Below are 50,435 nucleotides of genomic sequence, written 5' to 3'. Positions count from 1 at the left end.
GCGGCCAGCGCGACGAGGGAGACGGCGGCGACGCGACGCCCCCGCCCCGGAACCGAGGCCGGGGCGAGTACCGGAGCCGGCGCCGGAGCCCGCCCCGGTATCGCTTCCGCCGCCCGTGCCCCGCCCGTTCCTCTCGTTCCCCGGCCGTCCCACCCGCTGTTCGTGCCCGCCATGATCGGTCCCCCCTGCCTCACCCGTCGGCCCGTGCCTCCTGTACGGATTCCCGTCCGGCCCGGACCCCGAATCCTCCGTCGGGCGAACGCCGCGCGTCCAGCCTCCCGAGGGGCGCCCGGTGGATCATGGCCGGGCCCTGCCCACCGGGCGCCCTCTCTCCCTTACGGCGCCGGACGCCCGGTATCGCCTGGTCAAACCCCCTGGACGGCGACCCGTACGGACGTGCGAGACTCCGTCCATGCTGGGTGTCACCGATCTTCCGACGTATCTCGCCGGTCTGGCGCTGATCGTTCTTCTGCCGGGGCCGAACTCGCTGTACGTGCTCTCCGTCGCCGCCCGGCGCGGCGTGCGCACCGGCTATACGGCCGCCGCGGGCGTCTGGACCGGGGACGCCGTCCTGATGACGCTCTCCGCGCTCGGTGCCGCTTCCCTGCTCCAGACCACGCCCCTGCTCTTCGCGATCGTCAAGTACGCGGGCGCGGCCTATCTGACCTGGATGGCCATCGGGATGCTGCGGGCGGCCGTGTCCCTGTGGCGCGAGCGGCACCGGCGTACCGCCGAGATGGTGGAGACGGTCGAGGCGGCTGAGATGGCTGGGGCTCCTGGGGTGACGGCCTCCGCGGAGAGGCCGTACCGCCGGGCGCTGGTGGTCAGTCTGATCAACCCGAAGGCGATCCTGTTCCTGATCTCCTTCTTCGTCCAGTTCGTCGATCCGGGCTACGCCTACCCGGCGCTGTCGTTCCTGGTGCTGGGCACGCTGCTCCAGCTCGCCAGCTTCACCTATCTCTCGGTGCTGATCTTCGGCGGCACCCGGCTGGCCGCCGTCTTCCGTCGCCGTAAGCGGCTGTCGGCGGGGGCCACCTCGGCGGCCGGCGTACTGTTCCTCGGGTTCGCGGCCAAGCTCTCGCTCAGCAGCGTGTAGCAGCACGACAGGAGCAGAGCCGGGCGCGCCCTCAGTGGTGCCAGGCCTTTCCCCCGACGTTGCGGATCATCCGCTGCAGCACCTTCAGCGCGGCGACGAACTCCGCCTCGGGAATGCCCTCGTGGATCTCCGCGCTCGCCCGTGAGACCCGGGCGTACGCCTTCTCGCGCAGCGCCCGACCCTCGGGGGTCATCCGCAGCCGGGCCCCGGGGTCCTCGGTGACCAGCCCCCGTTCGAGAAGGCTCTCGACGGCTTCCTCCATGCCGTCGGCCCCGGCGTCGAGGTAGCCGCTGAGCATGGCGACCAGCTCGGCCCGGCCCCGCCCCTCCCCGTCCGCCCCGTCCAGTTGGCCCAGCACCCACCAGGGAGGCTGGGTGAGTCCGTGCTCGGCCAGCGCGGACCGGATGTGGGTGACCGTCGCCTCGTGCGCGGCCCAGCTCCAGTAGCCGATCGGCTGGCGTGCGAGTCCCGCGTCGTCGTGTGAGTAGTCCATGCCCCCGAACGTAGAACCTCAGGCGAAGTTGAGGTCAAGCCCCTCCGTCGTGGGGCGCTCTCCGGCGCGCGTGCCCGGTCATCCGGCGGACGCGCAGAGTTCACCCGCTGTCGTGGCGGGCGTCACCCGATCCTTCCGCCGTCTCACTACGTTGTCGGGACCATGATCGAAGGCGAGGGCTCGCGTGCCGAAACTGTCCGTTGTCGTACCGCTCCACAACGTCGCGGCCTACGCTCCGACCACGCTGGGCAGCCTGGCCCGCAACGCGGACCCGGACATCGAGTTCCTGCTGGTCGATGACGCGTCCACCGACGGCACGCAGGACATCGTCGACCACTGGGCCGAGCGGCTGCCGAACGCCCGGGTGATCAGACACGGCACGAACGTCGGCATCGCGGCCGCCCGCAACAGCGGCATCGACGCCGCCGAGGGCGACTACCTCACCTTCCTCGACGGTGACGACTGGTACGCCCCCGGCCATCTGGACCGGCTGGTGCGCGCCGCCCAGGACCTCGACTGCGACTTCGCCCGCACCGACCACGTCCAGTCCACCGGCACCACCCGCGTCGTGCGGCGCGCCCCCGCGCCCCTCCGGGACACCCTGCTGGACCCCCGCGACGGGATCGGGGCGCCCGAGCGCGAGACCATGGTCGACTACCCGTTCGTCTGGGCCGGGATCTACCACCGGCGGCTCTTCGCGGACGGCGCCCAGCGCTTCGCCACCGAACTGCGCACCGCGGAGGACCGGCTGTGGATCTGGCAGCTCCATCTGCGCGCCCGCACCTACGCGGCGCTCGGGCTGTACGGCATCTTCTACCGGCGCGGGGTCACATCCTCCCTGACCCAGATCAAGGACGCCCGCCAGCTCGACTTCTTCCCCTCCTACGACACGCTGCTCGACCAGCTGAGCGCGGACCGGGATGCGAAGACCCTGCTGCCCAAGGCCGTCCGCACCTACTGCGCGATGATCGCCTTCCACAACGAGAAGGCCGACGACTACGAGCCCGCCACCGCCCGGCGGCTGCGCTCCGAATCGGCCGCCGCGCTGGGCCGGATGCCGCAGGACGTGCTCGACCGCACCCTGACGATGATCGACGACAAGCGCGGCACGCTGCTCAGCCGTCTGCGCACCAAGCAGAAGGCCGCCTGACCCATGCCCGTACTCCCCGTGCGCACCCAGATCTTCCAGGTATCCACCCTGTACGGGGCGGCCACCCTCGCCGCCGCGCTCGACGCCGGACAGTTCGGCCGGGCCCTCGACAGCCACCGCGTCCTGCTGGTCTCCAACAACGCCGCCGTCCCCGAAACCGCCCTGCGGCTTGAGGAGATGCGCGGCTACGGCTCCCTCGCCGCCCGCTTCGACGCCGTCGTCGACTGGAACGAGGCGATCAGCCCGCACCATCCCAGCGGCTGGGGCCCCCGCTCCGAGGAGACCGTCCTGTGGCAGCGGGCCTTCCGCCTCGCCTGGGGCATCGCGCCCGAGGCCCCTGTCGACCTGGCCGTGGAGTCCATCCAGGTCAACCCGGCCCGCGCGCTCGCCGCGATCTTCTCCGAGAGCGCCGTGCACGTCTACGCCGACGGCCTGATGAGCTACGGCCCCACCCGCAACCGGCTGCCCCAGTCCATCGCCTGCCGCATCCGGCGCGTCCTCCACCTCGACCTCGTCACCGGACTGCGACCGCTGCTCCTCGCCGAGGCCGGCGTCGAACCCGAACTCGTCCCCGACGACGCCTTCCGCGCCGTCCTCTCCGAGATCGCCGCCGCGGCCGAGGGAGACCGGGGCCTCGCCGCCGCCGAAGCGGCCGCCCCCACCGCGATGCTGCTCGGCCAGTACCTCGCCGCCCTCAACATCCTCAGCCCCGAGGAGGAAGAGGACCTGCACATCCGGATGCTGCGCGGAGCCGCCCGCGCCGGGCACACCTCCATCCTCTTCAAGCCCCACCCCACCGCCCCGGCCCGCTACTCCCGCGCCCTGGACGAGGCCGCCGCCGAGGCCGGCGTACGGCTCGCCACCCTGGACGGCCCGCTGCTCGCCGAGACGCTGTACGAGCGCTGCGCGCCCACCCTGGTCGTCGGCTGCTTCTCCACCGCGATGTTCACCGCCGCCGCCTACTACGGCATCCCCGTAGCCCGCGTCGGCACCCGCCTGGTCCTCGACCGCCTCACCCCGTACGAGAACAGCAACCGCATCCCGCTGACGATCACCGACCACCTCGTGCCCGACCTGGACGCGCAAGGTCCCGGGGCCGTCCCCCTCCTGCCGCGCACCGCACCGGACACCCTCGCCCCGCTGGTACGGACCGTCGGCTACTGCATGCAGGCCAAGCTCCACCCCGGGCTGCGCCCCGACGCCGAGGCATGGCTGCGGGAGCGGCTCGACGCCACCACCCAGCACTACTTCAAACGCCGCCGCCTGCAGAGCCTCACCCTGCCCGGCGGCGGCCCCCGGGGAGCGGCGGTCCGGCTGCGCCGCACCGTACGGCGCACCCGCAGCACCCTGGGCCTCTGACCCGGGGCCGGGGCGCGAACCCCGGTCGGCGTCCGACTCACAGAACGGCGGAACGAGCATGGGCCAGACCCTCACCGGGCTGCTCACGTCAGTACGTGCGATAGCGGGACGGCCGGGGGCGCCGGCCCCGGGACGCCCCGGCGGCGGACCCGCCCCGGAGCTCCTGGCCGCCCTGCGGCTCTGCGGCGACCACCTCGCCGCCCTCGCAGCCTCCGGCCCCCTCACCGACGCCCGCCGCACCCGGCTCATCGCGTCGATCGGCGCCCTGACCACCGCGTGCTCCACCCCGGGCGCCGACGCGTTCGACGCGCTGCTGCGGACCGGGCAACAGGCCCTGGACAGCGGGGGCGAAGCCGGGGCCCGCCTCGCCCTGGCCCTCGCCGACGAGGCGACCGCCCTGCGCACCCGCTCCAAGGGCGCCTGGCGGCTGCGCGGCAACGCCCTGGACGCGCTCGGCCGGGGCGAGGAGGCGATCACGGCGTACGAACACCACCTCGCGCTCCAGCAGAACGCCGCCGCCTCCCGCGACGTCGAACGCCGGATCGCCACCCTCCGCGCCGCGGGGGACCGCATCGACGAGGCGTTGGCGCTGTTCGGGCCGGAGAGGAGCGAGGAGGGCGGCACCGGTGCGCGGGCTTCCGGCGCACCCGCCGCCGTCCGTCTGTCGCGCCACCTGCCCGCCGCCGAGGCCCGCGCCGCCTTCACCGATCTCGTCCGCCGCCGCACCGCCGAACTCGGGGCCGCCGACCCGGCCGTGCGCCGGCTCGCCGCGCTCTACACCGAGCACCGCCGGTTCTCGGACCGCGACCCGATGGCCGACCCGCTGCTCGGCGGGGCCGAGCCCATCGGCGTACCCGGTCTGCGCCGGCTCGTCGCGGGCCGGACCGTGTGCCTCGTCGCCGACACGCCGCGCACCGCCGAGCAGGAGCAGCGCCCCGGCAGCGCGTCGGCCGCCCTGATCGAGGGCTACGACCTCGTCGTACGCTGCGACGCCGTACACCATGCCGCACCCACCGCCCGCACCGATCTGCACGCCTGCACCCTGCGCGGCGACACCCCGTGGAAGGGGCCACGGTGGGACCGTCGGGCGGGCGCCCGGCTCGTCTTCGGCGACCCGCTCCCGCACTGGCGGCTCGCCCTGCGCAGCCGGCTCGTCCCCGGCGCGCAGGACCGCATCGGCGACGCGTCGCTGCGACGCCCGCTGCACGATCCGGCGCTGCTGGGCGAGGAGGCCCGCGGCGAAGGACCCGCGAGCACCGCGTACACCGTGCTGCGGCTGCTCGACTTCCTGGGCACCCCCGCCCGGGTGGACCTCATCGGGTTCGAAGGACCGGCGGCCCTGTCCCCGCGCGAGCGGGAGTGGATCGGGGCGCGGACCGGGAACGCGGACGACGCCGCAGTGAGGATCACCCTGAGATGACGACCCCCGGCCCCACCTCCGTGACCACATCCGCCCCCGTGACCGGCTCCGCCACGCCTGCCGAAGCCGCCGACGACCGCCGTGCCGTCACCGGGAAGCGCAGGATCGCCTTCGCCGTGTACGTCGCCGACGCGGACGAACTGCCGGGACTCCAGGCCCTCCTGCGCAGCCTCGCGCTGAGCAACCCGGCCCTCTGCGAGGACGTCGTCGTCCTGCACCCCGGCCTGCCGGACACCGCCTTCGACGCCGCCCGCCGGCTGCACCCCCGGCTGATCCCGCGCACGGCCGCCGGCCGCCACGACGTCTTCCGCCTCGACGGATACGACACCGTGCTCGCCCTCACCCCCGCCATGGTCGTCCTCGGCCGGCTCGACGCCCTGCTGAAGCTCCGTACGGGCGTGGCCGCCGTTCCGCGGCCCGGCCCCGACGGCGCCCCGGACCCGCGCGCCGGCATCCCCGACGACGGACTGCTGGTGATCCAGCGTCAGGACCTCGGGGCGGTCGACCGGCGCCGGAACCCGGGGGCGGCCGACCGGCGCCAGGGCGTCGGCCCGGTCGGCCTGCCCGCCGCGATGCGCATCCCGGAAAGCCTCCTCGTACCCCTGGACTCCCGTGACGACTTCCGGGCGCGGCGGCTCCACGACGACCTGCCGGTCCCCGAGGGCGTCGTGGTCCTGAACTTCGCCGACGCCCCCGCGGCCCGCACCGGCCTCGCCCCCGCCCACGCCGAGCGGGACCGTCTCGACCTGGACGACGAGGCGTTCCGGGCCGCCTACCTCGCCCTGCCCGGCCCCAAGCATCCTGATCTGCTGCCGCACCTCGCGCTCCCCTTCCCCACCGGGTCCAGGCCGCCGATCGACCTGGTCCGGCAGATCGCCGAGATCCACCGGGGGTGCGGCCGGCACGACGAGGCCGTCGCCCTGCTGGGCGAGGCCGTCGCGGGCCGCCCCGACCTGCCGCGCTGCCACGAGACGCTCGGCGTCTGTCTGATGGCGCTGTCCCGGTACGAGGAGGCCGAGACGCACCTGCTGCTGGCGACCGCCTCACCGGACTTCGCTCCCCGCGCCTTCGGTCAACTGGCCCGCCTGGCCTGGCTGCTGGGCCGCACCGAGGAGGCCCGCGGCTATGCGCTCGCAGGCCTGGAGTCCGACCCCACCGATGCCAACTGCCGTGCCTGGTACGCCCGTACGGCAGAGATCGTGACCCCCGGCCGGGACTCGGCGGCGCCCCCGCCCGGTGAGCGGCCCGGTGAACAGCTCGCCCACGTGGCCCTGTTCGCCGACGGAGAGGAGAACGCGGGCGACAAGGTGCTGCCCGAGGCCGTCCGCAGCTGCTTCACCGCCGACACCGGCCCGGACCACTGGCACCAGCAGCACGCGCACCTGCTGGTCGACGAAGCCGTCCTCGAACGCCTCAACGCCCGGCGGGCGGTGATCGTGGGCGGCGGGGGACTCTTCCTCCCCGACACCGCGCCCAACGGCAACAGCGGCTGGCAGTGGAACATCCCCGACGACGTCCTCGCCCGGCTCACCTCCCCCCTGGCGGTCTTCGCCGTCGGCTACAACGTCTTCGACGGCCAGCGCTACCGCCGCGAGCGGTTCGCGGCCTCCCTGCGGGCCCTGGTCGAACAGTCCGCGTTCTTCGGGCTGCGCAACCACGGATCCGTCGCCCGGGTCAGGGAACTGCTGCCCGCGTCGCTCCGTGAGAAGGTGCGCTACCAGCCCTGCCCCACCACGGTCGCCCGCCACCTCGACCCCCGCCTCGCCGAACCGGCGGTGCGCGAGGACACCGTGCTGATCAACTGCGCGTACGACCGGGCCGGGCTCCGCTTCGGCCACGACTACGGGCACTTCCTCGCGGAGATGGCGGCGGCGATCCGCGCCGTCTCGGCATCGGCGGAGGTCCGTTACGCCGCGCACATGCCCGCCGACGAACGCTTCGTCGACGATCTGCGCCGGGAGCACGGCCTCACCCTCCCCGTGGAACCGCTGTACCGCCTCTCCAACGACGCCATCCGCGACCTCTACCGGCGCACCCGGTTGGTGATCGGGATGCGCGGGCACGCCGGGATGATCCCGTTCGGCTGCGGCACCCCCGTCATCAGTCTGGTCTCGCACCCCAAACTGGCCTACTTCCTGGCCGACATCGACCGGCCCGACTGGGGCGTGTCCGTCCACGAGCGGGCCCTCGGCGCCCGGCTCGCGGAGCGGGCCCGCGCGGTCCTGGCCGACCACCCGGCGGCGGTGGCCGACGTCCACGACCGCCAGCGGGCGCTGTGGTCGGTGACCCGGGACAACCTCGCCCGGCTGCGTGAACTCACCGGCCTCCCGGACCCGTTCGGCGGACCGGGCGCCGGTGTCGCGCTCCCCGCGCCCCGGTCGGGGGCCGACCGGGAGAGCGCTGCCCGTCCGGACCGCGCGTGATGACCGTGGCCCTGCCCGTACCGTCCCGCAACCTCCCGCCCACCCCCTGAGGACCATGCCGACCACGCCCCCCGCCCCCGCCCTGGGGCAGACGACCGCAGAGACGACCGCACAGGCGACCGCGGGAACGACCCGTCCCGCCCGTGAGCACCGTTACGACATCGACCTGATCCGACTGGTCTGCTCGGTCGGCGTGATCGTCTCGCACGCGGGCGCCACGTTCCTGGACGCCGCAGGCCACAAGGCCTCCGGCGGCGCGCCCGCCTACTGGATCGGCCTGACCGCGGATTCCCTCGGCAGCTTCGCCGTACCGACGTTCTTCGCCGTAGCGGGCTGGGCCGTCCTGGTCGGAGCTCCGCCCAGGGACGCCGCCCGGCTGTGGCAGCGGATGGCCCGGCTCCTGGTGCCGCTCGCGGCGTGGACGGCCGTCTATCTGATGTGGGGGCGGTGGCGGGGCACCAACGACGGACCGATCGGAGACCTGGCCCTGGACTCGCTGTTCGCCTCCGTCCGGCCCGCCTACCACCTCTGGTACCTCTACGCCTACATTCCGCTGATCATGGTGCTGGCCCTGATCCCGATGGTGCGGGCGGGCAAGCGCCCCTGGAGCGTCGCGGCCGTGCTCCTGGTCATCGCGGCCGCCCCGACGCTGGCCGGCGATCTGTCCCGGGTCACCGACTGGGACGTGCCGCGCTTCGGCTGGAGCTTCGCCGCGTACCAGGTGATGTACGCGGTGCTGGGCGCCCTGCTGATTTCGGCGCCCGCCGGGACGTTCGGCAGGCGCCGGCTGCCCTGGCTGCTGCTCGCCGCGGCGAGCCTGGTCGTCGTGATCGTGTACCAGCACGGGATCCACTACGTCATCCCGAACGCGAGTCCGGCGATCGCGCTGCTCACCGGCGGTTTCCTGCTCACGCTGCACCGGGTGCGGATCCCGGACCGGTTCCGCCCCGTGGTGAGCCGCCTCGTCGACGCGACGTTCGGGGTCTACGTGGTCCACGTCCTGTTCGAGGACGTGGTGGCCGGCCGGCTGGTCCGGGCCGACGTGGGGTGGCCGGCCGCGGTGGCGCTCCTCCTGGCCGTGTCGGCGGCGATCACCGTGCTGTCGTTCGCGACCGTCCTGCTGTGGCGACGGATCGGCCTGGCGCGACTGCTGGGCTGAGGCCGCGTCAGCGGGGCGCGGAGGGCCTCAACGCGCGGGCCCGTCGGGCCACCCGGCGCAGAGCCGGGTTACCGCGCAGGAACGCCAGCCGGGCCGGGACCACTCCGGGGAGCGCGAGCGAGGCCAGGCGGCGGCGCTTGAAGTAGCGCCAGGTGTGGCCGTCCAGGTGCGCGGCGAGGTAGCGCTCGGCGGCCGGGCGCAGATCGGGGCGGACCTTCGGCCGCATCGCGAAGCCGACGGCCGCGAGCAGCCCGCCCAACTCGACCGCGCTGCCCGGCTTCCGCCTCGCCACCGAGTCGGTATCGGCCGCCCCGGGCAGCAGCGCGTCGGCGAGCGTCGCCGGTATCCGCTCGGAGTTCTCGTACGGGGTCAGGCGCTCCAGGAGCAGCCCCGTGCCGACGGTCGCGACCGGGAGGCCGTGGAACCGGGCGGCCCCGAACAACGCGGTGGAGGTGCAGCCGACGACCAGCGCGGGCCGCAGCCGGTGCATCAGCACATCGGCCACGACGGGCAGCGCGGTGTCGAGTACGGTCAGCTCGACGCCGAGCCGGTCCGCCTCGGCGAGGAGCGCCGCCGGGTTCTCCCACGGCGCGTACGGATCCGGCGCGAACACCAGCCGGGTGTGGCCGAGGGCCGCCACCCCGCGCACCATCTCCAGCCGCAGCCCCGCCTCCTCGGCCGCCGGGATCAGCCCGGCCCCGGCGAGATCCTGCCCGAGCAGCAGCGCGTCCGCCTCGACGGCGGTCGACTCGGGGCCCGAGGCCGCCAGTTCCACGACGATCCTGGTGATCGCCTCGGCCGGCACGGTCTGCGGCTCCACCCCGTACTCGCCCAGCAGCAGCGGACGCACCCCGGGGACCAGGTCCGGATGGAGCAGCCGCCGTACCCGGGTCCCGGTCAGCGGGGGGATCTTCTCCCCGGTCGGACCGTAGCCGCCGGGGCCCTCCGCGTAGACATCGACCGGGACACCGGCGAAGACCTGGGTGAGGGCGCGGGCGGGACCGGCGTGCGGGGATTCCACGACGAGCTCCAGCGCCTCGTCGCCGAGCTGCCAGGCGCGCCGGAAGTGGCGTTCCCACAGCGGGGCGTCGTCGGCCCGGGGCAGCCAGTCGGCCGGGTGGAAGGGGAAGATCGCGTCGTTCCACGAGAGGACCTCGTCGAACCGATCGCGCAGCGCCTCGAAGCCGGCGGTCTCCGAGACGTCGGCAACGGCCTCCGGGGCAGGCCCCGTCCGGGACAGCAGCAGGATCCGGCGGTCGGGTCCGGTGAAGCAGCCCGCGTCGATCGCCGCGGCGAGCAGCACCGTCGCGGCGGGCGAGGAGGCGTGGAAGATCCGGATGGTCATGCGGCCGAGGCCCCCTTCGCGGCGGCCGGACGGCGGCGCAGCCTGCGCACCCGGGTCGCCCGTGTCACGTCCATGGAGTCGAGCGCCTCGTCCAGCAGCGGCTGCGGCAGGCGTCCCAGGGCGGCCGCGCCGCGTGCTTTCAGTTCGCGGGCCACGGCCGGTTCGAATTTCTCGAGATCACCCAGATGGTGGGCGATGACCGCACAGTACGTACGTACGGCTTTCGGCAGAAACGTGTCCGCGTCCCGGTCGGCGGCCGTATCGGCGATCACCTGGTCGAAAGCGCGCAGAAAATCGAGCTGGCGCACATCGCCGATCTGGGTGAGAGACGTGGACACCCCCCGCCGGTAGAAATGGCCGAGCAGGCCGAGGACGGCGAAGGAGTCCGCCTCCCGGTGCAGCCGCCAGATCCACGGCCGGTCCTCCGCCGTGCGGAGCCCGTCGGTGAAGTGCAGCAGCCCCCGGTCCAGCAGCCGCCGGTGGTAGAGCCCCGCCCAGGCGAACGCGTAGTCCACCGACGTGGTGCGGTGGGCGGGCAGGATCGCGGCCCGGGGGTCGCTCACCACCCCGTGCGGCCCGTGCGGGACCCGCCGTACGGTCCGCGAAGCGCCGTTCACCTGGACGTGGTCGGTGCGCACGAAGTCGCAGCCCAGCGCCTCGGTGCGGGCCACCAGCCGCTCGTAGTGGCCGGGAGCCAGCCAGTCGTCGCCGTCCAGGAAGGCGATGTACTCGCCGCGGGCGGCGTCCAGACCGGTGTTGCGCGCGGTCGCCAGACCTCCGTTCACCTCGTGCCGCAGCAGCACGGCCCCGGGGATCTCGTCGGCGGCCCGGCTCAGCAGGCGGGGCGTCCCGTCGGTCGAACAGTCGTCGACGAGAAGGAACTCGAAGTCCTCACGGGCGTTGGCCCGCAGACTTCCGAGGGTGTCGGGCGCGTAGGCCTGCACGTTGAAGAACGGCACGATGACGGAGAGCTTAACCACGCACAACACAGTAGGTGCGGCCCTGGCACCTTCCTTTTCCATAATGCGCCCAGCAGGTGAACAGCGCCCGACGTTCAGGTGAACCACCTTTTCAGAACCGGGAATTGATGACCCATTCGGGGTGTCCCCCCAATCGTCGGCTCGCTGTTAACCAGCTGTTGCCATCACGTTGGGCCGCGCATCGAAATGCCTTCCTAACTTCTAGGACGTGCCCCCACGTACCAGCAATGAGGCCGAACCGGCCGAAACCCCCGCCGCGCCCCGACCGGCGCTGCGGGTCGCCGTCCTCGCCGACTCCGACACCCGGTGGAAATGGGGCGCGCTCACCGCGCGCCGCCTGACCGCCGACGCGGACGGGCGGAACGTGCGCCCCGTCGAGGTCAGCGGGCTGCTGCTGCGCGGCCGGGCCACCCCGACGCCCCGTCAGCTCGCGGAGGTCGGCGAGGTCGGGATCGACGCCGCGCGGGTCCGCGAGGTCACCGCCGTCGAGTTCCTGCACACCGTGCGCGACGAGGGTTACGACCTCGTCGTCCTCGCCCTCGTCGGCGGCGGCGTCCAGGCCATGCTGCACGGCCTCGCCGCCCTGGACCTGCCGCGCCGGCCCGTCGTCGTCACCGGATATGTGGGCGTCGTCTACGAGAAGCTCGCCGACGGGCTGCTGCTCCGCCACGGCGCGGACGTCGTCCTCGCCAACTCCCGCCACGACGCCGAGCGTTTCCGCGCGGTGTACGAGGGAGTGGGTGCCGACGCCTCGGCCGTCACGGAGGCCGCCCTCCCCTTCCTCGGCGGAGCCCCGTACCGCCCCGAAGAGGGCCGCGAAACCGTGGTGTTCGCCGCCCAGCCCTCCGTACCGGCCTCCCGCGCCGACCGTACGTACCTGCTCCGCCGGCTCGTCGAGCACGCCCGGCTGCACCCGCGCCGCGAGGTGCTGCTGAAGCTGCGCTCCAAGCCCGGCGAGCACACCACGCACATCGAGGAACTGCCCTACCAGAAGCTCGCGCAGCGGCTCCCCGGCGGTCTGCCGCCCAACTTCCGCCTGGTGTACGGACACATGGGCGAGGTCCTGGACCGCACCGACCTCCTGGTCACCGTCTCCTCGACCGCCGCGCTGGAGTCCCTGCACCGCCGCATCCCGACCGCGGTCCTCACCGACCTCGGCGTACGGGAGACCCTCGGCAACCACCACTTCGTCGGCTCCGGGCTCCTCACCTCCTGGGACCGGCTCGACGGCGGGATCCGGCCCCGGCCCGACGATCAGTGGCTGGCCGGCCAGGGCGTCGCCGCCGACGGCTCGTACGGCACGGCCTACGACACCGCCCGCGCCAAGGTCACCGCCCTCCTCGACGAGAGCGAACTCCCCCCGCTTGCCCCCTACTACACGCCCGCCACCGCGCCCGGCTACCTGCCCGGCATTCTCGGACGCCACCACCTGGCCCCCGACGGGGCGCCCCTGCCCGGTGCGGCCGCACCGCAGGAGGCAGGCCGGGTCCGGGGCGCGGTCCGCGAAACCGTCCGCAACGCGGCGCGCGGCGCCTACCGCCAGGGCGTCCAGCGCGTCGCCCCCGTGATCCGCCGGATGGGCGAGCTGTGACCGCGCCCGCCGGGGGAGCCGCCCCCGAACCCGAGAACCGACCCACCGGGCGAACTGCGGTCACCACCTCAGGAGCCTCCACGACCCCAGGAGCAGCGATGCAGCCGCCGCCGAACCCGACCGTCCTCGCCGTGATCCCCGCCCGCGGCGGATCCAAGGGCGTCCCCGCCAAGAACCTCGCCGAGGTCGGCGGCGTCCCCCTGGTCGCCCGCGCCGTCCGCGCCGCACTCGGCGCCCCCGAGGTCACCGACGTCGTCGTCACCACCGACGACGGGGCGATCGCCGAGGCCGCCCGGAGCGCCGCCATCGGCCTCGGTGCCGCCCACCGGCTGCACTGCGTGGAGCGCCCCGCCGCCATCGCGGGCGACACGGCGACCAGCGAAGCGGCCGTGCTGCACGCCCTGGACGTCTACGAGGCCGAGCGGGCCCGGAGCGTCGACGTGGTCCTCCTGGTCCAGTGCACCAGCCCGTTCGTGTCCCGCGAGGACATCGACGGTGTGGCCAGGGCGGTGGCCCACGAGGGCGCGGACACGGCCGTCACGGTCGCCCCGTTCCACGGTTTCGTCTGGCGCGACGGGCACGCGGTCGAGGAGGGAACGTACGGCGTCAACCACGACAAGTCCGTACGCCCCCGCCGCCAGGACCGTCCCCAGGACTACCTGGAGACCGGCGCGGCCTACGCGATGGACGCGCCGGGCTTCCGCACCCACCGGCACCGCTTCTTCGGCCACACCGCCCTCGTGCCCACCGACCCGGCGCGGGTGCTGGAGATCGACGACCCGCACGACCTGGCCCGCGCCCGCGCGCTCGCCCCGCTCATGGACCCCTCCCCGCTGCCCTCCCTCGCGGACGTGGACGCGGTCGTCCTGGACTTCGACGGCACCCAGACCGACGACCGGGTCATGATCGACTCCGAGGGCCGCGAGACGGTCGCCGTGCACCGGGGCGACGGACTCGGCATCGCCGCCCTGCGCAAGGCCGGGATGCCCCTCCTGATCCTCTCCACCGAGCAGAACCCGGTCGTCGCCGCCCGCGCCCGCAAGCTCCAGGTCCCGGTCCTGCACGGCATCGACCGCAAGGACGAGGCGCTGAAGCGGTGGTGCGACGAGCACTCCATCGCACCCGACCGGGTCCTCTACGTCGGCAACGACGTCAACGACCTCCCGTGCTTCTCGCTCGCCGGCTGGCCCGTCGCCGTCGCGAGCGCCCACGACTCGGTACGCGCCGCGGCGCGCGCCGTCACGACCACCCCCGGGGGCTACGGCGCCATCCGCGAGATCGCGGCCTGGCTGCTCGGCCCCACCCTCACCACTGCCAAGACCACCCCTGACACCACAGTCCCCACCAAGTAAGGAAGCACCACCATGAGCACCTCCCGCCTGCGCACCTTCGGCACCCGCACCGCCGGCCCCGGCAACCCCGTCTACATCACGGGTGAGATCGGCATCAACCACAACGGCGACCTCGACAACGCCATCGCGCTGATCGACGCCGCGGCCGAAGCCGGCTGCGACGCCGTCAAGTTCCAGAAGCGCACCCCGGAGATCTGCACCCCGCGCGACCAGTGGGACATCGAGCGCGACACCCCCTGGGGCCGGATGACGTACATCGACTACCGCCACCGCGTCGAGTTCGGCGAGGCCGAGTACACGGCCATCGCCGAGCACTGCGCCAAGCGCGGCATCGACTGGTTCGCCTCCCCGTGGGACACCGAGGCCGTCGCGTTCCTGGAGAAGTTCGACGTCCCCGCCCACAAGGTGGCCTCCGCCTCCCTCACCGACGACGAGCTGCTGCGCGCCCTGCGCGCCACCGGCCGCACGGTGATCCTCTCCACCGGCATGTCGACCCCGAAGCAGATCCGCCACGCGGTCGAGGTCCTGGGAAGCGACAACATCCTGCTCTGCCACGCCACTTCCACGTACCCGGCGAAGGCCGAGGAGCTGAACCTGCGGGTCATCAACACCCTCCAGCAGGAGTACCCGAACGTCCCGATCGGCTACTCCGGCCACGAGACCGGCCTGCAGACCACCCTCGCGGCCGTCGCGCTCGGCGCCACGTTCGTCGAGCGCCACATCACCCTGGACCGCGCCATGTGGGGCTCTGACCAGGCCGCCTCCGTCGAGCCGCAGGGCCTGACCCGTCTGGTCCGCGACATCCGCACCATCGAGCAGTCGCTCGGCGACGGCGTCAAGAAGGTGTACGAGTCCGAGCTCGGCCCGATGAAGAAGCTCCGCCGCGTCGCGGGCGTCATCGCCGAGACCGAGAACGCGCCGGCCCCCGAGCCGGTCGCGGTCTGAGCGCCGACCGGTGAACCTCGCCTTCGTCGAGAGCCCGGTCCAGCTCCTGAACGTCCTGGAGTGGGTTCACACCCAGGGGGGAGACGATCCGGCCGCCACCACGGTCGTCGTCCTCCCCCCGGTCGACCCGATGTCGCGCGGTCAGCTGCGCCGGATGGCGGAGCTGGCCCGCGACGAGGGCATCGCCGTGCGCTGGCAGGAGGCGCGCGGGGAGTCCGGCGCGCCCCTGAAGGCCCTGCGCGCCCTGGCCGGACAGGTCCGGCGCGCGGACCACATCGTGATCGGCGACCCGTTCTCCCGTTACGTCCAGCTCCTGCTGACCCTGGTCCGCGCCGGCCACCTCACCGTGGTCGACGACGGCACGGCCACCATGGAGTTCGTCACCCAACTGGCCCGGGGCGAGCGCCTGACCCGCTGGCACCGCCGGGGCCGCACCGGACCGCGCGAACTGGTCCTGGCCCCGGTCACCGCCACGGCCCGCCGCCGCTTCACCCCGACGGCGGACCACACGGTCGAGGTGTTCACCGCGATGCCGGTCGAGGCTCCGCCCGGCATCGCGGTCACCCCGAACACCTTCGCCTGGACCCGCGCCCGCTTCGGCCCGCCGAGCGTCGGCAAGGGCGCGGACCTGGTCGGCACCTCCCTGGTCGAGACGGGCGTCGTCGACCCCGTCCCGTACCAGGAGGCGGTCACGGCCCTGGCCCGCACACACGGCGCGACCCGCTACTTCGCGCACCGCCGCGAGTCCGCGGACAAGCTCCACGCCCTGGAAGCCGCCACCGGCCTGGAGATCGTCCGCCCGGACCTCCCCCTGGAGCTCATCGCCCGCCGGGGCCCCATCGGCCGCACGATCGTCAGCTTCCCCTCCACGGTCGTCCACACCCTCCCGCTGGCCCTGGCCGGCACGGGTGTCCGGGTGGCGGTCTGCGACATCGCCCCGGAATGGCTGCGCGACACGGCCTCGCCCCGGGCGCAGGGCTTCCTGAGCGGGGTCACGGAGACGGCTCGGGGGGTGCAGCGGCTGTCGTCGGTGGCAACCTGAACCCGGAGGTCACGCCCGTGCGGTGCGGGTCAGCATCCGGTCGAAGAGGGTGCCGGTGGCTCTCTGAACGCGGCTGTCGGCGTGGTCGGGGGAGATGAGCGCCGGCAGCCGGAAGAACGTATCGGCGACGAAGTTCATCGTCGGCCCGGTACGCGGATCTCGGTGGTGGCCACACCGCCGTCCTCGGCGACGACGGCACCTTCGGCTTCACCGTCGCCGGCCACGGCACCGGCCAACTCGCCGTCGGTGCCGACAGCCTGGCCACCACCCGGCGCCGGGCCCTCGGTGCCGGCCAGTGGTCGTTCTCCGGATGCCGCCGCCAGCCAGGTCCGCCAGACGTGACGCGTATTCGGCACCTCGGGGCGGTCCAGGAGCCAGAGAACGTACCCGGCATGGCGCCGCGCCCACGGCTTCCGGACGATGAAGTGCTGCTGGGCAGGGACGGCGACTTTGAACACCATCCCGTACGCGCGGCGCAGATCGGCCACGCCGGTCGCAGCCGTTCCGTGCAGGCAACGCCGTACCGTCGGGCCATGAGGTGCACACGGGCGTGATTCCTCGATCAGTTCAGCGGGTGTCTCCGCCGCGTATCTGGTCCCAGTCGAGCGTGATCGTGGCCGCCGCGAAGAGTTCCTTCGGTTCACCGGTACCGGGCCCTTGCGGGTCGCCCGTCTTTCCCCGGTCGTAGTCGACGACCGTGCGCGCGTACGGGAAGTCGTGCGTGAACGGGATGACAGATCCCGCGCGGTCTCCTGCGCTGCCGGCGAGTCTGCGCACGGTCTTCTCGCCGGTCGCGCCCCCGCATGCGGCGAGTGCCGGTATCAGGACGGTACCGAGAGGCAGGAAGAGGGCGCGGCGCATACGGGACCCCTGCCGGTGTCGTGGAGCGGGTTCTCCGTGCCGGACCGCAGCGGCGGAAGCCAGAAGCACAGCCAGGGCGAGCATCGAGATCCACGAGGTGGTGATCATGACGAACATGATGTGCCGACCGCGTGGACCGCTGTGACCCGTACCGCTGCTCAAAGACCCCGGGGCGTCCGCGAGCGGCTCCGGCGCTGGGGCGGCAACCACTCCGGGCGGGCCCGCGGCTCGTGCGTATGCGTACGGACCTCGGCTTCTCGATGCGCCGCATCCGACGCCGTGCGCTGCCCCACCGGGGACTGGCTGACTCACCAGGGACTAGAGGACAGCCCTTGGTGAGTCGTCCGGCGCGAGCACGCTGGAAGGGGGCCCGGTATACCCGCAACGCTCCCGCGTCACACGTCCTCACGGGAAGAATTGTTCGCCTGAGCGGCTGAAGTTTTGTTGATCTGTGGCCAGTTGAGGGGCGAAGGGGCCTACGCTTCCTCAGGTGAACCAGTTGAAGTCCCGTGCCTCCCGCCCCCACAGTCCGGCCGGCCAGTCCGGGGGAGGTGCGCTGCCCGGCAGGCTCTCCGACGAACTCCGTGCCGAGCTGATCGCGTTTCGGCGGGATCTGCACATGCATCCCGAGCTCGGCAACCAGGAGTTCCGCACCACCGCCGCCATCAAGGACCGGCTGGAGAAGGCCGGGCTGAAGCCGAAGGTTCTCGCCGTGGGGACCGGGCTCTTGTGTGACGTGGGGGAGTGGGACGGGGTGACGCCCATGCTGGCGTTGCGGGCGGACATCGACGCGCTGCCGATCCCGGACACCAAGGCCGGCGTGCCCTACCGGTCCACCGTGCCCGACCGGGCGCACGCCTGCGGGCATGACGTGCACACCACCACCGTGCTCGGGGCGGGGCTCGTGCTCGCCGGCCTCGACCGGCAGGGGCTGCTGCCCAACGCCGTGCGGCTGATCTTCCAGCCCGCCGAGGAGGTCCTTCCCGGCGGTGCGGTCGACGCGATCGAGTCCGGGGTGCTGGAAGGCGTCGGGCGGATCATCGGTGTGCACTGTGACCCGAAGGTGGACGTCGGGCGGATCGGGCTGCGGATCGGGGCCATCACCTCGGCCTGCGACCGGCTGGAGATCACGCTCGACGGGCCCGGCGGTCACACCGCCCGGCCGCATCTGACCACCGACCTGGTCACCGCCGCCGCCCGGATCGCCGTCGACGTGCCCGCGCTGCTCGCCCGCCGGGCCGACGCCCGCTCCGGGCTCGCTCTGACGTGGGGACGGCTGGCGACCGGGCACGCCCCCAACGTCATCCCGCAACACGCCGAGCTGTCCGGCACCGTCCGCTGCCTGAATCTGGACGCCTGGCGCGAGGCCCCCGATCTGGTGCATGCCGCCGTGGACGAGGTGGCCGGAATGCACCGGGCCAAGTCCGTGATCAACTACGTACGCGGTGTGCCGCCCGTGGTGAACGACGCCGAGAGCATCGGACTGCTGGACGCCGCGATGACCGAGCGTCGCGGATCGTATGCGATCGAGGACACCGAGCAGAGCCTGGGCGGCGAGGACTTCTCCTGGTACCTGGAGCAGGTTCCCGGCGCGATGGCCCGCCTCGGTGTCCGGACCCCGGGCGACACGCGCGGGCTCGACCTGCACCGCGGCAACTTCGACGTGGACGAGGAGGCCATCACCGTAGGAGTCGAACTGTTCACCGCCTCGGCGCTGCTCGACGGGAACCGTTAGCGGCGCGTTGACACGGTCTTCGTAGGCAGTTCGTGGACCTGCGGGCCGCCTTCTGTTCACGACGATCCGATAACGGCTTCCGTACGTGCTCTTATCTGACATCTACGCGCGTTACGATCGCCGCGAAACCAGCGCCGGAAGAGGCGCTTCGGTCAGGTTTGAAGGAGCCTTCCCTTGCGCCGGATCACCAGGATCACCACCGTGGGCGTCGCGTCCGCGGCGCTTGCCCTCAGCGTCACCGCCTGTGGCGGAAATTCGTCGGACTCCGGGTCCGACTCGGGCGGAGACAAGGCCGCCATCGCCTACGACATCGGCGGCCGCGGCGACCAGTCGTTCAACGACGCCGCCTACGCCGGTCTCGCCAAGGCGGAGAAGGACCTCGACGTCTCCGGCAGCGAGGCCGAGCCCTCCGACGGTGAGGGCGACGCGGACAAGGTCCAGCGCCTCACCGAGCTGGCCCGCTCCGGCAACAACCCGGTGATCGGCGTCGGCTTCGCCTACGCGCCCGCCATCAAGAAGGTCGCGCCGAAGTTCCCGGAGACCACCTTCGGCATCATCGACGACGCCTCGGTGACCGGCGACAACATCGCCAACATCGTCTTCAACGAGGAGCAGGGCTCCTACCTCGCCGGCGTCGCCGCCGCCAAGGTGACCAAGTCGAAGACGGTCGGCTTCATCGGCGGTGTCGAGACTCCGCTGATCAAGAAGTTCGAGGCGGGCTTCATCCAGGGCGTCAAGGACACCGACGCCTCGGTCAACGTGCTTCCGCAGTACCTGACGCAGCCGCCGGACTTCGGCGGCTTCTCCAAGCCCGACCTCGGCAAGGCCGCTGCCCAGGGCCAGCTCGACAAGAAGGCGGACGTGATCTACTCGGCCGCCGGTCTGGCCGGTTCCGGTGCCATCGAGGCGGTCTCGAAGGCCGGCAAGTGGAACATCGGTGTCGACTCCGACCAGTACCAGCAGAAGGGCCTCGCGGACTACAAGGAGTCCATCCTGACCTCGGTCACCAAGGACGTCGAGGACTCGGTGTTCAACCTGATCAAGTCGGTCCAGGACGGCGAGCCGACCACCGGTGAGATCCGCTACGGCCTGGACAAGGACGGCGTCGGCCTGTCGATGTCCAACCCGGCGTTCGTCGAGATGACCGAGGTCATCGCGGCCGTCGACAAGGCCAAGCAGGAGATCATCGACGGCAAGATCACCGTCAAGACCGCTCCGTAGGCGGCTTGGGCGGGTCCGGCGGATCCTGACCGGGTCCGCGACGTCTGGCACTTCCCCAAGCTCTCGGCTTCGTTCGAGCAGGGGCGGTCCCATCCCTCGCCGCGTTGCCGAAACGCCCGAATCGCTCCGCGATGAGGACGTTCCAGCGCCTTGCGACGCACCGCACCAGACGCCGCGGCCCATCCGGTCCTGATCCGCCGGACACGCCCTTGGCACCTCCTGCCGAACGGCTGGCTTCCCCAGGCCCTGCCCGTCCCCGCGCCGCACTCCGGCCGGCGGACGGACAGGGCCGCGGGCCCATCCCCGGCCGACGGTCAGACCTCCCGCAGTACCACTCGAAGAAGATCCGCCTCTCGCAGTGCTCTCCCACCCGGTCCGGACCGCGCGTCCGGACCGTGACGTGCACCTGTGTTTCACGATTCGGCAGCGCTACGCGTGTAGACAGCCCTCCGGCGCGATAACTTCACCCCGCCCCTCAGAGCCCCCTGCCCCTCCGCCCCCGCTCCTGTCCGGCCAAGGAGAGTGCGTCATCAACGCGTCCAGCAGTCCCCCTGCCGTAGAACTGCACGGCATCACCAAGCGCTTCCCCGGCGTCGTCGCCAACCACGACATCGACATCACCATCGGCAAGGGCACGGTCCACGCGCTCGTCGGTGAGAACGGCGCCGGCAAGTCCACCCTGATGAAGATCCTCTACGGCATGCAGAAGCCGGACGAGGGCACCATCGCGATCGACGGCGAGCAGGTCTCATTCGCCAACCCGGGCGACGCCATCGAGCGTGGCATCGGCATGGTGCACCAGCACTTCATGCTCGCCGACAACTTCACCGTCCTGGAGAACGTCGTTCTCGGCGGCGAGAAGCTGTACGGCATCGGCTCCGGCGCCCGGAAGAAGATCATGGAGATCTCCGACGCGTACGGCCTGGGCATCCGGCCCGACGCGCTCGTGGAGGACCTCGGGGTCGCGGACCGGCAGCGCGTGGAGATCCTCAAGGTGCTCTACCGGGGCGCCCGCATCCTGATCCTGGACGAGCCGACCGCGGTCCTCGTGCCGCAGGAGGTCGACGCGCTCTTCGCCAACCTGCGCGAGCTCAAGGCCGAGGGACTGACCGTCATCTTCATCTCGCACAAGCTGGGTGAGGTGCTCTCCGTCGCCGACGAGATCACGGTGATCCGCCGCGGCACGACCGTGGGCACCGCCGACCCGGCCGCCACCACGACCAAGCAGCTCGCCGAGCTGATGGTCGGCAGCGAGCTGCCCTCGCCGGAGACCCGCGAGTCCACCGTCACCGACGTGCCGATGCTGCGGGTCCAGGACCTGAAGCTCACCGTCACCGACCCCGACGGCACCGTCCGCGACGTGCTCGCCGGCATCGACTTCACCATTCACCAGGGCGAGGTCCTGGGGATCGCCGGAGTCGAGGGCAACGGCCAGACCGAGCTCATCGAGGCACTCATGGGCATGCGCGACCCGGACGCCGGAGTGATCACGCTCGGCACGGACGACATCTCGCACGCGCCGACCCGCAAGCGGCGTGAGTCCGGCATCGGCTACATCCCCGAGGACCGCCACCGCCACGGCGTCCTGCTGAACGCCCCGCTGTGGGAGAACCGCATCCTCGGCCACGTCACCGAGAAGCCCAACAGCCGCGGCTGGCTGCTGGACAACGGCGCGGCCCGCGCCGACACCGAGCGGATCGTCCGCGAGTACGACGTGCGCACCCCCGGCATCGAGGTCACCGCGGCCTCACTCTCCGGCGGCAACCAGCAGAAGCTGATCGTCGGCCGCGAGATGAGCCACGCGCCCAAGTTCCTGATCGCCGCCCATCCCACCCGCGGTGTGGACGTCGGCGCGCAGGCCCAGATCTGGGACCAGATCCGCGAGGCCCGCCACGAAGGGCTGGCCGTCCTGCTGATCTCGGCCGACCTGGACGAGCTGATCGGGCTCTCCGACACCCTGCGCGTCATGTACCGCGGCCGACTGGTCGCCGACGCCGACCCGGCCACCATCACCCCGGAGGAACTGGGCTCGGCCATGACCGGCGCCGCCGCCGGTCACCTCGAAAGCCCGGAGGACGAGGCCCGATGAAGAAAATCGACAAGGACCGGCTGATCCTGGGCTTCGCCGGCCCGGTGCTCGCCCTGGTCGTCGCCCTCGCGCTGACGACCGTGGTGCTGCTCGCCTCCGGGCAGAACCCCTTCGAGCCGTACCGGATCATGTTCGAGTCGGCCAGTTACGCCGACGTACAGGTCCTGATCATCAACCAGGCCGGTACGTACTACCTCGCCGCACTCGCGGTGGCCGTCGGCTTCCGGATGAACCTCTTCAACATCGGCGTCGACGGGCAGTACCGCCTCGCCGCCATGGTGGCCGCACTGGTCGGCGCGAGCGTCAGCCTGCCGGGACCGCTGCACATCGCGATGATCGTGATCGTCGCGATGCTCGTGGGCGCGTTCTGGTCCGGTATCGCGGGCTTCCTCAAGACCACCCGCGGAGTGAGCGAGGTCGTCTCGACGATCATGCTCAACTCGATCGCCACCGCCCTGGTCGCCTGGCTGATCCTGCCGGCGAACTTCGGCGAGCAGCCGCCCGGCTCCAACAACCTGACCACCGGTGAGATCGCCGAGTCCGGCTGGTTCCCGGGGCTGCCGATGGGCGACATGGCCGGAGAGATCTACGGCTTCACCTTCGTCGCGGCCGGCTGCGGCCTCCTGTACTGGTTCGTGCTGAACCGCACCCGGTTCGGCTTCGACCTGCGCGCCACCGGCGCCAGCGAGAGCGCCGCCCAGGCCTCCGGCGTGGACGCCAAGAAGATGATCCTCACCTCGATGCTGATCTCCGGCGCGGTCGCGGGCCTGGCCGGCATGCCGACCCTGCTCGGCGACACCCACACCTACAGCCTCGACTTCCCCACCGGCATCGGCTTCACCGGCATCACCATCGCGCTGCTGGGCCGCAACAACCCGCTCGGCATCGCCCTCAGCGCTCTGCTGATCGCGTTCCTGGACAAGTCCTCGGCCTCGCTCGACCAGTACGGGTACGAGAAGGAGATCGCCACGATCATGCAGGGCCTGATCGTGATCTCGGTCGTCGTCTCCTACGAGCTGGTCCGCCGTTACGGCATCCGCCGCCAGCAGCAGAAGGTCGGCGAGGAGCTCGCCGCCGGACACGCCCTCACGACCGAGAAGGAGGCGGCCCTGTGAGCACCAGCAAAACCATCGCCGCACGCCCCGCCCCTCTGAAGGGCGGCCGCCGCAAGCTCTCCCTGCCCGTCGTCCTGCTGATCATCGCGGGTGCGCTCGCCCTGGTCTCGCTGGTGCGCCTCATCAGTGGCGCCAACGACATCACCTCGGTCGGCCAGGTCCGCGGCGCCCTGGCACTCGCCGTCCCGATCGGCCTCGCCGGACTCGGCGGCCTGTGGGCCGAGCGCGCGGGCGTCATCAACATCGGCCTCGAAGGCATGATGATCCTCGGCACCTGGTTCGGCGCCTGGGCCGGGTTCCAGTGGGGCCCGTGGGTGGGTGTCCTCTTCGGCATCCTCGGCGGCTGCCTCGGCGGCCTGCTGCACGCGGTCATCACCGTCACCTTCGGCGTGAACCACATCGTCTCCGGTGTGGCCATCAACATCCTCGCCGTCGGAGTCACCCGCTACCTCTCCAACTTCGCCTTCGACGGTATCCAGGGCGGCTCCTCCAAGCAGTCCCCCCGCATCGATCCGATCGACAGGATCACCGTTCCAGGGCTCTCGGACTGGATGCAGGACCTGCAACAACAGCACTGGTTCCTGATCTCCGACATCGCGGGCATCATCGGCGGGCTCGTCACCGGCCTGTCCCTGCTCACCGTCGTCGCCCTGCTGCTGATCCCCGCCACCTGGTGGATCCTGTGGCGTACCCCGTTCGGGCTGCGGCTGCGCTCCTGCGGCGAGAGCCCCACGGCCGCCGAGACCCTCGGCGTCAACGTGTACAAGTACAAGTACATCGCCGTCACCATCTCCGGCGGTCTGGCGGGTCTGGGCGGTGCGTTCCTCGCGATCGTCGCCACCGGCATCTACCAGGAGGGCCAGACCGGCGGCCGCGGCTACATCGGCCTCGCCGCCATGATCTTCGGCAACTGGATGCCGGGCGGCATGGCGCTCGGCGCAGGGCTCTTCGGCTTCACCGACAGCCTCAAGCTGCGCGGCGGCGCGGAGAACGTCCACGCGATGCTGCTCCTGCTGGCGATCCTGGTCTGGCTCGCCGTGCTGTGGCAGCTCTACAAGAAGCAACCGAGGCAGGCGCTCGCCGCGGCGGCCCTCTCGGTGCTGCTCCTCTTCGTGTACGGCAGGGGCGAGGTCATGGACCGGCGGACGCCGCCGGCGGAGAGCTGGCTCACGGAGCTGGAAGTCGTCCACTCGGTGTCCGTGCTGTCCGTGCTGGCCGTGATGCTCTGGGGGGCCGCCATGGGCCTGCTGTTGGCCAGGAGGAACCTGCCCGGGGTGATCTCCGCCGTCGCCGCCGGGCTGCTGTTCACCTGGTACGCGATGACCGACCAGGTGCCGAGCCAGTTCGTCGACGCCGCTCCGTACGTCACCACGCTGCTGGTCCTCTCGCTCTCCGCGCAACGGCTGCGGATGCCCAAGGCCAACGGTGTGCCGTACCGCAAGGGCGAGGGCAAGTGACCCCGCCGCCCGCCGCCGGCGTCTTCGACGAGGCCGACTGGGAGGCCCTGCGGGTCGCGGCCCGGGACGCCATGTCCCGTGCGTACGCCCCCTACTCGGGCTTCCCGGTCGGTGTCGCCGCCCGGGTGGACGACGGCCGCACGATCACCGGCTGCAACGTGGAGAACGCCAGCTACGGCCTCTCGCTCTGCGCCGAGTGCGGTCTGGTCTCCACGCTCCAGGCCACCGGCGGCGGCCGGCTGACCCACTTCGCCTGTGTGGACGGCACCGGGGCGATCCTGGTGCCGTGCGGCAGGTGCCGGCAGCTCCTGTACGAGTTCGGCGGCCCGGAGCTCCTCCTGGAGACGCCCGACGGGCGGCGCACGCTGGACGAGATGCTGCCCCAGGCCTTCGGCCCGCAGCACCTCGACTGAACCCCGTATCTCCCGGCGGTGGCCCTTCCTTTCCCGGAAGGGCCACCGCTCTCCCCTCTCTCTATGCGCGTAGAGTCAGTTGGGACTCTTGCGTACCCGGCCGGAAGGATTCCCATGGACGCCATCTCCGTCATCCGCACCAAGCGGGACCGAGGCGAGCTGACCCCCGAGCAGATCGACTGGGTCATCGACGCGTACACCCGCGGCGAGGTCGCCGACGAGCAGATGTCCGCGCTCGCCATGGCGATCCTGCTCAACGGGATGAACCGCACCGAGATCGCCCGCTGGACCGCCGCGATGATCGCCTCCGGTGAGCGGATGAACTTCGACGCGCTGTCCCGCCCCACCACCGACAAGCACTCCACCGGTGGCGTCGGCGACAAGATCACCCTGCCGCTCGCCCCGCTGGTCGCCGCCTGCGGCGCGGCCGTGCCGCAGCTCAGCGGCCGCGGTCTCGGCCACACCGGCGGCACCCTGGACAAGCTGGAGTCCATCCCCGGCTGGCGGGCCCACATCACCAACGCCGAGATGCTGGACGTCCTGGACACCACCGGCGCGGTCATCTGCGCCGCCGGTGACGGGCTCGCCCCCGCCGACAAGAAGCTGTACGCGCTGCGCGATGTCACCGGCACCGTCGAGGCGATCCCGCTGATCGCCAGCTCCATCATGTCCAAGAAGATCGCCGAGGGCACCGGGGCGCTCGTCCTGGACGTCAAGGTCGGCTCCGGCGCCTTCATGAAGACGATCGAGGACGCCCGCGAACTGGCGTCCACGATGGTCGCGCTCGGCACCGACAGCGGGGTGCGCACGGTCGCGCTGCTCACCGACATGTCGACTCCGCTCGGCCTCACCGCGGGCAACGCGCTGGAGGTCCGCGAGTCGGTCGAGGTACTGGCAGGCGGCGGCCCGAGGGATGTCATCGACCTCACCCTCGCGCTCGCCCGCGAGATGCTGGACGCGGCGGGCCTCAAGGACGCCGACCCGGAGAAGGCGCTCGCCGACGGCTCCGCCATGGACGTCTGGCGCCGGATGATCGCCGCCCAGGGCGGCGACCCGGACGCCACGCTCCCGGTCGCCCGCGAGCAGCACGTGGTGACCGCACGCTCCTCCGGCGTACTGACCCGCCTGGACGCCTACGACGTCGGCGTCGCAGCCTGGCGCCTGGGCGCCGGCCGCGCGCGCAAGGAGGACCCGGTGCAGGCGGGCGCGGGCGTCGAGCTGCACGCCAAGCCCGGCGACAGCGTCACCGAGGGCCAGCCCCTCATGACGCTGCACACGGACACCCCCGAGAAGTTCGACTACGCGCTGAAGGCGCTGCCCGAGGCGTACGACATCGCCCCGGCCGGCACGTCGTTCGCACCGCTGCCGGTGGTGCGGGAACGTATCGCCTGACCTGCGGTTTCCTCGTACGGGTGAACGGGATCGGTGGACTGCCGCCGGTCCCGTTCGGCATGCTGGACTTGGTGACGTACCGATAGAGGAGACCGCCATGAGCGCACTCACCGTCGAACCCGTGCCGGGCCCCGGCCAGGACTGGGACGACCTCGTCCGGATCTGGGAGGAGACGGACGCACCCGAGGGCTGCAAGGTGGAGATCATCGAGGAGATCGTCACCGTGTCGCCGCCGCCGTCCACGGACCACAACGTCACTGCGGAGCTGCTTCAGCGCAGCCTCTACACCGTCATTCCGGGGGACTGGGGGATCTATCAGACCCTCGGTGTCTCGCTGCCGGGCCGGGGCGGGCTCTACATCCCTGACCTCGTCGTCGTGCCCCGCGAGGTTCTCTCCGGCCCTGGCCACCAGGTGCCCGCCGACGAGGCCCGGCTCGTCGTGGAGATCACCTCCCGCGCCAACGCCAACCACGACCGCGTCAGCAAGGTGAACGGCTACGCCAAGGCCGGAGTAGAGCTGTTCCTGCTCCTCGACCCCTGGCACTCCGGCCGCCCGACCGCGACGCTGTACGGGGAGCCGGAGGGCGGTACGTACCGGGTGCTGGAGACCGTCGAGTACGGGCGGAAGCTGACCCTTCCCGAGCCGTTCGGGCTGGTCATCGACACCAGCGTCTTCCCCATCAGCTGACACCCGGACGGCCCGCCGCACGGAGAGGATCCGTGCGGCGGGCCGCCGTCGTGCGGGGGGTGGACCACCCGCGGGGGTGAACTACCCGTCGTGCCCGATCACTTGCCCAGGTACGCGCTGTAGATCCTCACCGAAGAGGTGTTGCCCTTCTTGTCGGTGACCCTGGCGGCGAACGAGATCGCCTTGCCCTTCGCCGGGTTCCTGAAGGTGATCTTCCCCTTCTTGGCAGTGACCTTCTTCCAGGTCTTGCCGCCGTTGTAACTGACGTACGTCTTCAGTGACTTCAGGTTCCTGCCCGCGGCCGCGCCGTGCACCTTCACCGGCACGGAGACGGTCCTGCCCGCCTTGACCCGGCCGTCGACGCCCACGGCCGGGGTGAACCGGACGGTGGAGACGGGCAGCATCGTGAACGCGGTCTTCTTGGAGCGGAACGTCCACGCCGCGTCCACCCGGGTGGAGAGCGGACTGACCTTCGCGCTGTGCTTGACCGTGGTCGTCAGCCTGTAGTCGGCCGCGCCTGCCGGGACCCGGAAGGACTCGGAGCCGGTCACCGGGTCGGCGTTCTGGCCGAGCTTCTTGCCGTTGCGGTAAAGGACGGTCTTGGCCGAGGTGAACACGACCCCGCCCGCGTTGCCCCGACCGTCGGCCAGCAGCGGGAGGGAGCCGGTGATCTCGTTGCCCTCACGGACGACGCCGTAGTCCTTGTCGACCAGCGGCCCGAACACCGCGGTGTTCACGGACTTCGTGTACGTCTTGCCCGCCTTGTACGTCGCCTCCTTGCCGACCTGGTAGTCGGCCTCGTACGTCGGCCAGCCGTCCGCGTCGGCCGAGCCCTGCTGTTCGAAGCCGAAGCCCCAGGCCACCTTGTCCGCGGTGGAGAGGTACAGCGTGCGGGTGCCGGGCAGCTTCTGCGCGATCGAGGTGGCCCAGCCCCCTCCCTGCGTGGGCAGGTAGGGGAAGGCGGTGATCGTGCCCTTCTTCCTCGGTGCGGCCGAGCCCATGGCGATCTTCACCTTGGCCAGCTGCGCCCTGGTGAACTTCCGGTTGAAGCCGGTGGCGAGCTGCTTGACCGTACCGCCGACCGCGATGTCGTACTCGGTCGACGTGCCCTTGCTCCAGGTGCCCGACCAGTGCTGGGCGAGCGAACCGTCGGTGATCTTCGGGCCGACGTGGAGCGTACGGATGCCGGCCGGCGAATCCATCAGCCAGCCGAAGGAGACCGCGTTGTTCGCCGCCTCCACCGTGTAGTCCGGGGAGAACAGCTCACCCTTCGCCTTCGCGTCCGGCAGAGTGACCTTCACCGGCTTCGCCTTGCGGGCGTCGAACGTCAGCGAGGTGCTCTTGGTGACCGCGACCTTGGGCTGCGCGATCCAGTCGGTGCCCTTGGTGACGTCGTCCGGGTCGTTGTACACCGTGGAGTTGACCACGTACGTGCCCTTGGGGACCCGGATCTTCGCGATGCCGTCGACGACCCGCGGGCTCAGGAACGGGTTGCCCGCCCCCGCGTCGAAGCGGAAGAGCGTGCTGTCCGCGTAGGCGGCCGGACGGCCGTCCCGCCCGAGGTGCCTGACGGTGAGGTCGTAGCTCTCCACCTCACGCTCGACCGCGGCGGCCGTGCGCACGGTCTGCCCGCCGCCGGTGGCCACCAGATACGCGGAGTACGTGCCGTCGGCGGCGCCGCCGAGCCGGGTGTCGGCGGTCAGCGTCACCTCCGCCGTGCCGCCCGCGGGAACGGTGACCCGGTCCGCGCCGAGCGTGAAGAAGCCGGCCGGAGCGGGCTTGCCCCGCGGGCCGGTGCCCGTCACCTTCAGATCGAGGGTGACGTCGCCCGTGCCGAGGTTGCGGTACGTGACCTTCTCGGTGGCCGGCTTGTCGTCGGTGTGCGGCCACTGCTGCACCCCGAAGCTCACCGAGACCGGGTCGGCGACGACGGTCTGGGCGATGGCACGGTCCACCGCGATCCGGCCGGAGCCCTGCTGGAACGGGTTGTACGCGCCGGGCTTCGTGGACGCGGTCAGCGCGCCCTTCAACTCGGTGTACGCCCAGTCGGGGTGCTGCTGCTTGAGCAGAGCGGCCGCGCCCGCGACATGCGGGGTGGCCATCGACGTGCCCGAGATCGTCGCGTAGCCGGCGGGGTTCTCGCCCACCTCCCGCGCGATCAGCGAACCGGCCGGGATGGCCGCCGTGGTGTCCACACCGGGGGCCGTGACATCGGGCTTGACCGCCCCGTCCCCGATCCGCGGGCCGCGGCTGGAGAAGTCCGCCAGCCGGTCCTGGTCGTCGACCGCGCCCACGGTCAGCGCGGCGTTCGCGCTGCCGGGCGAACCGACCGTGCCCGCGCCGTCGCCCTCGTTGCCCGCGGCGATGGCGAACAGGACGCCCTTCTCGGCAGACAGCTTGTCGACCGCCGCCTCCAGCGGGTCCACCTCCGGGGTGTCGGTCCCGCCGAGGCTCAGATTGACGATGTCGGCGCCCTGGGCGACCGCCCACTCCATTCCGGCCAGGATGCCGGAGTCCTCGCCGTAGCCGTCGTCGTCGAGCACCTTGCCCGAGAGCAGCTTGGCGTCCGGGGCCACGCCCTTGAACTTCCCGCCCGACTTCGCGCCGGTGCCCGCCGCGATCGACGCGACGTGCGTGCCGTGGCCGACCCGGTCCTCGGTGTCGGCGGAGGCGCTGAAGTTCTTCTCCGCGAGGACCTGGCCCTTGAGGTCGGGGTGGGTGGCGTCCGTCCCGGTGTCCAGGACCGCGATCTTGACTCCCTTCCCGGTGAACCCGGCCTTCCAGGCCGCCGGGGCGCCGGTCTGCGCGACGCTCCTGTCGAGGCTCGCCCGGCGCACCCCGTCCAGCCAGACCCGGTCGATGCCGGCCGCGGTGGTGACCCGCTCACCGTCCGCGCCCCGGTCGGTGAGCGCCTTCCAGATGGCCGGCGCGTCGGCGTTCGGGGTGGTCACCGACTCGGCGTTCAGCGAGGTGAGGCTCCGGCCGACCTCGGTGGAGCCCGCGTCGCGGACCTGCGCCTTCGCGGTGGCGGCCTGCTTGCCCCGGTAGCCGACGATCAGTTTCAGACCGTCCCGCTGGGCCCGGAGGTTCTCCGGGCGGCTCAGCTCGGTGACGTCGAACAGCCGCCGGTCGAGGGTGCCGGAGGCGATCAGCCGGTGGGCGTCGGCCGGGACGACGAGGGTGTGCCCCTTGCTGCTCATCCGCTGGACCGGGATGTTCTCCCGGCCCTTCGCGGGTCGGAAGGCGACCGGCGTGCCCTGGACGTCGACGGTGACCCGGTCGCCGGTGACGAGGGTCAGCCGGCGTAACTCCCGGTCCCGGTGCTGGGCCCGGGTGTCGGAGGGCCCCTTCGGGTCCGGCTGGGCGACGGCGGACTGGGTCATGCCCGCCGCCAGTGCCACGGCCACGGCCGCGGCGACCGCCGGTATGCACGCGTTTCTCACGTGTCTGCGCAACTCTCCCCCTGGAGAACTCGTTGGTTACTCAACCCGCCGGTCCGCAGAGACGCAGGATGACGGCTGCGGCCGTCGGTGCACCGAACTAGAGGGAATGCTGGGGGACTTGGTTCGCAGAAGGGGCACGGTGGGTCCGGAGTTGACGCAAAACGGCCCCTCCGCCACGGGTTCCGCGCGGAGGACGATGAATGCGCGGAGGCCGATGAATTTCGCCCGCCGCTCCGGTCTGCCTGGTGTGGATGCCGAAAATTCGATCGCCCTGACGGTGACCGGCCGAGTCAGCCGTGCCGTCGTACCCGACCTGTGCGCCGAGCTGGAGCGTGCTCTGGCCGGTCCCCGTGGAGCCGCCCTCGCCCCGGGCGCGGCGGTGGACTGTGACGTGGGCGGAGTGATCCGGCCGGATCTGACCCTCGTCGAAGCGGTGGCCCGGCTGGGGCTCGTCGCCCGCCGGTCCGGACGCACCCTGCGGCTGTGCCGCGTACCCACCGAACTCAGGGCGCTGCTGGACCTGGTGGGGCTGGCCGACGTGGTGGCCCTGGAGGAGGGCCCGGAGGAACGGGTGCCGGGCCCGCGCTGACGTCCGTACGGTCACCGGCCGGGCGCCGGGGGTACGAAGCCCTCCGCGTCCGGCCGACGGCTCCTACGCGTCGGCCGGCAACCGGTCCGGCAGGCCGAACAGCGGGAACCAGCGCGGGACGTCCAGGAAGCAGTTCATCCCGGTGATCGCCCCGTCCCGTACGTCGATGACCTGGACCGCCCACGGCGCGAACCCGTCCCCGTCCTCGGCGGGCTTGTAGTGCGCGAACGCGGGGGAGCCGTTTGCCGAGACGGGCACCAGCCTGGAGCCCGCGCAGGCCGCGCCGATGGAGGTCATGAAGCCGGTGATGTCCCCGGTGCCCCGCAGCCACAGGTCGAACGGCGGCATCGTCATCACCGCGTCCTCGTGGAGCAGCGAGGTCAGAGCGGTCATGTCATACCCCTCGAACGCCTTCACATAGCGCTCCAGGAGCTTCTGCTGCTCCTCGTCGAGCGGGTCCGCCGCATCGCCCGGCCGGCACTCCGTCTCGGTCAGCGTGGCGCGGGCCCGCTGCAGGGCGCTGTTGACCGAGGCGACGGAGGTCTCCAGCAGCTCGGCGACCTCCGCGGCCCTCCAGGCGAGGACCTCGCGCAGGATCAGCACGGCGCGCTGCTTGGGCGGCAGGTGCTGGAGGGCGGCGACGAACGCCAGGCGCACCGACTCGCGCGCCACGGCAGCCTCCGCCGGGTCCTGGACGGAGGGCAGGATCCGGCCGTCGGGCATCGGCTCCAGCCAGACGTTCTCCGGGCGGGGGCTCAGCGCGGCCTGGGCGAGCGGGGTCGGGCCCGTCAGATCGACCGGGCGGGCCCGCTTGTTGCCCGCGCTCAGCATGTCCAGGCAGACGTTGGTGGCGATCCGGTACAGCCAGGAACGCAGCGAGGAACGGCCCTCGAACTTGTCGAAGTTGCGCCAGGCCCGGACCAGGGTGTCCTGCACCGCGTCCTCGGCCTCGAAGGCGGATCCGAGCATCCGGTAGCAGTACCCCGTCAGCTCGGTCCGGTGCCCTTCCAGGCGGCTGTCGATCCCGGCGGCATCAGCACCTTCGGCGCCCGCCGCCGCACCTGAGGCCGTCGTCGTGGTCAGATCGCTCATCGCTCCACCCCTGTCGCGCGCAGCCGCGCTGTGGCATCCGTCACCCGGTACGTTCGGAAGCTACCGCAGGCCACTGACAGTCGGAGCGGAAAAAGGACAAGGACTGCAGGACGCCGTGGCTCCGGCCGCGATCCGTCCGACACCCCTCAAGTGTCCCGCCTGCGCTGAGCGCGTCGCTCAGGTCCCGGGCTCGCGCCCGTACACGTACACGTCGTCGCCGTTCTTCAGCAGTTCCAGTATGCCTTCGCGTCGGCGGGGCGCATGTTGACGCAGCCACCGGAGCCGGCGGGTTGTACATGGACCTGGTGACCGAGTGACCGAGTGACCGAGTGACCGAGTGGCACGCCAGTAGATCTTCCCGGCCCCGGTCCGGGTCTCGACGCTGTTCCGGCCGGTCCGCACCGGCACCCGGTCCGCACGTCAGTTTCTTGCCGTCCTGGATCCAGCTGAGCTGCCGCGTCAGGAACTGCTCGGCCTGCTGGGAGGTCTTCGCCCTGATGGCCCGCTGACGGACCGACCGGCACGGGTCCGGGCAGCATGCGCCGCCCCAACCCGCGCGTCTCGCCCGGGCGACTCAGCGCGTGGCCGGAACGAGCGCCCGCCGCTCCGCACGCGCCACCCAGGTCCCGTACAGGGTGATCGAGACGACGCCGAGGACCGCGAGCAGGCCCAGGGCCACCGTCGCCGTCCAGCCTCCGGCGTGGAAGGCGACCGCGCCGAGCGTCCCGCCCGCGCTGGAGCCCAGGTAGTACGCCGACTGGTAGAGCGCCGAGGCCTGCGCCCGGCCCGTCGTCGCGGTGCGGCTCACCGAGGACGAGGCGACCGCGTGCCCGGCGAAGAAGCCGGCGGTGATCAGCACCAGGCCCAGCAGTACGGCGGCCAGCCGGTCGGCCAGCGAGAGCAGGAGCCCGGCGGTCGTGGTGGACACCGCCAGATAGAGCGCGCCCCGGCGGCCGAGGCGGGCCACCAGACGCCCGGCGGCGGCGGAGGAGACCGTACCGACCAGGTAGACGAGGAAGATCGACCCGATGACGCCCTGCGGCAGGCTGAACGGCTCCTCGACCAGCCGGTAGCCGATCACCGTGTAGACCGCGCCGAACACCGTCATGAACAGCGCGCCGATCGCGTACAGCCGCACCAGCAGCGGGTCGGCCAGATGCGTGGCGACGGTCTTCGCCAGGGCCTTCGGGTTCAGCGAACCGGGACGGAAGTTCCTGGCCCTCGGGATGAGGAAGTGGAAGGCGACGGCGCACGCCAGCGCGAGCAGCCCGACCGCCGCGAGCGCGGCGCGCCAGCCCCAGGCCTGGGAGACCCACCCGGTGAGGATGCGCCCGCTCATACCGCCGATGCTGTTGCCCGCGACGAACAGCCCGATCGCGGCGATCAGCGCCTTGGGCCGCACCTCCTCCGCCAGGTACGCCATCGCGGAGGCCGGAAGGCCGGCGAGCGCCGCACCCTGGACGGCGCGCAGCGCGATGAGCGCGCCCATCGACGGGGCGAGGGGTACCAGCAGCCCGACGAGTACCGCGATCGCCAGCGACGCCGTCATCATCTGCCGCCGGCCGAACCGCTCCGAGAGCGCGCTCAGCGGCAGGACGAACAGGGCCAGTGCCCCGGTCGCCGCCGAGACCGTCCAGCTCGCCTGCCCGGCGGTCGCGTCGAACGACGCGGAGACGGCGGGCAGCAGCGCCTGGGTGGAGTAGAGGAGGGCGAAGGCCGCGACACCGGCGGCGAAGAGGGCGAAGCTCATCCGGCGGTAGCCGGGGCGGCCGGGCTCCAGGCGCACAGGGGTGGCGGCGGCGGGCGCGGCGGTGGTGGTGACGGGGGACGACGGGGCAGAGGCATCCACTGCGAGGGTGGATGCCCCGGTACTGGCGGGAGGCATACGTCGAAAGTAGAGGGAGACGTTTCATGCGTCCAATGCATGAAACTGCCATAATCGATCCCATGGTGCATGAACGCAGCTCAGGGGCTCGGCTGTCACCAAGCAGTTACGAAGAAGATATCCGGGCCGTGCTCGCGCCCCGCCTCGCGTACTTCGAAGCGGTCGCCCGGCACGAGCATGTGACCCGTGCCGCGCACGAGCTCGGCGTACCGCAGTCCACGCTCTCGCGGGCCATGGTCAGGCTCGAAACGGACCTGGGCGTCGCCCTGTTCGCCCGCAAGGGCCGCACGGTCTCGCTCACCCCGGCGGGCCGCGCCTTCCTCAGCTCGGCGGAACGGGCCCTGGCCGAGGTGGAGAAGGCCGCCGACTCGGTCCGGGCGGACGCCGACCCGACGACGGGCCGGGTCTCCTTCGGGTTCCTGCACACCATGGGCTCGGAGACCGTCCCCGCCCTGATCCGGGCCTTCCGGACCGACCACCCCAAGGTCCGCTTCCAGCTCGTACAGAACTACGGCGAGGCGATGATCGAACGGCTGCGCGCGGGCGGCCTCGACCTCTGCCTCACCTCACCCGTGCCCGACGCCCCCGACCTGGTCGCCCGCCGCCTCGACGAACAGCGGCTGCGGCTCGTGGTCCCCGACGACCACCGCCTCGCGTCCCGCCGCCGGGTCCGGCTCGCGGAGGCCGCCGACGAAACGTTCGTCACCCTGGAACCCGGTTACGGGCTGCGCCGGATCACCGACGACCTCTGTGCGGAGGCGGGCTTCACGCCGCGGGTCGCCTTCGAGGGCGAGGAGGCGGAGACCCTGCGCGGGCTGGTCGCCGCCGGGCTCGGGGTGGCCCTCCTGCCGCCGCCCGCGGTCGCCCGCCCCGGCGTCGTCGAACTGACGGTCACCGCACCGCGCGCGGCCCGCGAGATCGGCGTCGCCTGGCTGGACGGGCACCCCGACACCCCGCCGGTCGCCGCCTTCAAGCGCTTCCTGCTCTCACGCCGGGGGAACCTGCTGCCGGACTGACCGGGCGCGGGCCGACGCACGGCGGGGCCCCTGGTGTGGGCGCCCGCCCCCTCACTGCCGCAGCGACCGCCCGAACCCGGCGGCCAGCGGCATCCGCAGCCCCAGCGGCGGCGGTGCGGCGAGCGCGTCCGCGACCGGGCGGGCGTAGGGCCGGGCGAAGAGCGAGCCGCGGATGAAGTCGGCGGCCAGCGCCACCACTTCGGAGCGGTGCTGGCGCAACGCGTGCCCATCCGAATGGACTTCGAAGCGGCAGGTGTCCCGGTTGGACTTCTTCGCCCGCTCGGCCAGCCGGTAGGACAACTCCGGGTCGGTGCGTTCGTCGTTGGTGCCGTGCACGATCAGCACGCGTCGCCCCATCAGCTGCTTCACCGGATCCGGTCCGTCCGTCGCCTGCTCCGGCAGCCACGGGGCCATCGCCAGGACGGAGGTGACCGCGTCGTGCCCGGCGGCCCGCAGCGCCGCCCGCCCGCCCATCCCGTGGCCGGCCAGGCAGACCGGCACGTCGCCGTACCGTCGCTGGACCTCGTCGGCCGCCCACGCGGCGTCCTCGGCGGGATGCGCGTCGTCCGCGTTCCAGCCGCGGCAGCGGTAGCGCAGCACGTGCACCGCGAGCCCGTCGCCCACCCCGGCGCGGGCCAGGGAACGGGCGAACGGCAGCTGGGCCGCGTACGACAGGGCGGAGGGACGACGGCGCGAGTCGGCCCGGCCGTCCGGGAGCAGCAGAACCACGCCGCTGACCTCGTCCGTTGTTCCGGCCGTCTGAACGGCCCGCCCCAGCCTCGGGGGTGTCGTGCCGGTCATGCCGGGCTCGCGTGCCCTGGCACCGCGCCTTGCCGCGTTGTCGCCACCCGGCCTGGATCCTTCCCCGAGGTCTCGGCTCCGCCCAAGCGGGGGAGGCCCCGTCCGACTCCCTCCTCCGCCTCGCGGCGCACGGCACCGGACCCCGCTCCCTGCTCCGGCCTGACCGACAAGACACCCCTGGCTTCGGGCAGGGGGAGTGCGCGCTGTCCCATGACAGAACAGTGTCAGAAGGAGAGGTGTACTCCACCCGACTTCGCGGTCACTGTTACGTATCGACACCAGGCGCTCTACGCGCGTAGGCGCTAGAGTGCCCAGATGACGAGCCAGACCCTGAATGTCCCTGATTCCGACCAGATCCGGCGCGCCCCCAAGGTGCTGCTCCACGACCACCTCGACGGCGGCCTGCGGCCGGGCACCATCGTCGAGCTGGCCCGCGCGCAGGGTTACGACTCCCTCCCCGAGACCGAGGCCGACAAGCTCGGCATCTGGTTCCGCGAGGCAGCGGACTCCGGTTCGCTGGAGCGCTACCTGGAGACGTTCGCCCACACCTGCGCCGTCATGCAGAGCCGTGACGCGCTGTTCCGGGTGGCCGCCGAGTGCGCCGAGGACCTCGCCGAGGACGGCATCGTCTACGCCGAGATCCGCTACGCCCCCGAGCAGCACCTGGAAGGCGGCCTGACCCTCGAAGAGGTCGTCGAGGCCGTCAACGAGGGCTTCCGCGAGGGCGAGCGCATCGCCCGCGCCAACGGCCACCGCATCCGTGTCGGCGCCCTCCTCACCGCGATGCGGCACGCCGCCCGCGCACTGGAGATCGCCGAACTCGCCAACAGCTACCGCGACCAGGGCGTCGTCGGCTTCGACATCGCGGGCGCCGAGGCCGGGTTCCCGCCCACCCGTCACCTCGACGCGTTCGAGTACCTCAAGCGGGAGAACAACCACTTCACGATCCACGCGGGCGAGGCCTTCGGCCTGCCGTCGATCTGGCAGGCCCTCCAGTGGTGCGGCGCCGACCGGCTCGGCCACGGGGTGCGGATCATCGACGACATCGAAGTCGCCGAGGACGGCTCGGTCTCCCTCGGCCGCCTCGCCTCCTACGTACGCGACAAGCGCATCCCGCTGGAGATGTGCCCGACCTCCAACCTCCAGACCGGCGCGGCCACCTCGTACGCCGAGCACCCCATCGGGCTGCTGCGCAAGCTGCACTTCCGGATCACCGTGAACACGGACAACCGGCTGATGAGCGGGACGAGCATGAGCGGGGAATTCGAGCGGCTGACCGAGGCCTTCGGATACACGCTCGACGACATGCAGTGGTTCACAGTCAATGCGATGAAATCAGCATTCATTCCTTTCGACGAACGTCTCGCGATGATCAATGACGTCGTCAAGCCCGGATATGCCGAGCTGAAGTCGGAGTGGCTTTTCCGTCAGACCGCTGTGACCAGTGGTTCTGTGGTCTCCGGAGGCTGAGGGATGCGACAGGGGAAGGGTCGGGAGGTGGCATCCCGGCCCTTTTCCGCGTGTCGGGATGTTTGCGGAGCGGGCTGTGGGATGGCTAGCTTGCAGAGCCGCTCGCATCCCCTTCCCCAAGGATGAATTCTCCATGAAGAAGTCTGCTGCCAAGACTCTCGGTGTCGCCGCCCTCGGTGCCGCTTTCGCCGCTGCCGCCGCCGGCAGCGCCTCCGCCGCTCCGTCGCTGCCGCTGGACGCCGCGGCCGGGGCGCTCCCCGTCTCGACGATGGCGCTAGACTCCATCGCCACGTCGGCCCAGCACGCGCCGGTCCAGGAGACCGTCGGCAAGGTCCTCGGCGGCGAGGCCACCGACGCGGCCGCCCCGGTCACCGGCCTGCTCGGCGGACTGCCCACCCAGGGCCTCACCGCCAACGGGATCCCGCTCGGCGGCTGATCCGGCCCGCGCGCCGGGCCTCCGGCGCCACCCCGCACATGTCAGTGGGGCGCACACCCTGATCCAGGGTGTGCGCCCACTGCGCGTTCTCACTCCCCGTGTCGCGGCGCGTCACCAGGCCGTAGCGGATGAGGCGGACTTCTCCGAGGGCAGCAGCGCCCACAGCGCCAGGTAGAGAAGGAACTGCGGACCGGGCAGCAGGCAGGAGACGACGAAGATGACGCGCATCGTGCTTGCGGAGATACCGAAGCGGCGGGCGAGGCCCGCGCACACTCCGCCGATCATGCGGCCTTCGCGGGGGCGAACAAGTGCGGCCATGGTGGGCTCCTTCGCGAACCGTTACGGGAGGAGCAGCCTGTTGTGCTCCCCGATGTATCCATGGTGCCGCGACGAAGAGGTACAAAGCATCGCTCTACGGTGCGAGGCCGACCCCGGTAATCGTCGGGGTCGCTCCCCCAGGGGCCTCGTCCCTGAGACGGGTCTCCTGGCGGTGGTACGGCAGATCCCGTACCCCCGGCAGTCCCCGGCGGCGCAGCCGCGCCCGGCAGACCGGGACGACCAGCAGATGGGCCAGCACCACCCCGGAGGTGTTCAGCAGCAGCGAGTCGATGTCGACCACCTGACCGGGCACCCCGGTCTGGCCCAGCTCGATGGCCAGCGAGATCAGCGCCCCGGCGGCGACCGTACGCAGCAGCGAGACCCAGGGGGAGACGAAGATCCGGCCCCCGGCCATCGGCAGCAGCACCCCGAGCGGGGCCAGGAGCAACAGCGCACCGCCGATCCGGCGGGCCGCCTCGGCCGGCCCCAGCGCGAGGTCCGCCCTGATCCCGGCGAGCGGCTCGAAGTTCGCCGCCGTGATCCAGGGAACGTCCAGCGGGCGCAGCGTCAGCCACCCGACGAAGACTAGGTGCGCGACAAGGAGAGTGACGCCCGCCGCGCGGAAGTGGATGACGGTCTGGCCGCCCGAACTGTGACGCACGTCCACCAAGACGCCACGATCGGCAGGATCGGTTCCGTGCCGTCGTCCGCGGCCGCACGGACGGCCCTGCCGGCCACCCCCGCGCACCGTGCGGGGGCCGTGCGGGGCCCGCGTCGGCCCGGCCGAACGGCGTACGGCGTGGCCCGGACCCGCGTCCGAACCGCGCCGGGCCCGCGTCAGTCCAGCCGGACCGCGTCCGGCGTGGCCACATCCCCCGGCCGGGACTTCGTCTGCGAGGTGCACAGATAGCCGCGCGGCGGGTAGTCCCCGGGCCCGCCCAGGAGCACCGAGCCGTCCCGGACCAGCGTCTCGCTCTCCGCGTACGTGCACACCAGCTGGGCCAGCGCCTCCGCCGACAGGTCCTCCGGCTGACTGCTCAGACGCAGGGTGCCCGCCGGGTCGCCGTCCCGGGCCGGATCCATCCGCAGCCCCGCCGGAACCGCGGTGGTGAACCCGGCCCGGCGCTCGCTCGCGGGCGGCGCCTGCTGGACCTCCTTCAGCAGCGCGCGGGCGACCGCAACGGGGTCGGTGCCGACCGCGTCCGCCGTCACCGGACGGTCCACGGTGACCAGCTGCGAGGCGCACACCAGATACACCTCGGCGCTCACCCGGTCCGGCGACCGGGTGGTGACGTCCGACGAGGACAGCCGGCACGGCACCCGGGAGGGCGCGGCCCCCGCGTCCACCGGCACCGAGGTCGTACGGATCCCGCACCCGGAGGCCAGCGCCGCGGCCGCCAGCACGGCTGCCAGCGAGGCCGCCGTACGCCGCCGGAGCGGGCCCCGCCGGTACGTGACTTCGCCGCGCTTCACGTCGCCCCGTCCTCGTCCTCGTCCGGGGCCTGTGCGCCCGGTTCGTCGTGGTGCGCGATCTTCTCGGCGTCGCGCGGCAGCCGCAGTTCGAAGACGGCTCCGCCGTCCGGGGAGTTCGCCGCCGTGATGTCACCGCCGTGGATGTGCGCGTTCTCCATGGCGATGGAGAGGCCGAGCCCGCTGCCCTCCGACCGCGGCCGGGAGGCGCTCGCCTTGTAGAACCGGTCGAAGACGTGCGGCAGCACCTCCTCGGGGATGCCCGGACCGTGGTCTCGTACCTCGATGACCAGCTCCTCGCCCTCGGTCCGTACCCGGACGCCCACCGGCGAACCCCCGTGCTTGAGGGCGTTGCCGATGAGATTGGCCAGGATCACGTCCAGGCGGCGCGGGTCGAGGCGGACCATCATGCCGCGCTCCGCGTCCAGGTCCACCGCGTCCAGCCAGGCCCGCGCGTCGATGCACGCGGTCACCTGGTCGGCGACGTCGACGGTGTCCAGCACCAGACGGGCCGTGCCCGCGTCGAAGCGGGTCACCTCCATCAGGTTCTCCACCAGGTCGTTCAGCCGCCGGGTCTCGCTGACCACCAGGTGCACGGCGGGCGCGATCATCGGGTCGAGGGTGTCCGCCTCGTCCTCCAGCACCTCGGCCACCGCGGTGATCGCGGTCAGCGGGGTGCGCAGCTCGTGCGACATGTCGGCGACGAACCGGCGGCTCGCCTCCTCCCGCGCGCTCATGTCCGCGACCTTCTTCTCCAGCGAGCTCGCCGTCCTGTTGAACGTCCGGGAGAGATCGGCGAGCTCGTCCGTGCCGGAGACCACGAGCCGGGTGTCGAGCTTGCCCTCGCCGAGCTTGCGGGCCGCGTCGCCGAGCCGCTGCACCGGGCGCAGCACCGTCGTCGCGGCGGCCTGCGCGAGCAGCGCCGAGCCGACCAGCGCGAGGGCGGTGGCGATCCCCAGCGACCAGGCCAGCGAGTTGAGGTCCTGCCGCTCCTGGTCGAGGGACTTGAGCATGTAGCCGGTCGGGCCGCCGCCGATGATCCGCGTACCGGCGACCAGATACGGGGTGCCCGCGATGCTCGTCCGCTGCCAGAACAGGTGGTACTCGTGCTCGTTGCTCGACGTCAGCGGCTGCTTGCGGGCCACCTGCTCCTGCAGCGATTCCGGCACGTCGGCCCGGGTGAGGGTGTCCAGGTCGGAGTAGCCCACGATCGGCTTGCCGCGCTCCCGCTCGGCCTCCAGCAGCACGCTGTACCCCGGGCTGTTGGTCGCTATCTCCCCGGCGGCCCGCTGGAGGTCGTCCTTGGTGGGACGCGCCGGCAGACCCGCCGCGGTGTCCTGCATCTGCCGCCGGAAGTCGTCGAGCGCGGTGTCCTGGGTGCGGGTCAGCACGGCCTCGCGGTTGAGCCAGTACGCGATCCCCGAAGCGGACACCGCGGCCACCAGCGCCACCAGCGCGAACACCACGACGAGGCGCATCCGCAGACTGGTCCAGCGCAGACCGGCGCGCAGGGACCGCTTGGCGGTCTCGGTCACTGAGGCGAGTCCAGCCGGTAGCCCACGCCCCGCACCGTACGGATCAGGGTCGGCGAGGACGGCACGTCCTCCACCTTCGCGCGCAGCCGCTGCACACAGGCGTCCACCAGACGGGAGTCGCCCAGGTAGTCGTGCTCCCACACCAGGCGCAGCAACTGCTGCCGGGACAGGGCCTGGCCGGGCCGGCGGCTCAGCTCCAGCAGGAGCCGCAGCTCGGTCGGCGTGAGCTGCAGATCCTCACCGTCCTTGGTGACGGTCATGGCGGAGCGGTCGATCACCACGTTGCCGAAGGTCGCCGAGTCGGTCGAATCGCGCTCCCCGCGGCGCAGCACCGCCCGGATCCGGGCGTCCAGCACCCGGCCCTGGACAGGTTTCACCACATAGTCGTCCGCGCCGGACTCCAGTCCCACCACGACGTCGATGTCGTCGCTGCGCGCGGTCAGCAGAATGATCGGCAGTTGGTCGGTGCGGCGGATCCGCCGGCACACCTCGAAACCGTCGATCCCGGGCAGCATCACATCCAGTACGACCAGGTCGGGCCGCTGCTCGCGCAGCAGCTCAAGGCCGTCCTCTCCCGTCGCCGCGGTGGCCACACGGTGGCCCTGGCGTGACAACGAGAGTTCGAGGGCCGTGCGGATGGCGTCGTCGTCCTCGATCAGCAACAGGAAAGGCACGAACGTCATTCTGGCCCATGGTGGCGCTTCAGTTCGACCTGTGGTCCGGTCCGATTGTCCGGGCACGGCCGCAACTGCCCCTGTGACAGGCCTGTGACAGTCGGGGGACAGCGCCATGAAACTGCCCCGGCAAGCTCTTCCACAGCAGGGAACGAACGGACTCCACCGATAGGGGGCGCGAGATGAACGCACTGCACAGCACCAGTTCAAGCGCAGTTGTCACGCGTCTCCACGACGTCGGCCGGAGCACGGAGAGGTCCGGTGCCACGAGTGTGCGGGGGTGCGTTCGGAGCGCCGGGCGTCAGCACCCGACGGCTGCGGAGCAGGTGCGTATGCCGTACATGGCGGTGGTTGACGCACCCAAGGGGGCGGCAAGCGCGTTCGGGGAGGCCACGGGGGATCGCGGAGCCCGGACGGAGGACGCGGACGCCGAAGCGGCGTTCACGGCCTACGTCCAGGAGCGACGGGCCTCCCTGTACGCGACCGCCTACCACCTGACCGGCGACCGGTTCGAGGCCGAGGACCTGCTGCAGAGCGCCCTCTTCTCGACGTACCGGGCGTGGGACCGGATCAGCGACAAGGCGGCGGTCGGCGGCTATCTGCGCCGCACCATGACCAACCTGCACATCAGCGCCTGGCGCAGGCGCAAGCTGAACGAATACCCGACCGAGGAGCTGCCGGAGACGGTGGGCGACACGGACGCGATGCGCGGCACGGAGCTGCGGGCGGTGCTGTGGCAGGCACTCGCCCGGCTGCCCGAACTCCAGCGCACGATGCTGGTCCTGCGGTACTACGAGGGCCGCACCGACCCGGAGATCGCGTCGATCCTCGACATCAGTGTCGGCACGGTGAAGTCCAGCATCTGGCGCTCCCTGCGCCGGCTGCGCGAGGACGAGGTCCTCAGCTTCGGACGTGACGAGCAGGAGTCCTTCGGCGAGCTGGTGGCCTGAGGCAGGGCCCTTCGCTTCGGGGGAGGCGGGGGCCACGGGGGAAGTGCGGGGGAGCAACGGGGGAGCAGTGAGAACGGGGACCGAGGGGACCCGGGGGAACACGGGGGAACGGCCCATCGCTTCGGGGGAGGCGCGGGTCACGGGGGAAACACAGCGGGGTCGCACGGGCCGGGGGGTCCTGTACGGCCCCGCTTCCGTGCGCCCTGAGCGCTACGGTGTGGGCGGCGCCCCCACGCCGGCCCGCCGGCACCGCCCCGCCGCCGCGGCGGCGAACCGCCCCAGCGCCTCCTCCTTGCCGCAGGGGAACGCCCCCAGGGCCGTCTGGCGGGCCACGATGCGCCGCTCGGCCCGCATCAGCCGCCAGCCCCGCCGCAGCAGGAACGGGACCGACTTGCGGCCCTCGCGCAGGTCCCGCAGCAGTCGGCGGCGGAACGTCGTGGACGGGCGGCCGCGCAGGCACAGTGCGTCCGCGAGCAGCCCCAGCTCCTGGCAGCGCTCCACGATGTCCGCCGCGAAGATGCCCTCCGCCACGAACAGCGGTGACCGCTCGATGTGGAAGGTCTCGTGGTCCGTACGGGAGCTGGTGGCGATGTCGTACACCGGAACGTCCGTACGGCCGCACCGGCACAGCTCGGTGATGGCGGCCACCGCCGCCTCCGCGTCCCAGGACCCGGCGGAGTCCCAGTCGACGTCCGTGGAGCCGGGGACCGTGGGCAGCGTCGGGTCGTCGTGCTCCTTGTAGAAGTCGTCCAGGCGCAGCACCGGCAGACCGGTGCGGGCGGCGAGGGACGACTTGCCGGAGCCGGAGGGGCCCGCGAGCAGCACGACGCGGGTCGGGATCGGTTGGGAACTCACAGAACAGAAGTGTGAGGCATTGACCCGCGCAGGGGACCCATCGGGCCTCCTGTTGGTATCCAGCATCACACCTCAACTACTCTGCGCGCACAGACGATTACCCGACCAGGCTCGATCAGGTGGAAAACATGGCACTTCATGCACGTAAGCCCGAACGTCGCGCCCTGCTGCGCGCCGGTCTGACCTTCACCGCGCTGGGAGCCGCCCTGGGGGCCGGCGCGGGCGCCGCCCAGGCCGTCCAGCTGCCCGCCGCCGCCGAGGTCCCGGAGCAGGGCGTCTCCGCCCTCCAGGCGGTCGGCGAGACAGCCGGGCCGGCGGTGACCAGCGCGCTCGGGACCTCGCTGGCCAGCAGCGTCGCCCCGATCACCGACCTTCAGCTGGACCCGCTGGCCAATACCGGGGTGGATCCGCTGGACAATGCCGTGGGCACTCAGATCGCCGACTTCAAGCCGCTGACCACGGCCGTCGTCACCGATCCGATCACCAGCGGCGGCGCGCTGAGCGACCTGCCCGTGGTGGGTACGGTGACCGGGCTCGTCACCGGCTGACGCGGACGGGACGAACGGCGGACGGGGCCGCCCCGGGGTGGGAGGGCGGCCCCGTCCGGGCACCTGGCGGGCGTCAGTACGAGGAGCCCGCGGCTCCCAGCGCCCCGGTCGGGTGCCACACCGTCTTGGTCTCCAGGAAGGCCGTCAGGCGGTGCGTGCCGGGCGAGGCCAGCCAGTCCGTGGAGTCCGCCGCGCCGTCCGCGTCCACCGGCTGGGGGCGCAGGACCCGCTTCAGGTTGTCCGCCGCCGCGATCTCCAGCTCCTTCGCCAGCGCGGTGTCCGCGCCGGTGAGGTCGATCGCGTTGACGTCCTGGTGGGCGGCGAGCGGGGCGGCCAGCTCCGCCGTGGCGCCGGACAGGATGTTGACCACGCCGCCGGGGACGTCCGAGGTGGCCAGCACCTCGCCCAGCGACAGCGCGGGCAGCGGGGCGTCCGCCGAGGCGATGACGACCGCCGTGTTGCCGGTCGCGATCACCGGGGCGATCACCGAGACGAGCCCGAGGAACGACGACTTCCGCGGCGCGAGAACCGCGACGACGCCGGTCGGCTCGGGGGTGGAGAGGTTGAAGAAGGGGCCCGCGACCGGGTTCGCCCCGCCGGAGATCTGCCCGATCTTGTCGGTCCAGCCCGCATACCAGACCCAGCGGTCGATCGCCGCGTCCACGACGGCCGCCGCCTTGGACTTCGACAGCCCCTCGGCAGCGGCCACCTCGCGGACGAACTGGTCCTTGCGGCCCTCCAGAATCTCCGCGACGCGGTAGAGGACCTGGCCGCGGTTGTACGCGGTCGCGCCCGACCAGCCGCCGAACGCCTTGCGCGCGGCCACGACCGCGTCGCGCGCGTCCTTGCGGGAGGACTGCGGCGCGTTCGCCAGCCACTGGCCCTTGGAGTCCGTCACCTCGTACACCCGGCCGCTCTCGGAGCGGGGGAACTTGCCCCCGACGTACAGCTTGTAGGTCTTGAAGACGCCAAGACGGTTCTGGTCAGACATCGAGGTACGCCTCCAGGCCGTGGCGGCCGCCCTCGCGGCCGTAGCCCGACTCCTTGTAGCCGCCGAACGGCGACGTCGGGTCGAACTTGTTGAACGTGTTGGCCCAGACGACGCCCGCGCGGAGCTTGTTCGCCACCGCGAGGATGCGGGAGCCCTTCTCCGTCCAGATGCCGGCCGAGAGGCCGTACTGACTGTTGTTGGCCTTGGCGACCGCCTCGTCCGGGGTGCGGAACGTCAGGACGGAGAGCACCGGGCCGAAGATCTCGTCACGGGCCACCGCGTGCGCCTGGGTGACGTTCGTGAAGAGCGTCGGAGCGAACCAGTAACCGGACGACGGAAGTTCGCAGGGGGCGCTCCAGCGCTCCGCTCCCTCCGCCTCTCCGGTCTCCACCAGGGAGGTGATCCGGGCCAGCTGCTCGGCGGAGTTGATCGCACCGATGTCGGTGTTCTTGTCCAGCGGGTCGCCCAGCCGCAGCGTGGACAGCCGGCGCTTCAGCGCGTCCAGCACCTCGTCCTGGACCGACTCCTGGACCAGCAGCCGGGAGCCCGCGCAGCAGACCTGGCCCTGGTTGAAGAAGATCCCGGTGACGATGCCCTCGACGGCCTGGTCGATCGGGGCGTCGTCGAACACGATGTTCGCGCCCTTGCCGCCGAGCTCCAGGGTGACCTTCTTGTCCGTGCCCGCGACGGAGCGCGCGATGGCCTTGCCGACGGCGGTCGAACCGGTGAAGGCGACCTTGTTGACGTCCGCGTGCGTGACGAGGGCCTCGCCCGCGTCCCCGTAGCCGGTCAGGATGTTGACGACGCCCTTCGGGAGCCCTGCCTGGCGGCAGATGTCCGCGAAGAACAGGGCGCTCAGCGGGGTCGTCTCGGCGGGCTTCAGGACCACCGTGTTGCCCGTGGCGAGCGCCGGGGCGATCTTCCACGCGAGCATCAGCAGCGGGAAGTTCCACGGGATGACCTGGCCGGCCACGCCCAGCGGACGGGGGTTGCTCCCGTAGCCCGCGTGGTCGAGCTTGTCGGCCCAGCCCGCGTAGTAGAAGAAGTGCGCCGCGACCAGCGGGAGGTCCGCGTCGCGGGTCTCCTTGATCGGCTTGCCGTTGTCGAGCGTCTCCAGGACGGCCAGCTCACGGCTGCGCTCCTGGATGATCCGCGCGATCCGGAACAGGTACTTGGCGCGCTCGGAGCCGGGCAGCGCCGACCACTTCTCGAACGCCTTGCGTGCCGCCTTCACGGCCCGGTCCACGTCCGCCGCGCCTGCCCGAGCGACCTCGGAGAGGACTTCCTCGCTGCTCGGCGAGACGGTCTTGAAGACCTTGCCGTCGGCGGCCTCGGTGAACTCGCCGTCGATGAACAGCCCGTAGGAGGGGGCGATGTCGACGACGGCGCGGGACTCCGGCGCCGGTGCGTACTCGAATGCGGATGCCATGGCTATCAGTCCACCGTCACGTAATCGGGGCCGGAGTAACGGCCGGTGCTGAGCTTCTGGCGCTGCATCAGCAGGTCGTTGAGCAGGCTGGACGCACCGAACCGGAACCAGTGCGGGTCCAGCCAGTCCTCACCCGCGGTCTCGTTCACCAGCACCAGGAACTTGACCGCGTCCTTGGTGGTGCGGATGCCGCCGGCCGGTTTCACGCCGATCTGCACGCCGGTCTGCGCCCGGAAGTCGCGGACGGCCTCCAGCATGAGGAGCGTGTTGGCGGGGGTGGCGTTGGTGGCCACCTTGCCGGTCGAGGTCTTGATGAAGTCCGCGCCCGCGAGCATCCCGATCCAGGAGGCCCGGCGGATGTTGTCGTACGTGGACAGCTCGCCGGTCTCGAAGATCACCTTGAGGCGGGCGGTCCCGCACTCGGCCTTCACGGCGAGGATCTCCTCGTACACCTTCAGGAACCGGCCGGAGAGGAACGCCCCCCGGTCGATCACCATGTCGATCTCGTCGGCCCCGGCCGCCACGGCGTCGCGGACGTCCGCGAGCTTGACGTCCAGCGCGGCACGGCCCGCCGGGAAGGCGGTCGCCACGGACGCCACCCGCACGCCGGAGCCGGCCACCGCGGCGGCCGCGGTGGCCGCCATGTCGGGATAGACGCAGACCGCGGCGGTGCGCGGGGTGGTGCGGTCGGTGGGATCGGGGTTGACGGCCTTGGCGGCGAGAGCCCGGACCTTGCCCGGGGTGTCCGCGCCTTCCAGCGTCGTCAAGTCGATCATCGAGATGGCGAGATCGATGGCGTACGCCTTGGCCGTCGTCTTGATCGAACGGGTTCCGAGGGAGGCGGCGCGCGCTTCGAGGCCGACGGCGTCGACGCCGGGCAGACCGAACAGGAAGCGGCGCAGCGCACTGTCGGACGCCGTCGCGTCGGAGAATGCGGGAGCAGTGGTGGGCATGGTCACCAGAGGAGCATATCTACGCGCGTAGCGACCTGTACAGGGGGCCGGGCCATCCGTGCGTGCCGCACCCCGCCCCTCCGGCCCTGGCCCTCCGGGTGCCGCGGCCGGATACCGCGACGCGGGCGGCCGCTCCGCCGTCCTCGGCGCCCGTCAGGCAGAATCGGCGCCATGACGAGCCCCACACCTCCCGCAGAGCCGCCCCCCGCGACCCGGACCCACCGTTCCGTCGCCGCACTGGTCTGCGGGTGGCTGCTGCTCCTGCTGATCGCCTGGATCACCGGGGACGCCATGATCCGGGGCGAGGGACGGGTGCCGTGGCTCGCGGCGGCCGCGCTGCTCCTGGTGGTGCCGCTGGTCGTGGCGTTCACCCTGCGGCCCGCCGTCTTCGTGAGCGACGAGCGCATCCGGATCCGCAACCCGTTCCGGACGATCCAGCTCCCCTGGACCGAGGTCGCCGACGTACGGGCCTCGTACTCCTCCGAGCTGGTCGCCCGGGACGGCACGAAGTACCAGCTGTGGGCGATCCCCGTCTCCCTGCGCGCCCGTAAGCGCGTGGCGCGCACCGCAGCCCGCTCGGCGCACGACGACCCCTACGGCCGTACGTCGGTCAGCGCCGACGTCCGCGACTCCGCCGCGCGCACCGCCTCCGCCGACCAGACCGTCCGCGACCTGCGGGACCTGGCCGAGCGCGCCGGCGACACCACGGCCGAGGGCGCGGACCGGGGCTCCGTGCGCTGGGCGTACGAGGTGATCGCCCCGGCCGCCGCTGGTGCCGTCCTGCTCGTGGTGGTCGGAGCGATCGGCTGAGGCCGACGGCACGGAACGCCGAAGGGCCGGTCCCCCCGAGAGGGGGAAGCGGCCCTTTCGTGTGAAGCGGCGCGTTCGTGCGAGGGCGCCCTTCCGCGTGAAGCGGCGCGTCAGATGCCCGCGGCCGCCGCGAGGTCCCGCTTGATCCCGGAGAGCAGCTCGGCGCCCCGGGCCCGTGCGGCGGGCAGTCCGGCCGCGTCGGCCACCGGGACGACGACCTCCAGGTAGCACTTCAGCTTCGGCTCGGTGCCGCTCGGGCGGACGATCACCCGGGCGCCCTCCAGGTGGTAGCGCAGCCCGTCGGTGGGCGGCAGCCTGTCCGTGCCCTGCGACAGGTCCTCGGCCGAGGTGACGGCGAGGCCGGCCAGCGCGGTCGGCGGCTGCCCGCGGAGCCGGGCCATGGCGTCCGCGATGACCAACAGGTCCTCCACCCGCACCGAGAGCTGGTCGGTGGCGTGCAGACCGTGGGCCAGGGCCAGGTCGTCCAGCAGGTCAAGGAGTGTACGGCCCTGCTCCTTGAGTACGGAGGCGAGCTCGGCGACGAGCAGGGCGGCGGTGATGCCGTCCTTGTCGCGGACGCCCTCGGGGTCGACGCAGTAGCCGAGCGCCTCCTCGTAGCCGTACCGCAGGCCGTCCACCCGGGCGATCCACTTGAAGCCCGTCAGGGTCTCCTCGTAACCGAGGCCGGCCTGCTCGGCGATCCGGCCGAGCAGCGAGGACGACACGATCGACTCGGCGAACACGCCGCTGACGCCCCGCTCCACCAGGTGCGCGGCGAGCAGCGCGCCCACCTCGTCGCCGCGCAGCATCCGCCAGCCGCCGTCCGTGGCGGTGTCGGGCACGGCGACGGCGCAGCGGTCGGCGTCCGGGTCGTTGGCGATGATCAGGTCCGGCGCGGCCCGGCGCGCGGTGGCGAAGGCGAGATCCATCGCGCCGGGCTCCTCCGGGTTCGGGAAGGCCACCGTGGGGAACGCGGGGTCCGGCTCGGCCTGCTCGGTGACGAGCACCGGCGCGGGGAACCCGGCACGGGCGAACGCGGCGGTCAGCACCGAGGTGCCGACGCCGTGCATCGCGGTGTAGACGGTCCGTGCCGTACGGGGGCCGCCGTCGGCCAGGACCGCGTCCGTACGGGCGAGGTAGGCGTCCAGGACCTCCTCGCCGAGGGTCTCCCAGCCGTCCTCGGGACGTACGACACCCGCGAGCGGGCCGACCGCGGCGATGGCGGCCGCGATCTCGCCGTCGGCCGGGGACACGATCTGCGAGCCGTCGCCGAGGTAGACCTTGTAGCCGTTGTCGCGCGGCGGGTTGTGGCTGGCGGTGACCTCGACCCCGGCGACGGCTCCCAGATGCCGTATGGCGTACGCCAGTACGGGGGTGGGGAGCGGGCGGGGCAGCACGGCCGCGCGCAGCCCGGCGCCGGTCATCACGGCCGCGGTGTCGCGCGCGAAGTCCGCGGACTTGTAGCGGGCGTCGTAGCCGATGACGACGAGCCCGCCCTCCTCGCCCCGGGCCTTCAGGTAGGAGGCGAGGCCCGCCGCCGCCCGGATCACCACGGACCGGTTCATCCGCATCGGCCCGGCCCCGAGCTCCCCGCGCAGCCCGGCGGTGCCGAACTGGAGCGTGCCCGCGAAACGGGCGGCGAGCTCCTGGGTGTCACCCGACTCGATGATCGCGGCCAGTTCGTCGCGTGTCCCGGGGTCGGGATCCTCGGCCAGCCAGGTTCTGGCCTGCGCGATGAGGTCGTGCTGCACGGGGGCCGCCTTTCGGGGGTGCGGAAGGGGTACGGGGGTGGGGTGCGGGTGGGGTGGGCGCTGCGCGGGCTGGTCCCCTCCCCGCCCCTTCCC

44 protein-coding genes and 3 pseudogenes are annotated in these 50,435 nt (G+C 72.1%); 26 read left to right on the top strand and 21 right to left on the bottom strand.

What is annotated here, in order from left to right; translation table 11 throughout:
• The first annotated feature begins 412 nt into the window (after nt 1-412).
• Nucleotides 413-1,096, top strand: coding sequence for a leucine efflux protein LeuE (gene leuE, locus B9S58_RS20235; RefSeq protein WP_103533519.1), 684 nt, complete (start codon nt 413-415; stop codon nt 1,094-1,096).
• A gap of 31 nt (nt 1,097-1,127) precedes the next feature.
• On the opposite strand, the gene B9S58_RS20230 is transcribed toward leuE, so the two are convergent.
• A complete protein-coding gene (locus tag B9S58_RS20230; protein ID WP_103533518.1) occupies nt 1,128-1,589 on the bottom strand; it encodes a MarR family winged helix-turn-helix transcriptional regulator in 462 nt (153 codons plus the stop codon).
• Between the two features lie 184 nt (nt 1,590-1,773).
• On the opposite strand from B9S58_RS20230, the gene B9S58_RS20225 reads away from it, so the two are divergent.
• The 5 genes from B9S58_RS20225 to B9S58_RS20205 are packed head-to-tail and all read left to right on the top strand — an operon-like array spanning nt 1,774 to nt 9,100.
• Nucleotides 1,774-2,739 carry a glycosyltransferase family 2 protein gene (locus B9S58_RS20225; protein WP_103533517.1) on the top strand — a complete coding sequence of 322 codons (966 nt, stop codon included), beginning with the start codon at nt 1,774-1,776 and terminating at the stop codon, nt 2,737-2,739.
• 3 nt (nt 2,740-2,742) lie between these two features.
• On the top strand, nt 2,743-4,098 hold the full coding sequence (locus tag B9S58_RS20220; protein WP_103533516.1) for a polysialyltransferase family glycosyltransferase: 1,356 nt from the start codon (nt 2,743-2,745) through the stop codon (nt 4,096-4,098).
• A 58-nt stretch (nt 4,099-4,156) separates the two neighbouring features.
• On the top strand, nt 4,157-5,518 hold the full coding sequence (locus B9S58_RS20215; protein ID WP_103533515.1) for a hypothetical protein: 1,362 nt from the start codon (nt 4,157-4,159) through the stop codon (nt 5,516-5,518).
• Nucleotides 5,515-7,941, top strand: a complete 2,427-nt coding sequence (locus tag B9S58_RS20210) for a tetratricopeptide repeat protein (protein ID WP_258044780.1) — start codon at nt 5,515-5,517, stop codon at nt 7,939-7,941. Before B9S58_RS20215 ends, B9S58_RS20210 begins: the two co-directional genes overlap by 4 nt.
• 55 nt (nt 7,942-7,996) lie before the next feature.
• Nucleotides 7,997-9,100 (top strand): acyltransferase, encoded by a 1,104-nt coding sequence (locus B9S58_RS20205; RefSeq protein WP_103533514.1) that lies wholly within the window; start codon nt 7,997-7,999, stop codon nt 9,098-9,100.
• Nucleotides 9,101-9,107: 7 nt separating this feature from the next.
• Here B9S58_RS20205 and B9S58_RS20200 read toward each other — a convergent pair whose 3' ends face one another.
• Together B9S58_RS20200 and B9S58_RS20195 are read right to left on the bottom strand one after the other, a co-directional pair.
• Nucleotides 9,108-10,445 (bottom strand): polysialyltransferase family glycosyltransferase, encoded by a 1,338-nt coding sequence (locus B9S58_RS20200; protein WP_103533513.1) that lies wholly within the window; start codon nt 10,443-10,445, stop codon nt 9,108-9,110.
• Nucleotides 10,442-11,425 carry a glycosyltransferase family 2 protein gene (locus B9S58_RS20195; RefSeq protein WP_103533512.1) on the bottom strand — a complete coding sequence of 328 codons (984 nt, stop codon included), beginning with the start codon at nt 11,423-11,425 and terminating at the stop codon, nt 10,442-10,444. Before B9S58_RS20195 ends, B9S58_RS20200 begins: the two co-directional genes overlap by 4 nt.
• 208 nt (nt 11,426-11,633) lie before the next feature.
• On the opposite strand from B9S58_RS20195, the gene B9S58_RS20190 reads away from it, so the two are divergent.
• From B9S58_RS20190 to B9S58_RS20175, 4 genes are all read left to right on the top strand, one after another.
• Nucleotides 11,634-13,016: a DUF6716 putative glycosyltransferase gene (locus B9S58_RS20190; RefSeq protein WP_103533511.1), complete on the top strand. Its 1,383-nt coding sequence runs from the start codon at nt 11,634-11,636 to the stop codon at nt 13,014-13,016.
• 98 nt (nt 13,017-13,114) lie between these two features.
• Entirely contained in the window at nt 13,115-14,368 is a 1,254-nt protein-coding gene (locus tag B9S58_RS20185; RefSeq protein ID WP_103533510.1) for an acylneuraminate cytidylyltransferase, read from the top strand.
• A gap of 12 nt (nt 14,369-14,380) precedes the next feature.
• Entirely contained in the window at nt 14,381-15,313 is a 933-nt protein-coding gene (locus B9S58_RS20180) for an N-acetylneuraminate synthase family protein (protein WP_103533509.1), read from the top strand.
• Between the two features lie 10 nt (nt 15,314-15,323).
• Nucleotides 15,324-16,355 carry a hypothetical protein gene (locus tag B9S58_RS20175; RefSeq protein WP_103533508.1) on the top strand — a complete coding sequence of 344 codons (1,032 nt, stop codon included), beginning with the start codon at nt 15,324-15,326 and terminating at the stop codon, nt 16,353-16,355.
• 9 nt (nt 16,356-16,364) lie between these two features.
• On the opposite strand, the gene B9S58_RS39265 is transcribed toward B9S58_RS20175, so the two are convergent.
• The 3 genes from B9S58_RS39265 to B9S58_RS20165 all read right to left on the bottom strand — a co-directional run bounded on the left by B9S58_RS39265 (nt 16,365) and on the right by B9S58_RS20165 (nt 17,324).
• A complete protein-coding gene (locus B9S58_RS39265) occupies nt 16,365-16,493 on the bottom strand; it encodes a hypothetical protein (protein ID WP_258044779.1) in 129 nt (42 codons plus the stop codon).
• On the bottom strand, nt 16,490-16,843 hold the full coding sequence (locus B9S58_RS20170) for a hypothetical protein (RefSeq protein ID WP_103533507.1): 354 nt from the start codon (nt 16,841-16,843) through the stop codon (nt 16,490-16,492). Before B9S58_RS20170 ends, B9S58_RS39265 begins: the two co-directional genes overlap by 4 nt.
• A 79-nt stretch (nt 16,844-16,922) precedes the next feature.
• Nucleotides 16,923-17,324, bottom strand: coding sequence for a hypothetical protein (locus B9S58_RS20165; protein ID WP_146063540.1), 402 nt, complete (start codon nt 17,322-17,324; stop codon nt 16,923-16,925).
• Between the two features lie 391 nt (nt 17,325-17,715).
• Here B9S58_RS20165 and B9S58_RS20160 point away from each other — a divergent pair, with 391 nt between their 5' ends.
• The 9 genes and pseudogenes from B9S58_RS20160 to B9S58_RS20115 all read left to right on the top strand — a co-directional run bounded on the left by B9S58_RS20160 (nt 17,716) and on the right by B9S58_RS20115 (nt 27,326).
• The gene (locus B9S58_RS20160) at nt 17,716-18,951 is read left to right on the top strand and encodes an amidohydrolase (protein WP_103533505.1); all 1,236 of its coding nucleotides are present in this window, start codon (nt 17,716-17,718) and stop codon (nt 18,949-18,951) included.
• Nucleotides 18,952-19,125: 174 nt separating this feature from the next.
• Complete coding sequence (locus tag B9S58_RS20155) at nt 19,126-20,172, top strand: BMP family protein (protein WP_103533504.1); 1,047 nt, start codon at nt 19,126-19,128, stop codon at nt 20,170-20,172.
• Between the two features lie 505 nt (nt 20,173-20,677).
• Nucleotides 20,678-22,261 (top strand): ABC transporter ATP-binding protein, encoded by a 1,584-nt coding sequence (locus B9S58_RS20145; protein WP_103533523.1) that lies wholly within the window; start codon nt 20,678-20,680, stop codon nt 22,259-22,261.
• On the top strand, nt 22,258-23,376 hold the full coding sequence (locus tag B9S58_RS20140) for an ABC transporter permease (RefSeq protein WP_103533503.1): 1,119 nt from the start codon (nt 22,258-22,260) through the stop codon (nt 23,374-23,376). The genes B9S58_RS20145 and B9S58_RS20140 overlap by 4 nt, the downstream gene beginning before the upstream one ends.
• A pseudogene (locus tag B9S58_RS20135) lies at nt 23,373-24,437 on the top strand (ABC transporter permease); the annotation flags it as partial. The gene B9S58_RS20140 and the pseudogene B9S58_RS20135, both read left to right, overlap by 4 nt.
• 216 nt (nt 24,438-24,653) lie before the next feature.
• A pseudogene (locus tag B9S58_RS40255) lies at nt 24,654-24,833 on the top strand (ABC transporter permease); the annotation flags it as partial.
• The gene (locus tag B9S58_RS20130; protein WP_103533501.1) at nt 24,830-25,246 is read left to right on the top strand and encodes a cytidine deaminase; all 417 of its coding nucleotides are present in this window, start codon (nt 24,830-24,832) and stop codon (nt 25,244-25,246) included. The pseudogene B9S58_RS40255 and the gene B9S58_RS20130, both read left to right, overlap by 4 nt.
• 114 nt (nt 25,247-25,360) lie before the next feature.
• Entirely contained in the window at nt 25,361-26,638 is a 1,278-nt protein-coding gene (locus tag B9S58_RS20125) for a thymidine phosphorylase (protein ID WP_103533500.1), read from the top strand.
• A gap of 97 nt (nt 26,639-26,735) precedes the next feature.
• Nucleotides 26,736-27,326 (top strand): Uma2 family endonuclease, encoded by a 591-nt coding sequence (locus B9S58_RS20115; RefSeq protein WP_103533498.1) that lies wholly within the window; start codon nt 26,736-26,738, stop codon nt 27,324-27,326.
• A gap of 98 nt (nt 27,327-27,424) precedes the next feature.
• On the opposite strand, the gene B9S58_RS20110 is transcribed toward B9S58_RS20115, so the two are convergent.
• Complete coding sequence (locus B9S58_RS20110; protein WP_103533522.1) at nt 27,425-30,709, bottom strand: S8 family serine peptidase; 3,285 nt, start codon at nt 30,707-30,709, stop codon at nt 27,425-27,427.
• Between the two features lie 274 nt (nt 30,710-30,983).
• Between B9S58_RS20110 and B9S58_RS20105 the strand changes: the two genes are divergently transcribed.
• Entirely contained in the window at nt 30,984-31,358 is a 375-nt protein-coding gene (locus B9S58_RS20105; protein ID WP_103533497.1) for an STAS domain-containing protein, read from the top strand.
• 63 nt (nt 31,359-31,421) lie between these two features.
• Here B9S58_RS20105 and B9S58_RS20100 read toward each other — a convergent pair whose 3' ends face one another.
• From B9S58_RS20100 to B9S58_RS20090, 3 genes and pseudogenes are all read right to left on the bottom strand, one after another.
• On the bottom strand, nt 31,422-32,450 hold the full coding sequence (locus B9S58_RS20100) for a sigma-70 family RNA polymerase sigma factor (protein ID WP_103533496.1): 1,029 nt from the start codon (nt 32,448-32,450) through the stop codon (nt 31,422-31,424).
• 177 nt (nt 32,451-32,627) lie between these two features.
• Nucleotides 32,628-32,913, bottom strand: a pseudogene (locus B9S58_RS40010) (L,D-transpeptidase); the annotation flags it as partial.
• Between the two features lie 111 nt (nt 32,914-33,024).
• On the bottom strand, nt 33,025-34,335 hold the full coding sequence (locus B9S58_RS20090; protein ID WP_103533495.1) for an MFS transporter: 1,311 nt from the start codon (nt 34,333-34,335) through the stop codon (nt 33,025-33,027).
• A 62-nt stretch (nt 34,336-34,397) separates the two neighbouring features.
• Here B9S58_RS20090 and B9S58_RS20085 point away from each other — a divergent pair, with 62 nt between their 5' ends.
• On the top strand, nt 34,398-35,351 hold the full coding sequence (locus B9S58_RS20085; protein ID WP_103533494.1) for a LysR family transcriptional regulator: 954 nt from the start codon (nt 34,398-34,400) through the stop codon (nt 35,349-35,351).
• A gap of 51 nt (nt 35,352-35,402) precedes the next feature.
• Here the strand turns inward: B9S58_RS20085 and B9S58_RS20080 are convergent, their stop codons facing one another.
• Nucleotides 35,403-36,080 (bottom strand): dienelactone hydrolase family protein, encoded by a 678-nt coding sequence (locus tag B9S58_RS20080; protein ID WP_103533493.1) that lies wholly within the window; start codon nt 36,078-36,080, stop codon nt 35,403-35,405.
• A gap of 387 nt (nt 36,081-36,467) precedes the next feature.
• Here B9S58_RS20080 and B9S58_RS20075 point away from each other — a divergent pair, with 387 nt between their 5' ends.
• Nucleotides 36,468-37,622, top strand: coding sequence for an adenosine deaminase (locus tag B9S58_RS20075; RefSeq protein ID WP_103533492.1), 1,155 nt, complete (start codon nt 36,468-36,470; stop codon nt 37,620-37,622).
• 133 nt (nt 37,623-37,755) lie between these two features.
• Nucleotides 37,756-38,058 carry a hypothetical protein gene (locus B9S58_RS20070; protein ID WP_103533491.1) on the top strand — a complete coding sequence of 101 codons (303 nt, stop codon included), beginning with the start codon at nt 37,756-37,758 and terminating at the stop codon, nt 38,056-38,058.
• Nucleotides 38,059-38,169: 111 nt separating this feature from the next.
• Here the strand turns inward: B9S58_RS20070 and B9S58_RS20065 are convergent, their stop codons facing one another.
• The 5 genes from B9S58_RS20065 to afsQ1 form a co-directional block, all read right to left on the bottom strand.
• Nucleotides 38,170-38,376: a PspC domain-containing protein gene (locus B9S58_RS20065; protein WP_030591389.1), complete on the bottom strand. Its 207-nt coding sequence runs from the start codon at nt 38,374-38,376 to the stop codon at nt 38,170-38,172.
• Nucleotides 38,377-38,470: 94 nt separating this feature from the next.
• Entirely contained in the window at nt 38,471-39,043 is a 573-nt protein-coding gene (locus tag B9S58_RS20060; protein ID WP_103533490.1) for a VanZ family protein, read from the bottom strand.
• Between the two features lie 170 nt (nt 39,044-39,213).
• Nucleotides 39,214-39,849, bottom strand: coding sequence for a hypothetical protein (locus tag B9S58_RS20055; protein WP_103533489.1), 636 nt, complete (start codon nt 39,847-39,849; stop codon nt 39,214-39,216).
• Complete coding sequence (locus B9S58_RS20050) at nt 39,846-41,381, bottom strand: HAMP domain-containing sensor histidine kinase (RefSeq protein WP_103533488.1); 1,536 nt, start codon at nt 41,379-41,381, stop codon at nt 39,846-39,848. Before B9S58_RS20050 ends, B9S58_RS20055 begins: the two co-directional genes overlap by 4 nt.
• Nucleotides 41,378-42,055, bottom strand: a complete 678-nt coding sequence (gene afsQ1, locus B9S58_RS20045; protein WP_181009385.1) for a two-component system response regulator AfsQ1 — start codon at nt 42,053-42,055, stop codon at nt 41,378-41,380. Before afsQ1 ends, B9S58_RS20050 begins: the two co-directional genes overlap by 4 nt.
• Nucleotides 42,056-42,237: 182 nt before the next feature.
• Between afsQ1 and B9S58_RS20040 the strand changes: the two genes are divergently transcribed.
• On the top strand, nt 42,238-43,005 hold the full coding sequence (locus B9S58_RS20040; RefSeq protein ID WP_103533486.1) for a SigE family RNA polymerase sigma factor: 768 nt from the start codon (nt 42,238-42,240) through the stop codon (nt 43,003-43,005).
• 210 nt (nt 43,006-43,215) lie between these two features.
• Here the strand turns inward: B9S58_RS20040 and B9S58_RS20035 are convergent, their stop codons facing one another.
• Nucleotides 43,216-43,926 carry a uridine kinase gene (locus B9S58_RS20035; RefSeq protein ID WP_103533485.1) on the bottom strand — a complete coding sequence of 237 codons (711 nt, stop codon included), beginning with the start codon at nt 43,924-43,926 and terminating at the stop codon, nt 43,216-43,218.
• 62 nt (nt 43,927-43,988) lie between these two features.
• On the opposite strand from B9S58_RS20035, the gene B9S58_RS20030 reads away from it, so the two are divergent.
• Complete coding sequence (locus B9S58_RS20030; RefSeq protein WP_103533484.1) at nt 43,989-44,408, top strand: hypothetical protein; 420 nt, start codon at nt 43,989-43,991, stop codon at nt 44,406-44,408.
• Between the two features lie 73 nt (nt 44,409-44,481).
• Here B9S58_RS20030 and B9S58_RS20025 read toward each other — a convergent pair whose 3' ends face one another.
• From B9S58_RS20025 to deoC, 3 genes are read right to left on the bottom strand one after another with little or no spacing between them, the layout of a single operon-like run.
• Nucleotides 44,482-45,399, bottom strand: a complete 918-nt coding sequence (locus B9S58_RS20025) for an aldehyde dehydrogenase family protein (protein ID WP_103533483.1) — start codon at nt 45,397-45,399, stop codon at nt 44,482-44,484.
• Nucleotides 45,392-46,828, bottom strand: a complete 1,437-nt coding sequence (locus B9S58_RS20020) for an aldehyde dehydrogenase family protein (protein ID WP_103533482.1) — start codon at nt 46,826-46,828, stop codon at nt 45,392-45,394. Before B9S58_RS20020 ends, B9S58_RS20025 begins: the two co-directional genes overlap by 8 nt.
• Nucleotides 46,829-46,833: 5 nt before the next feature.
• The gene (gene deoC / locus B9S58_RS20015; protein WP_103533521.1) at nt 46,834-47,781 is read right to left on the bottom strand and encodes a deoxyribose-phosphate aldolase; all 948 of its coding nucleotides are present in this window, start codon (nt 47,779-47,781) and stop codon (nt 46,834-46,836) included.
• 171 nt (nt 47,782-47,952) lie between these two features.
• Between deoC and B9S58_RS20010 the strand changes: the two genes are divergently transcribed.
• A complete protein-coding gene (locus B9S58_RS20010; protein ID WP_103533481.1) occupies nt 47,953-48,591 on the top strand; it encodes a PH domain-containing protein in 639 nt (212 codons plus the stop codon).
• Nucleotides 48,592-48,701: 110 nt separating this feature from the next.
• Here B9S58_RS20010 and B9S58_RS20005 read toward each other — a convergent pair whose 3' ends face one another.
• Nucleotides 48,702-50,342: a phospho-sugar mutase gene (locus B9S58_RS20005; protein WP_103533480.1), complete on the bottom strand. Its 1,641-nt coding sequence runs from the start codon at nt 50,340-50,342 to the stop codon at nt 48,702-48,704.
• Between the last annotated feature and the right edge of the window lie 93 nt (nt 50,343-50,435).

The sequence above is a fragment of the Streptomyces sp. SM11 genome, assembly GCF_002910905.1.
Lineage (GTDB): Bacteria > Actinomycetota > Actinomycetes > Streptomycetales > Streptomycetaceae > Streptomyces.
Note: the sequence above shows the minus strand (reverse complement) of the source record. Positions and strands in the feature narration are given on the sequence as shown.

Excerpts from the sequence above, each read along its gene's own strand:
- B9S58_RS20100 (WP_103533496.1), bottom strand. The coding sequence starts at position 32,450 with ATGAGCGATCTGACCACGACGACGGCCTCAGGTGCGGCGGCGGGCGCC.
- B9S58_RS20070 (WP_103533491.1), top strand. The coding sequence starts at position 37,756 with ATGAAGAAGTCTGCTGCCAAGACTCTCGGTGTCGCCGCCCTCGGTGCC.
- B9S58_RS20020 (WP_103533482.1), bottom strand. The coding sequence starts at position 46,828 with ATGGCATCCGCATTCGAGTACGCACCGGCGCCGGAGTCCCGCGCCGTC.
- B9S58_RS20085 (WP_103533494.1), top strand. The coding sequence starts at position 34,398 with ATGGTGCATGAACGCAGCTCAGGGGCTCGGCTGTCACCAAGCAGTTAC.
- B9S58_RS20220 (WP_103533516.1), top strand. The coding sequence starts at position 2,743 with ATGCCCGTACTCCCCGTGCGCACCCAGATCTTCCAGGTATCCACCCTG.
- B9S58_RS20210 (WP_258044780.1), top strand. The coding sequence starts at position 5,515 with ATGACGACCCCCGGCCCCACCTCCGTGACCACATCCGCCCCCGTGACC.
- B9S58_RS20200 (WP_103533513.1), bottom strand. The coding sequence starts at position 10,445 with ATGACCATCCGGATCTTCCACGCCTCCTCGCCCGCCGCGACGGTGCTG.
- B9S58_RS20090 (WP_103533495.1), bottom strand. The coding sequence starts at position 34,335 with ATGCCTCCCGCCAGTACCGGGGCATCCACCCTCGCAGTGGATGCCTCT.
- B9S58_RS20125 (WP_103533500.1), top strand. The coding sequence starts at position 25,361 with ATGGACGCCATCTCCGTCATCCGCACCAAGCGGGACCGAGGCGAGCTG.
- B9S58_RS20030 (WP_103533484.1), top strand. The coding sequence starts at position 43,989 with ATGGCACTTCATGCACGTAAGCCCGAACGTCGCGCCCTGCTGCGCGCC.
- B9S58_RS20205 (WP_103533514.1), top strand. The coding sequence starts at position 7,997 with ATGCCGACCACGCCCCCCGCCCCCGCCCTGGGGCAGACGACCGCAGAG.
- B9S58_RS20025 (WP_103533483.1), bottom strand. The coding sequence starts at position 45,399 with ATGTCTGACCAGAACCGTCTTGGCGTCTTCAAGACCTACAAGCTGTAC.
- B9S58_RS20215 (WP_103533515.1), top strand. The coding sequence starts at position 4,157 with ATGGGCCAGACCCTCACCGGGCTGCTCACGTCAGTACGTGCGATAGCG.
- B9S58_RS20230 (WP_103533518.1), bottom strand. The coding sequence starts at position 1,589 with ATGGACTACTCACACGACGACGCGGGACTCGCACGCCAGCCGATCGGC.
- deoC (WP_103533521.1), bottom strand. The coding sequence starts at position 47,781 with ATGCCCACCACTGCTCCCGCATTCTCCGACGCGACGGCGTCCGACAGT.
- B9S58_RS20110 (WP_103533522.1), bottom strand. The coding sequence starts at position 30,709 with ATGACCCAGTCCGCCGTCGCCCAGCCGGACCCGAAGGGGCCCTCCGAC.
- B9S58_RS39265 (WP_258044779.1), bottom strand. The coding sequence starts at position 16,493 with ATGAACTTCGTCGCCGATACGTTCTTCCGGCTGCCGGCGCTCATCTCC.
- B9S58_RS20165 (WP_146063540.1), bottom strand. The coding sequence starts at position 17,324 with ATGATCACCACCTCGTGGATCTCGATGCTCGCCCTGGCTGTGCTTCTG.
- B9S58_RS20180 (WP_103533509.1), top strand. The coding sequence starts at position 14,381 with ATGAGCACCTCCCGCCTGCGCACCTTCGGCACCCGCACCGCCGGCCCC.
- B9S58_RS20140 (WP_103533503.1), top strand. The coding sequence starts at position 22,258 with ATGAAGAAAATCGACAAGGACCGGCTGATCCTGGGCTTCGCCGGCCCG.
- B9S58_RS20185 (WP_103533510.1), top strand. The coding sequence starts at position 13,115 with ATGCAGCCGCCGCCGAACCCGACCGTCCTCGCCGTGATCCCCGCCCGC.
- B9S58_RS20115 (WP_103533498.1), top strand. The coding sequence starts at position 26,736 with ATGAGCGCACTCACCGTCGAACCCGTGCCGGGCCCCGGCCAGGACTGG.
- B9S58_RS20065 (WP_030591389.1), bottom strand. The coding sequence starts at position 38,376 with ATGGCCGCACTTGTTCGCCCCCGCGAAGGCCGCATGATCGGCGGAGTG.
- B9S58_RS20075 (WP_103533492.1), top strand. The coding sequence starts at position 36,468 with ATGACGAGCCAGACCCTGAATGTCCCTGATTCCGACCAGATCCGGCGC.
- B9S58_RS20035 (WP_103533485.1), bottom strand. The coding sequence starts at position 43,926 with ATGCTGGATACCAACAGGAGGCCCGATGGGTCCCCTGCGCGGGTCAAT.
- leuE (WP_103533519.1), top strand. The coding sequence starts at position 413 with ATGCTGGGTGTCACCGATCTTCCGACGTATCTCGCCGGTCTGGCGCTG.
- B9S58_RS20105 (WP_103533497.1), top strand. The coding sequence starts at position 30,984 with ATGAATTTCGCCCGCCGCTCCGGTCTGCCTGGTGTGGATGCCGAAAAT.
- B9S58_RS20040 (WP_103533486.1), top strand. The coding sequence starts at position 42,238 with ATGAACGCACTGCACAGCACCAGTTCAAGCGCAGTTGTCACGCGTCTC.
- B9S58_RS20010 (WP_103533481.1), top strand. The coding sequence starts at position 47,953 with ATGACGAGCCCCACACCTCCCGCAGAGCCGCCCCCCGCGACCCGGACC.